Raw genomic sequence first — 57,671 nt, 5'->3', positions numbered from 1 at the left:
CCTATGATTCTGTACCCATTAGTACCTCGTTTTTCCAACTAAAAACCGCTCGCTTCAACGTTGTGACCGCTCAAATATTGAGCTTTTTCCGTTCATCTCTTGTAAACGTCGAAATCTTCGCGTAGATTTAACTGACCAACCAATCGGTCAGCTTTCGAATTTAGGAGATACTATGAGCCATAATCTAGACTTTGAACCAAACCCGTCGAGCATTAACGACATGGATCAGATCTTCAACCGACAAAAAGATCACTACCGCAATAATGTTAATCCTACGCTTGAGCAGAGAAGAAAAAATCTCTCCACCTTAAAAGCATTACTAATACGCAACCAAGAGCAATTGATTAACGCAGTGTCTGAAGATTATGGTCATCGCGCAAAACACGATAGCTTGATCGCTGATATTACCCCTTCTCTTCACCAAATTAATTACAGTGATAAGAATCTTAAGAAATGGTTAAAGCCATCGCGCCGTAAAGCAGGTTTGATGCTAACACCGGCTAAGATAACTGTGCATTATCAACCTGTTGGCGTTATCGGCATCATTGTGCCTTGGAACTTTCCTGTCATGCTCTCTTTAGGGCCTCTGATCACGGCGTTAGCGGCGGGTAACACTGCGATGCTCAAGATGTCTGAGTTTACTCCTGCGACCAACCGTGTTTTAAAAGCCATGCTGGCTGAAGGCTTTAATGAAGATCAGGTCGCAATTATCGAAGGCGAAGCTGACGTTTCTGCTAAATTTAGCCAACTGCCGTTTGACCATATCCTATTTACCGGCTCGACCTCTGTGGGTAAGCACGTAATGAGAGCGGCAGCCGACAACTTAACGCCTGTCACTTTGGAATTAGGCGGCAAGTCTCCAACGATTATCGCCCCTGACTTTGATGTGGCTGACGCTGTTGAACGCATCCTGTTTGCAAAAAGCTTAAACGCAGGTCAGATTTGTGTAGCTCCCGATTACATCCTATTACCACGAGAAAAAGTCGATGCATTCATTACGGCTTATAAGCGTTACTTCCACAAGCTATATAAAGACGGTATCGAGAGCAAAGATTTAACCTCAGTGATCGATATGCGCCAATACAATCGTTTGAAGGGTGTAATTGCAGATGCTCAATCTAAAGGCGCGGTTATTCACACGGTAACCGAGCAAGCACAGGACGATGTGAACCACAGAATGACGCCACACCTTCTAACAGAAGTGAACGAAGATATGATCGCAATGCAAGAAGAGTTGTTTGGCCCTGTTCTGCCTATCGTGCCTTATGATTCTATTGAAGAAGCGATTAACTACATCACAACCAGAGAACGTCCACTTGCTCTGTACCTGATGAGTCATGATAAACAGATCCAAGATCAGTTCTTATCGAACACGCATTCTGGCGGTGTTTGTATTAACGACTCTCTAGTACACGTGGCTGCAGAAGATGCGCCGTTCGGTGGCATTGGCCCTTCAGGCATGGGACACTACCACGGCATTGAAGGCTTCAAGACCTTTAGCCATGCCAAAACCGTTCTAAGTAGAGGAAAAATTAACTTCACCAAGTTAATGCACCCTCCTTACAACAACCCAATTAAAAAGCTTCTGTTCAAAGTACTTAATAGATGATTACGAAAAGACAAAAAATCTTAGATGCAGCGCTCCTTCTCTTCTCTCAACAAGGGTTAGAGGGCACATCTACCGGACAAATAGCGAAAACAGCCGGTGTAGCGAAAGCAACGCTGTTTCACCACTTCGAAAACAAATCTCTATTGATAGACGAATTGTTTCGCGATTTGAAGCTAGAACTGTTCTCGACCCTTCAACCACACACAGGTATAGCAGAACAAGATCGCTACCAAGCCTTTAAGTTCATGTGGATAACAGGGATTGAATGGGCACTAGAGAATCCAGTTGCGATGAAGTTCTTCACCAATGTTCATTTCGACCCAACGACTCAAACTCGAGAAGTCATTGTTTCACAGATGTTCGCATCGTTAGACGAGATCATTTTGAAAGGACAAGAAGACGGTGAATTGATGTCATTAAACATTGATCTTGTTAGGCACTTCATCCATAGCCACTTTTTGATTTGTGCAAACTGGCTCATTGAGCAGAGCGAATCTCCGCCAGAGAAAACATCGAAGTACATCAACGATAGCTTTGATATGTGTTGGCGAGCCATTGGTGGGCAAATACAATAGACCTTCTGCTCTCTAGATTCTCCGCTATCAAGTAATTAAAGCGCCTCACTGGCGCTTTAATTATTTGGATACATTTTAGTCACTTCATCATATTGACTTTCAACACCTTCTTTCAGTAACATCCCACCATCATTTCAAAAGAGAATAACGCCATAATGAAGTACTAACATCCTGACATCCGATTTATTTTTATAAAAATCATTTGGACACTAGGGGTTAGTGGGCGTTACTTCGTCATCTATTTCTTGAAAAATCAAGCTATTGAAGAGCAGTCGATTTAAGACCAACCTCTTTAAGATCATCAACTTGAATAAAGAAAGCATTTCAGCAAGATAATCTCTATCTTTTGCTGTCATCCTACTTAAGTAATGTCTTTGGCGATCTAGACATAGAATCCCACGTAGGAGTCTATCCAGAAAAGCGCCTCACCCCTTTTACTCGTTTACACGTAAAGGGAGGTATTTACATGCCTATTATATTAGCCAACAATCTCTCATTCCAGCTTGATACTGGTGAATGGTTATTCAAAGACATCACCTTTAATTTGAGCACTCGCCTCACCGGCCTAGTCGGCAGAAATGGAGCTGGGAAGTCACTACTGCTTTCGTTACTGCTCGGGCAAATACAGCCAACATCAGGCAATGTTTCGCGCCAAGGTTCGATTGGTTTTTACTCTCAGTTGCCATCAGCGCTACTGGATACAAACATCACCATCGCTGACTTCTTGGGGATCACCAAAAAGTTAGGCGCATTACACGCCATAGAACAAGGTAGCTGCGAAATTCAGCACTTCAATATCATTGGCGATGATTGGGATTTAGTCGCCCGTACTAAGCAGCTTCTCGCTACATTGAAAATAATTAGTGATTTGAACACGCTTTGTTGCTCTCTGAGTGGCGGGCAACTCGCCCTGTTACAGCTTCATCAATTATTCACATCAAACAACGAGATACTAATTCTCGATGAGCCTTCAAACCACTTGGACAGTGACGGTCGCAACTGGGTACTCGAACAATGCCAGTTGTTTGCAGGCAAAGTACTTATTGTTAGCCATGATCGAAGCTTATTAAAACATATGGAGGGGATCTTCCACTTAAGCAGCTTGGGCCTACGTTTCTATAAAGGAAATTACGACGATTACTACAAACAAATTTCTAGCCAAAGCGAAGCGCTAGACAAGCAGATCGCGCATCATCAATCGGAGAAAAAGCGACTCGAGCGCCAAGCTCAGACTAACAAGGAAAAAGCACAACAACGTGAGTCTCAGGGTAACCGACTAAGAAAGTCAGGTAGTCAATCCAAGATATTATTGGATGCAATGAAAGATAAAGCAGGTCAAAGCCAAGCCGCACTGGCGACAAACCAAAGGAACCTCATTGACCAAAACCAACATAAACTTCAGTCGCTTAAAGGGCAGAAGGAGCGGTTAAAACCGCAAACTTTGTATCTGCAGCAGAGCAATATCAGTAAAAAGAGTTCTTTGTTAACCGTTGAAAACTGCCGCCTTGTTTACGGCTCTGGTGCACCAATCAGTTTCTCTCTATCGCAAGGGGAACGGTCTTCTTTAACCGGTGCTAATGGGTGTGGAAAGTCGACGCTGTTAAAGGCCATTCATGGGCAACACTCGAACTATACAGGCTACATTAAACGCTTAGGAACCACAGTATACTTGGATCAACACTTTGGACTGCTGGACACCAACGATACCATGTTCGATTGCCTGGTGACACATAGCTGCGGCATGACAGAAAGTGACGCACGCACCTTGTTAGCTGGCATCGGGTTTAGGCGAGACTCCGTATACCGAAAAGTGGCACATTTAAGTGGTGGTGAAAAAATGAAGCTGGCGATGTTGATCGTTAGCCACAAGCAAGACTCCCCGCTTCTATTACTCGATGAACCGGACAACCACCTAGACATCGACTCAAAGCAAATATTGGCGTCCGCTTTACGTGAATACCAAGGCGCATTTATCTTGGTGAGTCATGACAGCGACTTTGTTGAGGAGGTCGGTGTCAGCCAAAACCATATACGACTTTAACCTTCGTAAATTCGTTCACTTAGTTTAGTTAAGCGAGCATCGTTCCGGTGCTCGCCTTTCTTGATTGAGACAAGTAAACTACGCGCCTCGAACATCTATTCATAAGGCTAAGGTTTGCATACTCTAGAACAATTAAAATCAGGGCAACTAAACGGTATTAAGCGCTTACAACTGTCAGAAGGCCTCACCGAGTTTCCTTTAGAAATCATTGAGCTTGCAGATTCTCTTGAGATCCTAGACCTTTCAGGCAATCAGCTGTCAGATCTACCAGAAGAGTTATCACAGCTGACTAACCTGCGTATTATCTTCGCGTCGAATAACCTGTTCACGCACCTGCCTGATGTTCTGGGGTCACTTCCTAAGCTCGAAATGGTTGGCTTCAAAACCAACCAAATCAAAATCGTTAGCGAGCAGTCTCTGCCGATTCAACTACGTTGGTTAATCCTGACCGACAATGAGATCGAGGTTCTGCCTAGCTCGCTAGGTGAAAGACCGCGACTACAGAAACTGGCATTGGCAGGCAACAAGATTCGCGTTTTACCAGAAAGCATGGAAAACCTATCAAACCTTGAACTGGTTCGTCTGTCTGCAAACCAACTGACTGAATTCCCAGAGTTCCTTATCAAGCTACCAAAACTGGCTTGGTTAGCGTTTTCGGGTAACCCGTTTTGCAAACATCCGAGCAGCTTAGATAGCGTGCCTGCCGTAAGCTCGCAATGCTACTCACTCAATCAAGTGCTGGGCCAAGGTGCGTCTGGTGTGATTTCTCATGCTAACTGGTTAAATGGTGACTTTAATTTCCCACAAGAAGTGGCGGTTAAAGTATTCAAAGGCGAAGTAACAAGCGACGGTTACCCACACGATGAACTCGAAGCGTGCCTTCAAGCTGGTTATCATAGCAATCTAGTGAAGTCTATCGCTCAAGTTGATGAAGAGAACTACCTAGCATTGGTGATGGAGCTTATCCCGAGCAACTACTACAACCTAGGTTTGCCGCCTACTCTTGAAAGCTGCACTCGCGATACGTTCAACGAAGGCTTCGAGCTTTCAATTGCTCAGATCAATAGTATTACAGAACAGATGATTGATGTGTTTGAACACCTTCATACCAATAAAGTTTGTCATGGTGATCTATACGCACACAACACTTTAGTTAACGAGCAAGGTCAGATGATCTTTGGTGACTTCGGAGCGGCAACTATCTACGGTTATCTGACTGAAGAGCAGCAACAAGGCATTCGTCGAATTGAAGCGCGTGCACTGAAGTACTTTATTGAAGACCTATTGACGGTATGTGCAAAACAAGATCAAGGCAACGAGCTTTATACTCGATTGGCGAACTTCGAAGCTTAATAACTTAATAACTTAATAACTTAATAACTTAATAACTTAAACTACTCAGTCGAATTGAAAACAACAAAGCCAACATCACTGTTGGCTTTTTCATATGTTCATAAAACGAATCATCGCTAAACGTTTAGCGTTCAACTTGAACCAGCTTCAAGTAAGAATGCAACTCACCGTTCTTATACTCAACCGCAGAGTGGATATTAAGGTCAGCGCGAGCCACAACAGCAAACTGGTAGTGGTTCTCACCCTTCAGAATCTCGACGTGTAACAAACCGTCTCTTAACTGCCAATGACCTTGGGTTTCAAATCGGTCAAACAAACGATATTCCGTTAAACTACCATCAAAATGAAAGTGCACCTCAGTAATGTACCCTGCTGGACAACTTTTTACCCAAGTCTGCCCTAAGACATCTTCTTCAACAAAGTTTCTTTTGCTCTCGCACCACTTTAAATAATCGGCACTCTCGCTCAAATCACTATCTAAGTCATGCTTAGCCAGTAACGTCTGGTCTTGTTGTTCGCGACAGTAAAGCTGAAGCAGTGTCTGCTGGTTATTACTCATCAATCGCCATCCCTAGCTAGTCAATCCAATCCAACAAGGCTTAAGCTACCAACTCGTAAGAGACTACGTACAGCTGAGAAATGCCTGGGTAGATATCTTGAATCACATCTTTCAGTACTTGCAGCGTCATATTCTCTTGCTGAGCATGGAACTCACCTAAGTCATCAAACAGAATTGGTTCAACGCTAACAATCTTAAGATTACAGAATACACGTCCCTGCTCTAGCGTTGATACTTCCACAACGCTACCTGGTTGGTAGTCGCGCTCAGATTCATCGCGAATAGTAATTGTCTTCTTGCCAGAAAGGATATCGGCTTCAAAACGTTCGAAGAACGTCATAGTGGTAGGTGCACTCATTTATTCGGTCGCTTAACATTAAAGAATAGGTAGATGTTTATATACCAGAATGCCTGTTCAAGCGAATAAAAATTAGATGCGGAAGTTCATCTCGTCATTCCCAAGACTGACGAAGGAAGGAGTTGGGAGTCTTTAAAAGTCAAATTAGAAGCAATAAAAAAGGAGAACCGAAGTTCTCCTTTTCTTAAACCTTTAAGCTAACTCTAAATTATAGAGATGCTTTCGCTTTTTCAACTAGAACAGCAAATGCTGCTTTGTCGAATACTGCGATGTCAGCAAGAATCTTACGGTCGATCTCGATAGATGCTTTCTTAAGGCCATTGATGAAACGGCTGTAAGATAAACCATTTTGACGAGATGCCGCGTTGATACGTGCAATCCAAAGTTGACGGAATTGACGTTTCTTGTTGCGACGGTCACGGTAAGCGTATTGACCAGCTTTGGTAACTGCTTGGAAAGCTACGCGGTAAACACGTGAACGTGCTCCGTAGTAACCTTTAGCTTGTTTTAGAACTTTCTTATGACGTGCACGAGCTTGTACACCACGTTTTACGCGAGGCATTATGCTTCTCCTAAACTAAACGAATTTATAAACTAAAAAGAATTAAGCGTATGGCATCATACGTAGAACTTGAGCAACTTCACATTTAGGAAGGATCGAGTTCGGACGAAGCTGACGCTTGTTCTTAGTAGTACGCTTAGTCAGGATGTGACGTTTACCAGCGTGCTTAAACTTAATACCACCAGCAGTTTTCTGGAAACGCTTAGCAGCACCTTTGTTGGTTTTCATCTTAGGCATGATGAATAACTCCGCATTGTTGAGTTGTTAATAACATAGTAATTAGGGCGAATAAAACCCCGCAACCTGAGGCTGCAGGGTTTTATTACTTGCAAAGCCGTTAATTACTTCTTTTTAGGGGCCAACACCATGATCATCTGGCGACCTTCAATTCTCGTTGGGAAAGATTCGACAACTGCAAATTCTTCAGTATCTACTTTCAAACGATTAAGAACGTCAACACCGATTTCTTGGTGAGCCATTTCGCGGCCACGGAAGCGAATTGTTACCTTCACTTTGTTGCCGTCTTCAAGGAAACCAGTCAGGTTGCGTAGTTTTACCTGATAGTCTCCAATATCAGTTCCAGGTCGGAATTTAATTTCCTTGATCTGAACCTGCTTTTGCTTTTTCTTCTGCTCTTTCGCAGCTTTGCTCTTCTCGAAGAGGAACTTACCGTAGTCCATCACACGACAAACTGGCGGCTCGGCGTTAGGGCTGATCTCTACAAGATCCATACCAGCTTCATTTGCAGCTTCCATCGCTTCAGCGATTGAAACTACACCAACAGCTTCGCCGTCTGCGCCAGTTAGACGCACTTCACGAACGCCACGAATGTCACCGTTCAAACGGTGCTGGTTTTGTTTGGCCGGTTGTTGGCCACGTCTTCCGCCTTTAATAGCTATTCCTCCAGATTGAGCTTACGGCTTGAAACCTCGGCTTGGATGTATGAAATAAAGTCATCCACTTTAAATTTACCAAGGTCCTTACCTTTACGTGTACGTACTGCAATTTCGCCGGCTTCCATTTCTTGGTCACCACACACAAGCATGAACGGTACACGTTTCAAAGTATGTTCGCGGATTTTAAAGCCAATCTTCTCATTTCTCAAGTCTGCTTTGACTCTAAATCCACTTTTTTGCAGTTTTTTCGTAATTTCTTGTACATATTCAGACTGTTTGTCTGTAATGCCCATTACAACTGCTTGTTCTGGCGCCAACCACGTTGGGAAGAAGCCAGCGTATTCTTCAATAAGAATACCGATGAAGCGTTCTAGTGAACCTAAAATCGCGCGGTGGATCATAACTGGCGTGTGACGCTCGTTATCTTCACCTACGTAAGTAGCACCTAAACGTTCTGGTAATGCAAAATCGAGCTGCACTGTACCACATTGCCAAGCGCGGTCCAAACAATCATGCAAAGTAAATTCAATCTTAGGTCCGTAGAACGCACCCTCGCCTTCTTGAATCTCGTATGCAATGTCCATTGCCTCTAGCGCTTGCTTAAGGTCAGCCTCTGCACGGTCCCACATTTCGTCTGAACCTACACGCTGCTCTGGACGAGTAGATAGCTTAACAACAATGCTTTCGAAGCCGAAAGTTATGTAAGTATCGTAAACCATTTCAATACAAGCTTTCACTTCTTGTTGAACTTGGTCTTCAGTACAGAATACGTGAGCATCATCTTGAGTGAAGCCACGAACACGCATAATGCCATGAAGTGCGCCAGACGGCTCGTTACGGTGACATGAGCCGAACTCAGCCATACGTAGCGGTAGATCACGGTAAGATTTCAAACCTTGGTTGAAGATTTGAACGTGACCAGGACAGTTCATTGGCTTAATAGCGTATTCACGGTTCTCTGAAGAAGTAGTGAACATCGCTTCAGCGTACTTATCCCAGTGGCCAGAGCGTTCCCAAAGAACACGGTCCATCATTAATGGGCCTTTAACTTCTTGGTAATCGTACTCAGTCAGTTTCTGACGAATAAATACTTCTAGCTCACGGAAGATAGTCCAACCGTTGTGGTGCCAGAACACCATGCCTGGTGCTTCTTGCTGCATGTGGAATAGGTCAAGCGCTTTACCGATTTTACGGTGGTCACGTTTAGCCGCTTCTTCTAGGCGTACAAGGTGAGCTTTAAGCGCCTTCTTGTCGTGGAATGCAGTACCGTAGATACGTTGAAGCATCTTGTTGTCACTGTTACCACGCCAATATGCACCCGCTACGTTAAGTAGAGTGAAGTGCTGACAGAAGCTCATGTTAGGCACGTGTGGGCCACGACACATATCGATGTATTCTTCGTGATGGTACAGACCTGGACGATCGTCTTTAGAAACATTCTCGTCCAAGATTTCAATCTTGTAAGTCTCGCCGCGAGCTTCGAATGCGTCGCGCGCTTCCTGCCAGCTAACTTTCTTCTTAACAACCTGATACTTGGTCTTCGCTAGCTCTTTCATACGCTTTTCAATCTTTTCTAGATCTTCTTGCGTTAGAGAGTGCTCAAGGTCGATATCGTAGTAGAAACCGTTATCGATGGTAGGACCGATCGCCATTTTCGCTTCTGGAAAAAGCTGCTTAACCGCGTGGCCTAAAAGGTGAGCACAAGAGTGACGAACGATCTCAAGGCCATCAACTTCATCTTTAGCAGTGATGATTTCTAGGCTTGCATCGTTTTCGATAAGATCACAAGCATCAACTCGCTCGCCGTCTACACGACCAGCAATGGTTGCTTTCGCAAGACCAGGACCGATTGATAGGGCAACATCTAGAGTTGATACAGGGTTGTCAAATTGACGCTGACTACCGTCAGGAAGAGTAATAATTGGCATTATTTGTCCTTTACAGTGGTGTTGCACACCAAGCAACACATGAAAATGTTTAATATATGTTTTTCAACCAACAAGTATGTTGATCGGAGATATATGCATAATAAAGATACCCACATAGAAGCAAATACAGATGCCCCATTTGTGAGTAGCCGAACATTGTAACGAAATTATATGAAATGACAATGTTAGTCCCACAGCGCCACAAAAACTACATAACTTAAATGTATCTTCTATATAGGGCCTTCTAACACCCTAAGCTAACGTTCAATGATTGATTCTTTGTCTTTATTTACAAACAAAAAAGCCGAACGGTTAAGTTCGGCTATAGAAATCGTATTGTCTCCATTAATAGACAGAGTGACGACTAAAAGAAAGGGAACTACGCACTCATGATTCTTGATACAGCGTTGCGGATATCTGAGTCAGCCGCGTTTGCTGGTAAGCTGAATGAAATGTATTGGTCGCCACGGAAGCTCATTGAGCGGTCGATTTCTGCTAGGCAGTGAACCATTGAACCTTCAACGATGAATGACAGCTCGATCTCTTTTTTGTTCATGAAACCGCCACTGCGAAATTCAATCTCTTGGTAACAGCCCGAACGAGAAGCAAAGCTGTTGCCTTTTAAGAAACCCTTCTCTACGTCTGCTTTCACCATGGCCATGCCCGATGCCTCAACACCTTGGATGATTTTAGCAACTGTTGGCAGTGGGTGTACGGAGATAAAGTCACGGTCTTTAGGATCGATCGCGAAGCCGATATCTAGGTTGGTTTCAACCCACACATGACATTGGTTCATTTGTGCGTTCAACGCGGTGACTGGCGTTTCATCATTTAACTTGAGACGGAATGGCACCAGTTTGGTTTCGCCCGGTTGGATAACGAAAGGTTCTACGGCTTGAATGCAACCCAGTGAAAAGGTTTCGTAACTGGTGCTATCTTCTGTTTCTACTTTAACTTCTGTGTTGAGAACCAAGTTGATCAGGTCGATTTGTTGCTCAACGTCACCACCAAAAATGTGAACATTGCCAGACAACTCTCCACCTTGGAAAACTTCAATATTATCTAAGACAGTATCAACCTTTGCTGCACCGATGCCCAACGAAGCCTTTAATTTCTTAAACATATTACTTCCCTTTCTAATTATCTGATTTACTAATAGTTATTGCGTCACAATTTGCGACACTTGCCTCACAGAATCAAGCAATTTGCCCCATCTATGTTGAATAAAGTCATATTGCCCGAGGAAATGTTGAAATCGTGAATAAATCCGTTACTCTATTTGTATAGTCAAATAAGGTTTCATTATGTCGAAAGCACCGCTCTACCTTCAGATAAAACAGTTCATAGACGACAATATCACTAGTGGTCACTGGCCAGTGGGTTACCAGATAACCACAGAGCTCGAACTCACCGAGCAGTTCAAAGTGAGCAGAATGACGGTCAATAAAGCCATTCGAGATCTGGTGTCTGAAGGCAAACTCATCAGGAAGCCAAGGCTTGGTACTTTTGTTTGTGAGCCTGACGAAAAAGCGCAATCTCCCCTACTTGATATCAACAACATCGCGCAAGAGATCAAAGACCGTGGCCAAACGTATACTAGCCAAGTTATCAAACACGATAGCATCAAAGCTGATGAAAGCACGGCTACGCGGTTAGGTGTGATGATTAATTCCGAAGTGTTTTATAGTGAAATAATACACTTTGCCGACAATACACCGATACAATTGGAAGCGCGTTGGGTGAACTCTCAAGCCGCTCCAAAATATCTAGAGCAAGACTTTTCAACCTCTACGCCCAACGAATACCTTTCAAAAAACTGCCCGTTGAGTGCTATCGAGCATACGGTTGAAGCCATTATTCCTGACTCTCAAATCAGAACGTCACTAAAACTTTTTGAATCAGAGCCTTGCCTACTTTTGAATAGAAGAACGTGGAGTAAAGAGCGTCTCATCAGCTTTGCATTACTCTACCATCCTGGCTCTAAGTACAAATTAAGCTCCAAGATACTTCTAGATTAAAGAACATCATCCTGATCGCCGATCACATTTTTGCAACATCAACTTGATTCGGGTCAGCGTTTAGCCTATTTATTTGTATATACATTTAATGTTTAGCAAAGATCTAGGTGATTATGAATTTGATCCTCAAAAACGCACGAGTGGTCTCCATGAGTTCGGGAACCGATGGTTATCAGCCGTCTTTCCCTCAAGATATCGTTATCGAAAACGGTAAGATCGTGTCCATCTCTTGTTCAAACCACGAAGCACTTGCTTCTGAATTAGAACAAGTAAGTGTTGATGGTTCTTTGGATTACATCACCTATGATTGCAAGAACAAGTTAGTCACCCCAGGGCTGATTGATTGCCACACCCACCTTGTATTTGCAGGTAATCGTGCCAACGAGTTTGAGCAGCGTTTGAATGGTGTATCTTACACCGACATCGCCAAGCAAGGCGGCGGCATTCTGGCGACAGTCACTGCAACACGCGCAGCACAAGAATCCGAACTGGTTGAAATGGCTTTGCCGAGACTTGACGGCTTGCTAAGAAGTGGCGTAACCAGCATCGAAGTAAAATCGGGCTATGGTTTAACGCTTGATGATGAACTCAAAATGTTACGCGCAGCTAAAGCGTTAGAAAATCATCGCCGTATTAAGATCACCACCACCCTCCTTGCAGCACATGCTGTGCCGCCCGAATACAAAGAGCAACCGGACAGCTATATCGATTTGGTTTGCCAAGAGATCATTCCTAAAGCTGCGGAACAAGGGTTAGCCGATGCGGTTGACGTGTTTTGCGAATCTATCGGCTTCAATCTAGAACAAACCGAACGTGTATTTGCAGCAGCCCAAGAACACGGGCTCGCGATTAAAGGCCATACTGAGCAACTTTCTAATATGGGTGGCAGTACGCTTGCAGCTAAATACGGCGCACTCTCTGTTGACCATGTTGAATACCTTGATGAAACCGGAGTCAAAGCACTAGCTAAATCAGGCACAGTTGCCACTTTACTTCCCGGTGCTTTCTATTTCCTTAAAGAGACTCAACAGCCGCCAGTCGCCCTGCTTCGCGAACACAACATTCCAATGGCGATCGCGACCGACTTAAACCCCGGCACGTCTCCCTTTGCTGATTTAACACTGATGATGAACATGAGCTGCACCCTATTTGGCACAACGCCTGAAGAAGCGCTACGCGGTGTGACTTGTCATGCTGCGGCTGCTATTGGCGACTCACAAACTAGAGGCAAAATTGAAGTTGGTTATGCCGCTGATTTAGCTATCTGGAATATCGAGCACCCTGCCGATTTAAGCTATCAAGTCGGTGTTCCTCATCTTCATAAACGCATTGTTAATGGCGAGGTGTGTCATGACTCAATCTAAGTCCAACAGCATTCAAAAGAACGCAGAAACCGTACATAACTTTGTGTGGACGGGACGCAATGACCTTGAAGATGGCGCACTAGGCACACGCGTACATCACGTTACTAAACAAGTGCAAAGTAGTGATTTAAGTAACGAGCTTACTGATGGCGCTATCGCTTTGGTCGGCTTTGCCAGCGATGCAGGCGTTGCAAGAAACAAAGGACGCGTAGGCGCGAAACAAGCCCCCAACCTGATTCGCCAAGCGTTGGCTAATATGGCTTGGCACAGTGACGCTCACATCGCAGACCTTGGTGATATCGAGTGCAATGATGGCCAACTTGAAGTCAGTCAAAAACAGTGTGCTTCTGTGATTGCCAATGCTTTAGCAACCAACAAAGTGATTACCCTTGGCGGTGGTCACGAAGTTGCTTGGGCATCGTTTCAAGGTCTCGCTGAGCATTTACATAAAGCGGAACGCCTTCATAAAGTTAAGCCAGTGCACAAACCTAAAATAGGCATCGTTAACTTTGATGCTCACTTTGATCTTCGAGAGTTCGAAAGCGACATTGCTGATGTTAAACCCAGTTCAGGTACGCCTTTTAACCAGATCAGCGATTATTGCCACAAACATCAGTGGCCGTTTCATTACGCTTGTCTTGGTGTGAGTGCAGCCAGCAATACCAAAGCGCTGTTTAACAAAGCTGACCAACTGGGTGTTTGGTATGAACACGACCGCAACATGACCCAAATAAACCAAGTCGCTCAACTGGTTAAGTTACAAAAATTCATCGCTGAGTGTGATTACCTCTATCTCACTATCGACCTAGACGTATTCCCAGCAGCGACAGCGCCGGGTGTAAGTGCACCAGCGGCAAAAGGTGTGAGTTATGAAGCACTCGCTCCTTTTCTAGAACAGATTTTCAAACACAGTGAAAAACTCATTATCGCGGACATTGCGGAATACAACCCAGACTACGACATCGATGGCCAAACGGCTCGATTGGCGGCACGTTTGTGTTGGGATATAGCCAGTGCAATGGCCAGTGACTAATCCAGCTATACCGATAGCTACAACTACAACTACAACGATATAACGTGAAACAGAAGGAATTCCAAAATGACGGAACACCACAACAGTGACCCTCGTCTCGACACGACTCGCGAAATTCGCGCACCTCATGGCACCACTTTGCGCGCTAAATCTTGGTTAACAGAAGCACCACTGCGTATGCTGATGAACAACCTAGACCCTGATGTGGCAGAACACCCACATGCACTGGTTGTGTATGGTGGTATTGGTCGCGCTGCGCGTGATTGGAAATGTTATGACAAGATTGTTGAAGTATTAGAGCGTTTAGAAGACGACCAAACGTTACTTGTTCAATCAGGTAAACCTGTGGGCGTGTTCCCGACTCATAAAAACGCACCTCGCGTATTGATCGCTAACTCTAACCTTGTTCCACACTGGGCGAACTGGGAACACTTCAATGAGCTCGATAAAGAAGGCTTGATGATGTATGGCCAAATGACAGCCGGTAGCTGGATTTACATTGGCTCTCAAGGCATCGTTCAAGGTACTTATGAAACGTTTGTTGCTATCGCGAAGAAGCATTTCCAAGGCGAAGCAAACGGCAAGTGGGTTCTAACGGGTGGTCTTGGCGGTATGGGTGGTGCTCAACCTCTTGCTGCAACAATGGCAGGCTTCTCGATGATTGCGGTTGAATGTGATGAATCACGAATCGATTACCGCTTGCGTACTGGCTATGTAGACAAAAAAGCCACCAGCATCGATGAAGCGATGGCAATGATTAAAGAGTCAGACACACCAATCTCTGTCGGCTTGCTTGGTAACGCAGCAGACGTATTCCCAGAGCTTGTTGAACGCAATATCACGCCTGACGTAGTCACCGACCAAACCTCTGCTCACGATCCACTGAACGGCTACTTGCCTCAAGGTTGGACAATGGAGAAAGCAGCGCAAGAACGAACCATTGATGAAGCTAAAGTAGTGAAAGCCGCTAAGCAGTCCATGGCCATTCAAGTACAAGCTATGCTAGACCTGCAATACCGTGGTGCTGCGACCGTCGATTACGGCAACAACATTCGCCAAATGGCACTTGAAGAAGGCGTGGAAAACGCGTTTGATTTCCCAGGCTTCGTTCCAGCCTATATACGGCCTTTATTTTGTGAAGGTGTCGGTCCATTCCGTTGGGCTGCTCTATCTGGCGACCCTGAAGACATCTACAAAACAGACCAAAAAGTAAAAGAACTGATTCCAGACAACCCACATCTACACAACTGGCTAGATATGGCACGTGAACGCATTCAGTTCCAAGGTCTACCCGCTCGTATTTGTTGGGTCGGTTTGAAAGATCGTGAACGTTTAGGCCAAGCATTCAATGAAATGGTTAAAAATGGTGAACTGAAAGCACCGGTTGTTATCGGTCGTGACCACCTAGATTCAGGTTCAGTGGCAAGCCCGAACCGTGAAACAGAAGGCATGATGGATGGCTCAGATGCCGTTTCAGATTGGCCTCTATTGAACGCTCTGCTGAATACTGCAGGCGGCGCAACATGGGTCTCTCTCCACCATGGTGGCGGCGTTGGCATGGGCTTCTCACAACACTCAGGTATGGTGATTTGTTGTGACGGCAGTGAAGATGCATCACAGCGTATTGCTCGTGTACTTCACAATGACCCGGCAACTGGCGTTATGCGTCATGCTGATGCGGGTTACGATATTGCCAAGCAGTGTGCTAAAGAGCAGAAGCTTGATTTACCTATGCTAAACGAAGAACTTCGTCGCCTTTAATGTCTGGAGAAAACATGTTGAATTTATTACTTAAGCCAGGACTTCTTGGCCTACCTGAACTGCGTAAGATTAGCCGCAGCCCTGTAAATTTATCACTCGATCCAGCAGCAATCCCTGATATTGAAGCGAGCATGCACGTTGTCGAACAAGTGATTGCTGAAGATCGCACAGTGTATGGCATCAACACGGGTTTTGGCTTATTAGCGAATACCAAAATTGCCCCTGAAGATTTAGAAGTACTACAGAAAAGTATCGTACTTTCTCACGCTGCCGGCATCGGTAAATTCATGTCTGATGAAACTGTGCGCTTGATGATGGTACTTAAGATTAACAGCTTGTCTCGTGGTTACTCGGGTATCCGACTCAAGGTTATCAATGCTCTTATCGATCTAGTGAACGCGCAGGTTTACCCATGTGTTCCACAGAAAGGTTCAGTAGGAGCTTCTGGAGATCTCGCTCCCCTTGCACACATGAGTACAGTTCTACTAGGTGAAGGCCAAGCACGTCACAACGGAAAAATCATCACAGGCTTAGAAGCAATGCAAATCGCTGGCTTGGAACCTATCACACTAGCGCCTAAAGAAGGTTTAGCGCTGTTAAACGGCACACAAGCATCAACCGCCTTTGCATTAGAAGGTCTGTTCGCAGCTGAAGACTTGTTTGCGTCTGCAACCGTGTGTGGTGCGATGTCTGTAGAAGCAGCGCTAGGTAGTCGTCGTCCGTTTGACCCTCGTATACACCGCGTTCGTGGTCATCGTGGCCAAATGGATGCAGCACTTGCTTACCGTCACATGCTTGATCAAAAGAGTGAGATTGGTGAATCACATACTTGCTGCGAAAAGGTTCAAGACCCTTACTCGCTGCGTTGTCAGCCTCAAGTGATGGGTGCCTGCTTACAGCAGATTCGCAATTCAGCTGAAATTTTAAATGTTGAAGCGAACTCAGTATCCGACAACCCGCTGGTTTTCGCTGACGATGGTGACATCATTTCAGGTGGTAATTTCCACGCCGAACCCGTCGCAATGGCAGCCGATAACCTGGCACTAGCAATCGCTGAGATAGGCAGCTTGTCAGAACGAAGAATGGCACTGCTAATCGATAGCGCGCTAAGCAAACTTCCACCTTTCTTGGTCGATAACGGCGGCGTGAACTCTGGCTTTATGATTGCTCAGGTTACCTCTGCAGCATTGGCAAGTGAGAACAAAACCTTGGCTCATCCGGCGTCAATAGACAGCCTACCTACTTCTGCCAACCAAGAAGACCACGTATCAATGGCCACCTTTGCCGCGCGTAGGCTTAGATACATGGCTGAAAACACCCGTGGAATATTGGCAGTAGAATATTTAGCAGCAGCACAAGGGCTAGACTTCCGAGCGCCTAATCTATCTTCTCCTCGTGTGGAAGAGGCGAAGCAGATTCTGCGTGAGAAAGTGAGTTTCTACGACAAAGACCGATATTTTGCTCCAGATATTGAGCAAGCTAACCTGTTACTCAAATTATCCGTTCATAACCACTTAATGCCAGAAGGTACTTTGTGCAGTTTCTAGTACTTAAAATACTTTAGTCGACACTAATTAAAGTATCATATAAACAAGGGCTATTAATTGGCCCTTGTTGCATTGAGCCAAAGGCCATATCTCCCTTAAAATCGTCACATACCATCCAACGTATTTATCTAATTGACTGATATATAAGCAAAGTTAACTGGATAGACCATTAGAACGAAGTTAGTTAGCTATAATCCCCCCCAGATTTGATGACTAATAGCGATACTATGTTTCTGACACCTTACTTTTCAACTGAAGACAATCAATTTCAATTCACTCGTGAACAAGCTAGCCACTTTGCTAAAAAAGTAGCCGCTGACTTCAACCCAATTCACGATGAAGACAACAAGCGCTTCTGCGTGCCTGGCGATCTTTTGTTTGCAGTGCTTCTACAAAAAGAAGGCATCAGCCAAAAAATGCGTTTTGATTTTTCTGGTATGGTGGGGAACGGTATTGCGCTTAGCGTTGACAACAAGTGTGAGAAAGAAAGCTCACTGGTTGACGAGAAAGGCAAAGAGTACCTACACATGTCTTGTGAAGGTGAAAAGAGCCACGATCAAGCATTCATCGAACACGTAGTAACAAACTACGTTAAGTTCTCTGGTATGAACTTCCCACACATCATGGTTCCTCTTATGGAAGAGCAACAGATGATGATCAACTGCCAACGCCCTCTTGTGATTTACGAGAGCATGGAAGTTGAATTTACTCGCCTAGACCTATCTCACCCAGAAGTTGAATTCTCAGGTGCGACTTTTGATGTTGAAGGCAAGCGTGGCATCGTGACACTGAACTTTGATTTCAAAGAAGACGGCGAAGTTGTCGGTAAAGGCGTGAAACGCATGGTAGCAAGTGGCCTTAAGCCATACGACCAAGCTTCTGTAGACGACCTAGTAAACCGCTTCAACGAGCGTAAAGAGATGTTTCTAGCTCAGTTCGCAGCTGCCGCTTAATCAGCATCCTTATTTACACATCTCGATGTAAATAAGCTCTAGAACAAGATCAATAAAGCCCAGCTTGATATCCTCAAGCTGGGCTTTTTTATGTAGTGCGTAACTTTCGAGTTAGGACATAGTTATCAAGTTATATTTTCACTGGTTATCTTTTAAACCTTAGTTGTGAAAACGATTTACGTGCAATCAAACCACCAAAAAGAACTAATAACCAATGCCACCCCAGTGAACCACCATTGCCACCACCTGAGCTTTTTGCGTTCTGTGTCCCTTCAGACTTAGATATTTTTATCTCATCGGTATAGGCAAAGTTAGTAATCGTAACTCTGTCGTCCCCACCAGAAACGGAGCCATCTTTCACATATTCAATCATAAAACTATTGTTAGTATCTCTAACCAGCGGTAGGTTCAACGAGCCAGAAAACTCACCAGAGGCACTATCACGTTGTTGGCCATTAATATAAACCGCAACAAAGTCATAATCTGCTTCAGACGATGCATTTAGGTCAAACGAAACCGTACCAGAAGGGATACCTTCAACAATAAGCGCTGTAGATGTACCGTGGCTAATCGACGGTGAGGCCAAAAAATCACCTTCGGTAATCCAAGCTTGCGTGTTGTAGACACCACTGTTAGGTACGTTGACATAAGAGTTCACACTATTATTTACAGATCTTACCCCGATAACAGAAGCCGTTGAAGTAACCGTGCCTACCAATAAGTCAGTATCTACATTAATACCAAATTCATGTTCACCAATTGAATTTAGATTGTAGCTAACCATAACTTCACAGCTTTGCCCTGCAGTTAAGGTGCTACATCCATTGTCTGTTATATCAGTATCATTACCAGAAATTGGATAGACACTGTTTACTTGCATGTTTTGATCAGATTTATTTGTGAATTTAAAGGTATGTGAAATAGGAGCCAATAATTTTGCACCTAGCATTTCAATTTGACGGTAACTAAACCCTGTTTTCTGCTCATCAATCCAATCATCAAAGTGGCTAATATTAGTATAGACACCGTAAGCGTTAGCCTCTGCACATCCTTTACCCCAGCTCACAATACCCAGTTGTTCATACGTTCCATTAGTCGAGACAACAATTGGACCACCACTGTCACCTTGGCAAGAGTCATAACCGCCATCACTGTATCCCGCACAGAATGCATCACTACCAATAAAGGCATACCCACTGTGAGGGACACTAGTACATTGGTACTGGTTAACTAAGGGAACATTGACTTGATACAGTTCACTCTTCGACGAATATCTATCAGATGCGTCCTGATCACCCCAGCCCATGACCGTTAGCATTTGACCATCATTCAGGTTACCGCGAACATAACCATCAACGAGATTAACCACAGACTCAACTGGCTTTTCTACGAGCTCAATAATGGCGATATCATTGCTTGTCGCTGCAGAGTTGTAATATTCATGTACATAAATATTATCAACAGCGTATCTATGTTGTGCAGCTTGAGAGGCAGAAAGATTTGATACACCAATCACCACATCTAGATCTTCACGACCATTACCTTCCACACAGTGAGCGGCAGTTAATACATATCGCTCACCAATGAAACTCGCACCACAAAACTGACCGTCATAAGCGCTCACGTTCCTTGAGACTAACGCAGCCATAAATGGCCAATTTCCCTCTGTCGCTTCTTTACCGTTTATAATTCGAGCTGAAACATCTGCCAACACCGACGTTGAAGACAGACTCACTGCATAGATACCTAACGACAACCATTTAGCCTGAACCATTTTTATTACCTAGCCTTTTATATACTTTAATAATGACGCGCAGGCTATTTTATAAAAAAGCAATATGAAACATTAGTTATATTATTTTGTGATGAAGCTCAACTAAATGATAACAGTTCCTATTTATTTACTTAATTGTATTAAAATTTACATCAGATCCAGCGTCTAACCTTTTGTTTATAATCAACATATTCAGCTCCGAATAATTGCTCTAGAGCGCGCTCTTCTGGCTTAATCTGGAACTGATTCATATAAACTACGAATACAAAACTGAATAAAACACTGAACAGGTTTTGGAAGAAATAGCCAAAGCAAAACAGTAGTATGAATAACCCTAGATACATAGGGTTGCGTGTGTAGCCAAAAATGCCACTGTCCACAACTGAAGAAGCGGTTTCAATTTTAATCGGGTTAACGGTGGTTTTCTGTTTTCGAAACTCCCATATACCAGCCAACCCAACTACGCCACTCAAAGCAATTCCGAGCCCTAAAACGATGAACTTGTAAGGTAATAACACCATTCCTGCACTCAGCTGATGAGCACTAAAATAAGATGCGATGAATACCAATATAAACAGAGCAACGGGTGGGAGTTTTAACTCTAGAAATCTCATAGCTTTCCTTATTAACAATTCCATTGTTAGTTTAGAAAAAAGCCCAGCAATTGCTGGGCTAAATAGTTTAAAGAATTTTGGCAAGCGCCTGTAATGGGTGGGCAAGCTTCTCACCCTCAAAACGCTTCACTTGGCTGCGGCAGGAATAACCTGTCACCAAGCAACGATCTTTTGGTAAGTCCTGCATTTGAGGCTTCCAGCTTAAACCGTATATGTCTTTCGACATTTGTAGCTTATCCACTTCGTGGCCAAAAGTACCCGCCATACCACAACAGCCGACAGGAACACTGGTTAACGCAGCACCAAAGTGCTTGAAAATAGTGCCCCACTCTTTTTCTGCGTTCGGCATTTTGGTTTTCTCAGTACAGTGAGCAAACAAGTACCAAACTTCTTCACTTGCAGAGCGCGCTTCAAAATCACCTAACGATGGCAGTAACCATTCATGGACTGTCAGTACATCAAAATCACCACGTTTATCAGCTAAGATCTCGACATATTCATCACGGTAGCAAAGCACTAGTGCAGGGTCGACACCCACTAAAGGAATGCCGATATCAGCCACCATCGACAAGAAATCAGAGGTCGATTTAGCTTCACGAGCAAAACGGCTTAAGAAGCCTTTGATATGCAGTGCTTTACCATTCGGCTTGAATGGCAGTAACACAGGGGTTTTACCAAGCTTTTGAGCCAGAGTAACGAAGTCTTCAACAACTTCTGCATCATAGAAGCTAGTAAACGGGTCTTGAACGATCAACACGTGCTGTTTCTTCTGCTCAGAAGAGAGCCCTTCTAGATATTGAAGATCGAACAGTTGCAGCTCTTTGCTCGCTAGGCGATTTTTAAGTGTAGGCACCGACATCAGTGGTGCATCAACATAACCAACCGTTTTCGCTGTTGCGGTTTGTATCCACTTTTGACCCAAGGCAGCATTAACAACCTTTGGCGCTTTCGCCATTAGCGGCAGCATGGTTTCAATGTTAGCGACTAAGTAGTCTTTTGCAGGGCGTTGGTAGCGTGAGTAATAAATGTTTAAGAATCGAGAACGGAAGCTCGGAACATCAACTTTAATCGGACACTGGCTCGCACACGCTTTACATGCGAGACAACCATTCATCGCTTCGTGAACTTCATGAGAAAAATCATATTCATGGCGTTTGTTCATTGTATTGCGAACACGTTCCACCATGGTTTTGACCGGAGTATTGTCCTTCAGCGCTTCTTGCTCTAAATCGAGAATATCGACGCCTTGTTCCGTTAGCTGACGCAACCACTCTCTTACTAAACCTGCACGGCCTTTTGGTGAATGACGACGGTCAGCCGTGACTTTCATCGAAGGGCACATTGGCGAGCTAGTATCGTAGTTGAAGCACAAGCCGTTACCATTACATTCCATGGCTTGTTTGAAGCTGTCACGAACTTGTACGTCGATCTGGCGGTCGTAGAAGCCACGCTTGGTATCGGTGACTTTCACCAATTCAGCGTCGCTTTCTAATGGCGTACAGATCTTGCCTGGGTTCATCTTGTTGTGCGGGTCAAACGCTGCTTTAACACGTCTTAACTCAGTAAACAGCTCTTCACCAAAAAAGTCTGGCCCATATTCAGAACGGAAACCTTTACCGTGTTCACCCCACATCAAGCCGCCGTATTTCGCCACCAGCTTAACCACTTCATCAGAGACTTCGTGCATCAGTGCTTCTTGCATCGGGTCACACAGATCAAGTGCCGGACGAACGTGTAATACGCCCGCATCAACGTGACCAAACATGCCGTAGTTCAGCTCTTTTGAATCGAGCAGCACTCTAAATTCAGAGATGAAGTCCGCCAAGTTTTCCGGTGGAACACAGGTATCTTCAGCAAAAGCGACCGGTTTAGCTCGGCCTTTCGCCGCACCTAATAGACCCACCGCTTTTTTACGCATGTTGTAGATTCGACCTATGCTCGCTAAGTCGCTGCACACTTGGAAGCCAATCACACCCGCTTCTTCGGTTTCTACCATACTTTCAAGCTGTGCAGTTAGCGCTTGAACTTGTTGTTCAACTTCCGCTTCATCTTGACCTGCAAACTCAACCATGTTGATGCCAAGCATCTCTTTATCTGGAACATCCATCAGCAGGTCGCTCACGGTGTGCCAAACGATATCTTGCTTCGCTAGGTTCAATACTCTTGAATCTACCGTTTCTACAGACAACGCTTTCGCTTCTACCATGAACGGAGCATTACGCAGCGCTGAATCAAACGTATTGTATTTCACGTTAACCAATGTCCGCGCTTTTGGAATCTTCGTTAGGTTTAATTTTGCTTCCGTAATGAATGCTAATGAGCCCTCTGCGCCACACAGTACACGTGTAAGATCAAAGCTATCATCTTGTTCGCTAATCGCGTTCTTCAGGTCGTAACCTGTAAGGAAGCGGTTTAACGGAGGGAATTTATTGAGGATCTGAGCACGCTTATCTCGACACACGGCTTCAGTAACGGCAAGTGCATTATGGGCAAACTCACCTTCAGTAGGTAAGCCATGTGATAAATCAGATTCAAGACATGAGCCATCCGCAAACACCGCTTGCAATGACAATACATGATCTGACGTTTTTCCGTACTTCAACGACCCTTGGCCAGACGCATCGGTGTTGATCATACCACCTAAAGTTGCTCGATTACTGGTAGAAAGGTCTGGCGAGAAAAAGTAACCATAGGGGCGTACAGCATCATTTAATTGATCTTTAACGATACCAGACTGAACTCTGACCCAGCCTTCTTTTTCGTTTATCTCAAGAACTTGATTCATGTAACGCGATAGGTCAACCACGACACCTTTTGTTAAAGATTGTCCGTTGGTTCCGGTACCACCGCCACGAGGGGAAAAGGTCACACGCTCGTAAGTGGATTTAGCACCCACTTTACCGATCAACACAACATCGTTTGTTGTCTTGGGAAGGATGACCGCTTGCGGCAACTGTTGATAAACACTGTTATCAGTCGCCACAGCCAAACGGCTAGAATATTGAGATTCAATGTCGCCAGTAAAGCCCGCTGTTTTTAGTTCATCTAAAAAGCGTACGACAACTGGATCGACATCAGCATTGAGTTGAAGTCTTGGTAACATTTGCTTCCTGCCCCTACTTCGCTGATCCTATCAGCATTGGGTTATCTGAGATTTTTAATAATTTTCTTTGAATTTCGTCACTTTACTACTATTAAGATCATATAAAAAGGTGATCAAATCAGAATCTCAGTGCAAGAATGGAGAAATAGTCACTTTCGTCTTAATTCAGTCACAATATACTGAATAACATTTTGTTTAAGACATCTCCATGAGCACATCACAATGAAAAAAAACAAAACAGTCACAACTGAAGATATTCTTCTTAAGCTATGCCAATCAGTCTCAAGCGTACTCACTTCAGCGACGGCTTCTCAGGTGTCCTATTCAGCTATGGTTCAAAAGATCAACAAGACAAGTCTGAAGCCAGACTTTGGTTGTTTCGTCTTATTTGACGGTGGCTTTTCTGGTCTTGTTGTAATCAATTTTACGTCGAAAGCCGCGTTAGAGATCTATACCAACTACATGCGTAATATGGGCATGCCTGAAGACGAACTGGCGGTACTGCATACTTCAGACGAAGTGGGTGATGTATTGGGCGAGCTGATGAACCAACTTGTCGGTGATTTCACCAACAAAATCCGTAAGGAACTGCAAACTAACATCACGCAGAACCAACCGAAAATGCTTGCACTGAATAAACAAGTAAACCTTTCTGTTGATACCAACCTCGATCGTCCACAAGCCCGTCGTGTGACCTTCTCGACTGCAAACAACAACATCTTCTATCTTGAGCTTGCAATGGATAAGACGGAATTCATCCAATTAGAAGAATTTGAAATCACTGAAGACGAGTGCCCAGATAGCATTCTTGAGGCGACTCAGAAGAAAATGCAAGAAACCAACAAGCCAGCACAAAACTCAGGCAACGATTCTGCAGCGGATCTACTCGATGAACTTGGTATCTAGTTTGCGAAAGTACTAGTTAATCCAGAAAATCGGGTCACTATCGCCATCAATACACTTGATGGCGTTTTTGTATTCTTCAAAAGCCGCCTTTACCCTCCTTAATAGCGGATGGCCACACACCGACAAATGACTTTTGACTTTGCTGTTAACCGCCAAAACATGTAAAATGTCGGACTTTTAAAAATTTGCGGTAATGATTAAGTAGTCGATGGATAAGAAAAAAGCCCTAAAGAAAATTGCCAAGTGTCTTGAGCTTGGAAATTCTGCGAACGTCAATGAAGCTGCCAATGCGATAAAAATGGCGCATAACTTGATGCTGAAATATGGTCTCGAAAAAGACGATATTGAATTTATCAAGATGGGAAAGACTCAATCCTCTCACCTGCTACCTGCAAATATCAGTTCTACACTGCTGCGTGTTATTCGCGGTATTAACACCAAGTTTGGCGTAGAGGCGGTGTTATTGAATCACAAAGGCCTTAAACGAGTGGAGTTTATAGGTGAAGCGGATCGCGCTATCTTTGCTGCATTCGCATTCGATATTATTTATCGCGAGCTAAATGAACATACAGGCCAATTCAGAAATAGCTTTGCTGGTTCTGGAACAGGGTCGCTTGAAGTGACACGTCGTGTGAATTCATTTGTCTCTGGTTGGGTTGAAGGCGCACTGGAAAAGCTACCAACCATTACTCCAGACGATGAATCAAACAACAAGATCAATAACTACATCGATAAAGAATTCAAAAATATCGACCGTGAGACCTTCAAGCAACAATTAAGAGAAGCGATGAAAAACCTCACCGCTGATTATGAAGTTGGCTTGAAGAAAGGTCGTAAATTGTCTGTTAATAGACCAGTTGCCGGGGCCCAGGCTGCTAAAAAGATAACAAAATCATAGAGCCGCTTTACATTGCTTCAACGTATTGATAAAACCATTATTAATATTTACAGGACTATGCTTGTCATTCGTTACCCATAGGTTTGACAGAAGTACATGATGGAGAAATACGTTGAAAAAAATCACTTTAGCCCTAGCGCTCACTGTCGCTTTAACGGGGTGTCAGGCAACTCAACGCCAAAATGCGACAACGGGTGAATCTGAGACGAACTCTGCAACTCAAGGTGCTCTAATTGGTGCTATCGCTGGTGCAGTAGCTGGTGTTGCAACAGGTGACGACTCTAAAGATCGCCGCAAGCGTGCATTGATCGGCGCTGCAGGTGGCGCGGCTGTCGGTGGTGGTATTGGTTACTACTTCGACCAACAAGAAGCTGCACTTCGTGAAGAGCTCATGAACTCTGGCGTTCAAGTGGAACGTGTTGGTGAGAACCAACTCCTGCTTCGCCTAGAAAATGGGATCGGTTTTGATTCGGGCTCTTACGCTTTAGAATCAAGCATTCACAACACACTACGCGGTGTTGCTCGTATCTTAGTTGAATACCCTGACACAAGCCTCGTGATCGACGGCCATACAGACAGCACTGGCAGTGAATCAACTAACCAAATTCTTTCTGAGCGTCGTGCTGAATCGGTTCGCGCATTCTTGATTTCTCAAGATGTCGCTGCAGGCCGTGCCATCGCTCGTGGTAACGGCGAACGTTACCCTCTATGTGACAACAACACGTCTCAAGGTCGCGCTTGTAACCGTCGCGTAGAAATTCAAATCTTGCCGCTTAAGTAGCACGATTAAAGCCCAGTAACCTTTATCTATTGAATTAACCACTATATAGTTGCTTGTCAGTCGTATGGTTTATTTTAAGCGTTGCGACTTAACACTCAGCCACATAGCGTATTCATACTGATACATCAGCACTGGGCTTTTTTACGAGACTTATCTTTTGCTTATCTTATCCAACTTCTGGTCATCGTCACTTCTTAGAACTTTATTTCTAGCCCTAACGCTGATCGCCCCAAATTTAGCTCATGCTCAACTCTCATTGAACTCACAACCTCAAGACCCAGCTTCTCAGTATCAATTAGCTCAAGCGTATGAGCTGGGAATTAATGTGCCTCAAAATATCGACGACGCATTCTATTGGTACTCGCAATCAGCGGACAATGGCAATCCAGATGCACAATTTAGACTTGGCGAATGGTACTTGGCAGGAACAAGAATAGAGCAAGATAGCAAGCTCGCTTTAGAATGGTTCATCAAAGCGGCACTGCAAGGCAACAAGCGCGCCCCCTTTGAGGCGGCTAAGATCTATGAGTCCTCACTTGATGAAGATCTCCTTCAGCCATTAGATGCCGCACAGCTATGGTATGAAGCTGCTTTGAAAGACAATTCTGACGCAGAAGAGGGCTACAATCGCATTCTAGAAGAACAATTTAATCAACAACGTGCAAAGCAGATCTCTTCAATTGAGCAGCTTAATGACAACGTCAATGCTGAAGCTAGCACAGTTCAGTCCTCTAAAAAGGCGGCTATCCGTTCTAACCTAACGCATTCGGACTATCTGATTGGTGTAGCCTTGGCCCTGTTGATTTCAATTGCCAGTATCATCATGACGCTGGTCATATCTAAAAAAAGACTGACTTTGAAATCGGGTGAATTGGGTCAGCAAAAACAGACACTTGAAGCACAGATTAGCTCGAAAGATTTGACCATTAAGCAACAAAAGCGTCAGCTTCAAACCATTTACAACGAATTAAAAAAACAAAAAAACAGCAAAGGTCTGAATAACTTGCAGGTAGCCTGCGCGTTATTCGGGTACACGCCAAGCTCGATTCCTGATCAAAAAAATATCAAAACCCGATACAAGCAGCTCTCTAAGATCTATCATCCGGATGGTCATGGATGTGACGAAGAAATGAAACGTTTGAACAATGCGCTAAAAACCATCTTACAAAATGTTACAAAACCGTAAACAACCACACACCTTTGGCTTTCCAATTCGCAAATATATCGATTTTATTAGTGTTGCAATCGATCCCCTTCTCAAAAGCAGGTAACAAACTATTAACTAATGGGGCTTACTTATGTCATAATTTGCGCCGAAAATACACCTGACGTATACAGGTGAGGAGAAAATATGTTCACAGTAGAAGGCGTTTGTGATTGGTGCAAAAAGCCAAGCCTAGTTAAAAAGCACGATTACCTAGATGGTAAGTGTCATCATGCATGTAAAGAGTGCAATGACATTGCAACCATTGATGTTCGCCAGTTCAATATTGGTGAAATGGAGATGAGAACAAAACTCTCCCAAGCCACATTAAGATAAGCAACAACATTGAAATATAAGAAAGCGCCTGAGGCGCTTTTTTTGTATCTGGGATTTGTCTTCTTATCTTCTACACAGGTATATACAGTACTTTTCTGTAAAAACCACTGTATACATCTGTATAGAAATCACATTTTTTCAATTTCTGAGACAAAATAGAAAATTCATTCAAATTTAATTTACCTATTATTTTCAATAACTTAAATTAAACCCACCTATATTACCAATAGGAATCGTCCAATAATCCCTCAAAAAATGCTTGATCTTATAAGCAACTAAAACTACTGTATACACATACAGCATGTATATAAGGACAGCAAAATGATTCAAGCACACGTTAAAGCCCAACACTCTAGCCCGCTAGTTCACTGCGTATTTACATCAGTTTCTCGTAAAAGCAAAAATTCAAACGAGGAAGCGTTGTTCGCTAGAATGGCGTTGCTGTCCAATCAACATCAGTGGTTACTGTTTACGGCTCAAACACCGAGACCATCCGCTAAGCAGCTGAAGCAACATAATGTTTGCTGTGACCGCGTTATTCATATGAAAGCCTCTCACCAAATGACTGAAGTAGAAACAGTCGAGAAAGCTATTCGCTCTAAGAATGCGAGCGCAATCGTTGCAAGTGCTTCTATCGACTCATTCAGCCAACAGTATCTAAGAATGTTAGGACAACGCTTTCAATGCGAAGTGTTCTTCATCGATGACAATTCAGAACGCATTCACTAAGCCACCTCGCTTAACAATTTAGCTAACAAACATAGCTCGATAACATAGCTCCAAAACACAGCCAATAGACTGCCTTCCCCTGCCCTACAATTCGCCAATTTTTAAGCGGGTCGTTAGGCGGGGGGTTTTTATTTGATTAATAGATTTAGCAATCGATTGCTTTTTCTCTGGAAGCAAAGACTAGATTGGGTATAATGCCCGTCTAATCATGTGCACACCGCACTTCTCTGTATGACGTTTGATAAAAGATAGGAATGTCTAAATGAGCCTTGCTGATCAAGTTCTTGCCGTAAATGATGACCTACCAATCCGTACTGACAAACCTGTCCACAGCGGCAAAGTTCGCTCAGTCTACTGGTTAACTGAAGAAGATAGCCAACGACTAATTAAAGACAAAGGCTACGACGTAGCACCGGATGCGCCTTTAGCCATCATGGTGATCAGTGACCGTATCTCTGCGTTTGATTGTATCTGGCGCGGTGAAGGGAATCTTAAAGGTGTTCCGGGGAAAGGAGCAGCTCTGAATGCTATCTCTAATCACTGGTTCAAATTGTTTAAAGACAACGGGCTTGCTGACAGTCATATTCTTGATATCCCTCACCCATTCGTATGGATTGTTCAAAAAGCTCGTCCGTTAATGATTGAAGCGATTTGTCGTCAATACATCACAGGTTCAATGTGGCGTGCATACGCAAACGGCGAACGTGAATTCTGCGGCATCGAGATGCCTGAAGGCCTAGAGAAAGACAAGAAGCTACCTGAACTGCTGATCACACCTTCAACAAAAGGGATTTTGAAAGGCATCCCTGGCGTACCAGAAGCTGACGATGTGAACATCACACGTAACAACATCGAAGACAACTTCGCTGCGTTCAACTTTACTCAAGCCAGTGACATTACGCATTACGAAAAACTTCTAAAAGAAGGCTTCAACGTAATTAGCCAAGCACTCGCAAACGTCGATCAAACCTTTGTTGATACTAAATTTGAGTTCGGTTATGTAAACGATGCTCAAGGTAAAGAAAAGCTTATCTATATGGATGAGGTCGGTACACCTGATTCATCTCGTATTTGGGATACTCAAGAATACAACAAAGGCAACATCGTCGAGAACTCAAAAGAAGGTTTCCGTCAGTTCTTACTTAACTACTTCCCTGATGCAGACATTCTGTTGAACAAAGAGCGTATGCCAGAACGTGAAGCTCTAGCTCGTGACAATGAACTTCCTTTGGATGCATTGATGTCTCTTTCTCGTACTTACCTTGATATCGCAGCGAAAATCACCGGTGCAGAGATAGTACTGAGTGAAAACCCTAAGCAAGAGATCATCGATGTATTACGTGCCGACTACGGACTGATCGATTAATTACGCTAGATGACTAATACAGCTTGGATACAAAAAGGGCCTCAACATTGAGGCCCTTTTTATGTCTGTTGATAAGTTACCGAACACTTTTAGTGTAGGTTAAAACTGATGGCTGAAACTGGTCGCTAAAGCTTAATGGTAAGCTCTTCTCCAGTATTTCCCGCAATCATTAAGTGACTACGTGATTCGATATATTCGATCTGCTCTTCTTCAAGAGAATAAGGCATCACAACTTTGAGTTCGTTGATCCCTTCTAGTTTGGCAAGTTTAAGCAAGGTAACAATATTTGATTCATCGCTTTTACGTGTAGACATTGATTTCAATGCCATCTGCCATAAACGATCTTCTGGGGTGCCCAACTCTTTGATGCTATCTCGCCAGACGGTACTGAACACTGGCGCAATTGTGGTAAGAGCTTCCAGAAAAGTCCACTTTTTACTGCATGAGGCGCCAAGAAATGTTGTGTAATCGAACTCTACACGCGTCTCTTCCTGTTTATCCATGATGTCCCCCGACACTTTGGCAACACAATATACTCAATATCTATCAACTTTTTCTTTATAGCAATAGGATATAGAAGAATAGTCTTTTATGACCTTTTGATTGGTTAAAAAGGCATATAAAAATCAAAACCGTAACATAATAAGCACTGAAAAATAATATATGCGCCTATTTGATTAATATTTTAGAGATAAAACTTATCCATCTATTTTATATCAATTATTCGGCTCGCTTTTTTGTACTGAATACGCCATCCAGACCATGTAGGCAACTCCCAGCGTTTTGGTGATAACTTCCGACTACCCGATTGATAATGCACGTAAATCAGCTTCCTTCCAGTCAAGTATTCCACCTCAAGCTGCAAGTCGGCAAGGCACAATGAAAACGGATATTTTTCTGAGAACTCGTTATACAGCCAAGCAGGTATACCATCAAAGGGAATGTCGTTATGTTCAAACATTTCCAGCTCGCTGACATCCGTCACGCCTAACACTTCCAGTTGTTCTATAAGCCATAGTTCAAAGCTCAATTGCTCGATCTCTGGTGTAAATTGAGTCTGCTCATCTAGCCCGAGTTTGACGTAAAGCTGCCAATGCTTAATCTCTTGAGTACGGGCCTCTGCAAAACCAGGAAGCTGAGCACCGCTTACCACGAGATCAACGATAGGCTTTAAAGACAACGGTCCTTCTGCCTCTACCAGCTTAGTCGTAATCGTGCGGCCAGCGTACACCAATGCCATTTCAGTAAACACGCCCTCGTCATTGACCACGGTTTCACTTTGCTGCCATTCACCCAAATCTGCTTCAACAACGAGTTCTAAAGGAATAGGCGCAGTGGTCGTAGCTAAGATCAGTGTTTGCTTCACACCACGACCCGGTAAGCTGTGAGTGTCCAACACCAACATAGCTTGCGCATTGTCAGGGAAACGATTCTGGCGACCGAGTACTACTTCTAACATCCCGTTGGCAAAGGCTTCTTTCCTCTTCAGTCGGCGCACAAACACGAGCTCAGGATGTAAATTAACAATAGTCTTAAGCAGTTCAATGCGTTGGAAACGTGACGCGACTTCTAACTGAGGAAGCTCAAACACCTCACGCATTTGCGTCGCCAACCCTTGAGCTTCATTCAATGCCTGCTGATCTATTTCTAAATGTGGATAATCACGACCGCGTACAATCTGAATTAACAGGGATAAATCACATCCTTCTTTCTCTTGTTGAGCGAGTGCTTCCAAATGGTCTGCATTATTAGGTAATTGGTATAGACGAGCCGGAACTGAAAGCGCTGCCGTGAGATCCACCATCGCCTCTTTTAATGCTTTGTTTTTAATTCGAGTAACAATATCAGCATACAAGGCATCAATTGGCAGCGGGTAAAGTTTCTTTCCATGCTCGGTAATTTGATGGTCGGTATTAATCGCCTCCATCGTAAGCAAGGTTTGAGTCGCGCTATTTAATGACTTCTCTGGAATAGGGTCAAGGAAGGACAAGCTCTCAAGCGGAGCACCACAACATGCCGCGGCCAACATAGGTTCTGTTAATTCTTCACGTTGCAGTTCAGGTGGTGTGACTAATTCTAACGCCGCATGCTCGCCATATAGACGAACACAGACACCATCCATCACCCTACCCGCGCGGCCAGCTCGTTGCTTGGCACTCGCTCGTGATATCGATTTAAGCATCAGTGTCATTCTTCCGTTTCGTTGAACGGTGCGTCTTTCTAACCCTGAATCTATCACCACACCTATGTCGGGTATAGTTAGTGAGGTTTCAGCAACGTTGGTCGCCAAAATGACTTTTCGTAAACTGTCGCCGTCATTTTTAGTATCGATATTACGACCAGAGAGCGCTAAACCTCGTTCTTTATCACTCACTGATGCATGCAATTTAACAACTTGGATATCTGGATTCTTTGCCAAGGTTTGCTCACAATGCACGATCTCTTTTTTACCCGGCAGGAAAACCAAAATATCGCCACGAGAAGCGATCAGTTGGTGATTCACTTCTTCAGCAATACGTTGCTCTAGATGTCGAATATCGGGTAATACTCTTGATTCATTCGCCCTATTTTCAATAGCAACTTGATAAGTTCGGCCTTCACAGCTTATTCGATTCGCATTCAGATAGTGAGCAAGGCGCTCACCTTCAATGGTGGCAGAAGTGATCACCAAACGATGACTCGCTTTTTGTTTCAGAATCGCCACCAGCAGATCAATATCCCAGCGCCTCTCGTGAAATTCATCCACCACAATGACATCGAAACTAGCAAGTCCATCTTCAGATAACCAACGCAATGCGATTCCGGGAGTCACAAAAACCACATCGGTTTGCTCGCTATATTCAGATTCAAGCTTAATGGCGTAGCCGACCTTGCTACCCAACTTCTCACCCGATTGCTGTGCGAGGTATTTAGCTAATGACGTACAGGCGATTCGTCTTGGCTCTACCACAAGTACTCGCCCATGCTGAGACGCCCACACCGGTAAACGTGTTGATTTGCCCGATCCGGTTTCTGCTTCGACTACGAGGTGAGAACTGCCGATTTGATCGTGGAATGCATTTTGATAAGAATCGATGGGAAGTAGAGACATAAAAAGGAAGCGTCGCGAAAAAATGTGAGCAAAGTATAACGAATTATGGCATTCAAATTCGATAAGTGTGGGACTTAGGTAAGAATATCATTTTGTTTGCTCAGATCGGAGGGAAACTATTTACAATTGAATAACTAAACCGTTATCATTTTTCAGTTACCCTTTCTCCCATATTAGGCATCCAATGAACAACGATAAACGCCCTCTGTATATCCCTTATGCTGGTCCTGCTTTACTAAGTACCCCTCTTCTTAACAAAGGCAGCGCATTCTCTGCTGAAGAGCGCAGTTCTTTCAACCTTGAAGGCTTGTTACCGGAAACAACCGAAACAATCCAAGAGCAAGTTGGACGTGCATACAAACAATATTGTAACTTCGAAAGTGATATGGATAAGCATATTTACCTACGTAACATCCAAGACACTAATGAAACGCTTTTTTATCGTTTAGTTCAAAACCACATCTCTGAAATGATGCCTATCATTTACACGCCAACAGTTGGCGCAGCATGTGAGAACTTCTCAAATATTTATCGTCGTGGCCGTGGTCTGTTTATCTCATACCCGAATCGCGATCGTATCGATGATCTACTGAATAATGCGACAAACCACAACGTTAAAGTTATCGTGGTTACGGACGGTGAACGCATTCTTGGTTTGGGAGACCAAGGCATCGGTGGCATGGGTATTCCAATTGGTAAGCTAGCGCTTTACACAGCTTGTGGCGGTATCAGCCCAGCTTACATGCTACCAATCGTGCTCGATGTGGGTACTAACAACCCTCAACGTCTTGCAGATCCAATGTACATGGGTTGGCGTCATCCTCGTATTACAGGTGCCGACTACGACGCATTCGTTGAAGAGTTCATCCAAGCGGTTCAACGTCGCTGGCCAGATGCATTAGTTCAGTTCGAAGATTTCGCACAAAAGAACGCAATGCCTCTACTTGAGCGTTATAAAGATCGCATCTGTTGTTTCAACGATGATATCCAAGGTACAGCAGCGGTAACGGTTGGTTCTCTACTTGCAGCATGTAAAGCAGCAAACAGCAAACTGTCAGATCAACGAATAACCTTCTTAGGTGCGGGTTCTGCAGGTTGTGGTATTGCAGAAGCGATCATCGCACAAATGGTATCTGAAGGTATCAGCGATGCACAAGCTCGCTCTCAAGTATACATGGTTGACCGTTGGGGTCTGCTACAGGAAGGCATGCAAAACTTGCTTGATTTCCAACAGCGTTTGGTTCAAACCAACGCTAACACTAAAGATTGGGAAAGTGACGGTACTGGTTTCTCTCTACTAGACGTTGTTCGCCACGCTAAACCAACCGTATTAGTTGGTGTATCTGGTGCTCCGGGTCTATTCAGCAAAGAAGTCATCAAAGAGATGAACCTTCACTGTGAGCGCCCTATTATATTCCCACTGTCGAACCCAACAAGCCGTGTTGAAGCGACACCAAACGACATTATTCGTTGGACTGATGGCCAAGCTCTTGTTGCAACAGGTAGCCCATTTGAACCAGTGGTTCACAACGGAACTACTTACCCAATTGCTCAATGTAACAACAGCTACATCTTCCCTGGTATTGGCCTTGGTGTATTGGCTGTGAACGCTTCACGTATCACCGATGAGATGCTGATGGAATCAAGCCGTGCTCTTGCTACGTGTTCTCCACTTGCCATCAATGGTTCAGGTGCGTTACTTCCACCATTGGAAGAGATTCACACCGTATCTAAGAAGATTGCTCTTGCCGTTGGTAAGAAAGCCATTGAACAAGGTGTTGCGTTAGAGATCACAGATGAAGCTCTTCAACAAGCAATTGACCAACATTTCTGGCAACCGGTTTACCGTCGCTACAAGCGTACTGCGTTCTAATAAATTGAACTGTATTCTAAATAAAGAGCGTTAACGACTCTTACTAGAGCCTCTGCCAATGCAGAGGCTTTTTTCTTTTCACTGTCTTGTCTTTTTAGCTGATTTTTCTCATTTTTATTTGGTATTATCGAGCACTCAAAAATTAATGCTCAGCCAAAGGACCATAGCGAGAGTGAAATTTGATTCTCACATTTTCCGTAGCTACTTAAAAAAAGCTTACAAAAAACTACAAGGTTTTCTGTTTGGCGCTTTCCTCGTGTTCTTAGTAGGTAGTGCTGCGGTTATTGCGATTGATTATTGGGTTTCATGGCAAGCAAAAGATCGCATCATCTACCATATCGATGATGTGCCAGAGCGCGAAGTTGCCGTTGTACTTGGTACCAGTAAATACCTAGGTAGAACACTCAACGAATACTACAAACATCGAATTGACGCTGCTATTGAGTTATTCGATCGTGAAAAAGTAGAGCAATTTCTACTGAGTGGCGATAACGCTCATCGTTCTTATAACGAACCGTGGACAATGAAACGTGACTTATTAAAAGCCGGTGTGCCCGATGAACGCATCAATCTCGATTACGCTGGTTTCAGAACTTTAGATTCAATTGTTCGCGCCAAAAAGATCTTCGATACCGATAACTTTTTAATTATCACACAGGAATTCCACTGTGAAAGAGCACTATTGATCGCAAGCTCTTACGATATTCACGCCCAATGTTTGGCAGTTTCAGGTCCGACTCACCACTCTGGAACAACCATACGTTTACGTGAAGTGTTCGCGCGAACTAAAGCGTTCCTTGATTTGTATATTATTGGTACTGCACCCAAATTCCTTGGACCTAAAGAACCAATTCAACCCAGCCCTAAGCAAGAAACACTGCCTATTCCTAGCCCTATCACAGACCCTTCAGATCCCGATGTGTAGAAACCTACACATTTTGAATTTGTTGCCTCACATTTCCCTACTGTTACACAAAAACACACCAACGCTCCTTTCTTAACTTAAGTAACATTCCCCCAACAAAGTCCGACCCTACATCAAGCTATATACCTCGTACAGAATAAGCACTACTCAATGAAGTCAGTACACCAATAAAACGAGGATAAACAAAAGGAGCGTCTTATGACGGCACTTGTTACTACACTGAAACACTGGTTGTTTACCCGCAACAGCATGATATTAATTGGTAATTTCACACTATTTGCACTCTTGCTCAACACCTTACCATTCGAAGCACAAGTGAATACGGGTTTAAGTATTCTCGTGTTCGTTGCTATTTTATGGTTAACCGAAGCGATTCACGTCAGCATCACCGCTTTGCTTGTTCCTCTATTGGCTGTCTTGTTTGGTGTGTTCAATACGCCCGCAGCACTGGCTAATTTTTCGAACCCAATCATCTTTTTATTCATGGGTGGCTTCGCACTGGCAGCCGCACTGAACAAACAGGAGTTGGATAAAGCGATTGCCGACAAAGTATTACTGATAGCAAAAGGCAGAATGTCGGTCGCCGTATTCATGTTGTTTGGTGTGAGTGCTGGTCTATCAATGTGGATCTCCAACACAGCCACCACAGCGATGATGCTTCCTCTTGTTCTTGGTATCATGAACAAAGTCGACCAAAGTGAAGACCGCAACACCTACGTGTTCGTGCTACTTGGTATTGCTTACTGTGCTTCAATCGGTGGTATTGCAACCTTGGTTGGTAGCCCACCAAACGCTATTGCGGCGGCAGAAGTTGGCCTAAGCTTCACTGAGTGGATGGCGCTTGGCCTACCAATCTCAATGATCTTGTTACCAATCGCGATGATTATTTTGTACGTCATGACTAAGCCGAAACTTGACCACAAATTCGAATTAGACCATGCCCCTGTTGAGTGGACAAACAGTAAGAAAATCACACTGTCTATCTTCCTTCTAACGGTAACGCTTTGGATATTCGGTAAACCAATCAATGCTATGATCGGCGGCTTCTCTAAGTTCGATAGCTTGGTAGCGATTGGCGCAATTGTACTACTTGGCGCTTCTAGAGCGGTTGAATGGAAAGATGTTGAGAAGACAACGGACTGGGGTGTACTTATCCTGTTCGGTGGTGGTATCTGTTTAAGTAACATTCTTAAAGCGACAGGAACGAGTGTATTCCTAGCGCACTCTCTAAGCGGATTTTTAGAAACAGCTGGTGTTCTTCTTACGATTCTAGCGGTGGTAGCGTTCGTGGTATTCCTAACGGAATTTGCGAGTAACACTGCAAGCGCAGCACTGCTTGTCCCTGTATTTGCGACTATTGCTGAAGCGCTAGGTATGTCTCCAGTTATCTTATCGGCGCTAATTGCCGTTGCCGCTTCTTGTGCTTTCATGTTGCCAGTCGCGACACCACCTAACGCAATAGTGTTTGGCTCGGGTCACATCAAGCAGAAAGAGATGATGCGAATCGGTATGGTATTAAACCTAGTTTGTATCCTAGTTCTGACATTGTTCGCTTGGATTTTCTGGTAAGCATAAACGCCTAGTTGGTGATACTCCAACTCAGATGATTACTGTTTCCCTGATACAGCCTTTCTAAAACAGCCCGCTCAACAAAATTCGCTACGAACGAGGGCGTTGAGCGGGCATCGTAAGAAAAATAAACGTTTTTACCTTTTGGTGGCTCTTCGTCACCTTTTTTGCTTTTAGAATGGTAGCCATAGCGATGCCACATACTCACTTATGGTTTTTTCACAATCGGAACAACCTCAGATTAGTGACTCAAGAACACCTGATTTCGACCCGAATGTTTCGCTTGATATAAAGCTTCATCAGCACGAGCAATAGTCTCTGTCACCCGCTCTTGCTTCATCTCGGCAAGACCAACACTGCAAGTAAGAGGGTCGCCATGAACCCATAGGTGTTGACTAACCAAAAGCCTTATTTTCTCTGCCTTTCTTTGCGCTTCTCCAGCGTCTGTCTCAGGACAAAAAACAATAAACTCTTCCCCGCCCCACCTCACCAACTTGTCGGTAGCGCTGATCGAGCTACCCACTACCATGCTAAACTCACGTAAAATATGGTCGCCCATCTGATGTCCGTACTTATCGTTCACACTTTTGAAGTAGTCAATATCGAGGTACAACATACTTAGCTTCCCATGCCCTTGCTTCACCTGTTGAGACTGCATCTTCAACCAATCACGGATCGCGTGTCGGTTAAGTATGCCTGTTAACTCATCTCGGTGAGCCATCTCTGAAAACTCAAAGTTTTGCTCTCGTAATGCACGGTTAACACTCTTAAGGTGGTGGTGCCTTTTTTCTGCAATCACCATACGCTTGCGTGAGTGATGCAATTCAGAAAGTAAAAATACAGTACCTGTGCCTACCCAAATGAACAGCAAGATTAAGAACAAACTTTCTGCTGATATATAGGATCCTTCAAATTCAATACTGCGAATAACAATTCGATGATGACCTAATTTTGCTCCAGAGGCGGTCGCAAATTCAACCATATTGACATTTGAATATTCTGGAGCCGAATGTTCTAGCGCAATATCGTTATCGGCAAGCCACCATGTCATCACCTGCAGGTTAGCAATAGGAATCTCAATCACACCGCCATCTACACCAGGTGAAAACTCCATACCATTATACTTATGCGTGTATTCGTCATCAGATACAGAGTAAGCAGGATTATAATTGCGTAGATAGGTTCTCAAACGACCGCTAGAATCCGCTTCCGCATGATAATCAATATTGACTCTGAAGGTATGGTATTGGGAAAGATCAAGGCCAGCGGTAATGTCTGGGTTGATACGAATTGACAGGCCACAATAAGGCCACGGATACTCAGACTCTTTCAATTCACAGTCGAGAATATACTGGCCATTTTTAAAAGATATTTGAGAGGTACTGATACCCCTGTCAACTTTATCGCTAGTTGCGACAAATTCATATTTATCAGGAGTAATAGCAGTTATCACACGACTCCCGCTCACACGGTAATACTGCACAATGGCAAGCGTTGTGATAACGAGAAAGATAACAATCTTATGAATCCACTTCACGTCTAAACTTCCGGCTAAGGTCCCTATAGTTGGGATTTCACGATATAAAATAAGTTAAGTAAATCAGTGATCTTCATTCCAACAACTCACTGAAAAACGTTATATCACGCCAGAACAAAATGTCATACTATATTTTTATGTGCATGTTGACTGGTAATTATTCACGCCGAGAATCAAGTAATATTGCGTATAAAAACAAACTCTATTTGTTATACTCATCGCATAATCATCGTTAACCGTAGCGCCTGCTTAAAGAGCATCCGAGTCGACGAAATAATAATCAAAATACAACGAGTAATGTCATGTCTTTATTAGCAAAAGGAACACTCAAGAAAATGAGTGCTTCGCTTGATGGTGCGGTTACCTACCGTTTACCTGTCGGTGAAGAATTTGTAGAGCTAAACCCTCTGATTGGTAAAACCATTAACCTCTCTCACACCGGTAATATTTTTTGCTGCTCGTGTGGCAAAAAAACCAAGAAAAGCTACTCGCAAGGACACTGTTTTGTGTGTATGAGAAAGCTGGCAAGTTGCGATATGTGCATCATGAAGCCAGAGACTTGCCATTACGATGAAGGCACTTGTCGTGAGCCTGAGTGGGGTGAAGCGAACTGCATGGTTGATCACTTCGTTTACCTGTCGAACACATCAAGCCTTAAAGTGGGTATCACTCGTCATACTCAAATACCTACTCGCTGGATTGACCAAGGCGCAACTCAAGGCCTGCCTATCTTGAAGGTGAAAACACGTCAGATTTCTGGCCTGATCGAAGTTGAGTTAGCAAAGCACATTGCTGACAAAACTAACTGGCGCACGCTACTCAAAGGCGACGGTGACGATATGGAATTGATAGAAAAAGCCAAAGAACTATTGCCATTGGTTGAGGATAAAATCCAAGAGATCAGAGCGAAGTTTGGTGACGATGCTATCGAGATTCTGAGCGAAAACATCACTTCATTGAGCTACCCAGTTGAACAGCACCCAGTGAAAATTGTATCGCACAACTTTGATAAGAACCCAGAGGTAACTGGTGTACTTCAAGGTATTAAAGGCCAGTACCTAATCCTAGATACTGGTGTGATTAACATTCGTAAATTTGGCTCTTACGAAGTAGAAGTTTCTGCTTAGTAAGCCAACGGTTTTATAAGCAACTGCTTTTATTAGACACTACTTTGATAAGCCAAAGCTGAGTTCATTTAAGCGGTGAAATCTAAACAACTTTGACCAGATTACACTGAACTTATCATGACGATAGAAACTAAAATGCCCTCAGCGATTGCTTAAGGGCATTTTATTATCAATACGATTCTATGCTAGCCGCCTAACTAAACCATGTTTAGTCAACATTAAGATGTGCTCACTTCTCCGCATACACAATTTTTTCCACTCGCTTTAGCTTGGTACAGAGATTGATCCGTTAAGTTCACGAGCGCATCAATGGACACTTTCCCTTCGCACGATCGGCTGTCACTGACTCCAATACTGACGCTCACATTAAATCGAACATGTTTGCTGATGTTAAACTGAGTTTGATTAAATTGCTGGCGAATTTGGTCAGATACTGCGCGTGAAATTTGAGGAGAAGCATTTGGGAGAAACACGATAAACTCTTCGCCACCCCAACGCCCTGCAACACCACCAGCTTGCTCTACATTACGCTTGGTAATACTAGCCAAAGCACAAATAACTTCATCACCTACCATATGACCGTAAGTATCATTGATCGATTTAAAGTCATCGATATCAAGTAGCATACATACAACATGATTATCGGAAGCAAGATACGCTTTCAGCCAATCGTAAATCGCTCTTCGATTGAGCAAATTGGTCATTTCATCGTAATTCGCTTGATGAAGTAACTGTTTCTCCAACATTACTTTTTGAGTCACATCTTCGAGCACCACCTGAACCGCTGGCTGACCTTTCCAAGTAATCGCATTGTCGTAAATATTGAAGAACCGGTGAACCTCGTCGAACCCTATATTTTCAACCACAGTACTAGTTCCTGACAACTCACCAGACACAATCGCTTGATAATGCTTACTGATACCATCCGTATTCTGTTTTGGTACCAATTCAAGAATCGACTCTAGCTCTAATACTTGCTCGATGGACGTGCCGCCTTGCATGTTGACCCAAGATTGATTGACCATCAACGGTTTGAAATCTCGATGAACCAAGATGCCCTGTCCTGATTGCATGATCATATCGTGATACATCTTATCTTGCTCACGCACCGCATTTTGCAACTGAATAGCAGGAGATAGATCGATAACCGTGACTTGCAGTGCAGGTCTTCCCTGCCACTCCGTAACATGGTCGATAGAAAACACTGTGAACTCTCTACCGTTACGATCAACATTGGTATAAGTATGAACCTGAGGATCTCGTTGACCACTGACCGTTTCAAGGTAGTTTTGATAGGCTAAAACATGAAATTCTTCTGATATAAGATCTAAAAAGCTATCTATATTAAGCAGTAGTTCTTCGGGTGATTGGTATCCATAAATACGCGCATAATTAGCATCAACGCTAACTACATTCATATCTTGAATAGTTATTACACCGTATGTGGATTCGAAATTTATTGACGACATTGCCCACTCCGCACTAGAGCTATACTTCGTAAATTGGAGTATAACGACATATCCTACTAGCGACTTAACACAATCTATCGCACGCCAGACACATTAATATATCAACTAGTATATCGTACTGCTTCACGCTTCTCTACAATTCAATTGCTTACACGAGACATCAAAAGCTAGCAAGAACATCAATCTTGTTACGCGTGTCAAAAAACAAAAAAAGATAACACCTATCAATGTAAACGTTTCCTTAGCCTTGCTCTCGTTTACTAAACCTGGGCCGCTGAAAGCATCAAACTCTTTTCCTTAATCGCTTTCTAACTATTCTTGCCAGTCAGAAAAGTAAGAGACGAGAAAATCGATCGCAAGCCGTGCTCTCTGTGGTAGAAAGCGACGGTTTTGGTAAACAACCCAACTGCTGGTTCCTGCTCCCCAATACTCTTCTAGTACTGGAACCAGTTTTCCATAAGCAAGAGCGCCATTGAAACTGCTTTTTGGTAGGTAGACAATGCCAAGCCCCTGTTCACATGCTTTAATCACTGCGCTTGAGTTATTGCTTCTCCAGCGACCATGCACTCGTACTGCATTAAGCGGTTTTCCATCTTTTTCAAATAGCCACTGATCACTGTTGGCAATGATGCAACTGTGTAATTTCAACTGTTCTGGGTGAACTGGTGTACCAAATTGATCAAGATAAGCTTTGCTGGCTGCTGCCGCCATTGGGCGATCAACGAGCTTTCTTGCCACCAACCCCGAATCATCCAACCGACCATATCGAATCGCGAAATCGATGCCATCTTCGATGAAGTTAACCATCTTGGTATTAAAGTTCATCTCTATAGTTAGATCTGGGTGGTCTTTGGCAAATTCCATCAACGCAGCAGCCACATGATTTTCTGCAAACGCGCCTGCGGCACTCACTCGTAATGTGCCACTTAACTGAGCTTGTTGAGAGGTCACTTGTTCATTTGCCTGTTGCAGCCCAATAACTAGATCTTTGCACTGCTGATAATAGGTGTGACCCGATTCGGTTAAGCTTACCATGCGTGTAGAACGAGCAAGCAAGGCAACACCTACCCTTTCTTCTAACCTTGAAACTTGGCGACTGACATGACTGGTACTGCAACCTAACTGCTTTGCGGCCGCAGAAAAGCCGTGACACTCTGCTACCGCAACAAACTCATTAATACCTTCAAAGCTATCCATACTTCACCTGCTTACATCTAACGAATTCACATCGACTAATTCATATCTAACTATTGCTATATAGCAATAATGTTTTGCCTATTCGGTATATTATCACTCAAATGGTTTGCTACTAGTATTACAGATAACGAAACAGCGGTATCTAAATTGAAAACTTTGGTTTTCTAAATAAAAACCACGATACCTAAAGCAAAAAAACGACGCTGAAACCAAACAAACGTGCTCAAAGGGACGAATCATGAAAAAAATACTAATACCTGTGACTAACCACGCAACACTTGGCAATACAGATCAAGCGAACGGTACTTACGCTCCTGAACTAACTCATGCTCTCAAAGAGATCATTGCTGCAGGTTTTGAATACGACATCGCTTCTATCAAGGGTGGTAAAGGTCCACTGTATGGAACCGATATTGAAGGGGATTCAGTAAACGCCGAGATCTTGGCTGATGATGACTTCCAGAACCGCATCAACAATACGATTCCTGTAAGCCAAATTAATGCAGAAAGCTACGATGCTATCTTCTACCCCGGTGGATTCGGTTTGCTTTCAGATCTAGCAACCGACGAGCAATTCGCAACCATCGCCGCTAAGCACTATGAAGATGGTGGCGTTATCTCATCAGTATGTCACGGCCCTGCAGCACTGCTTCCGATTGTCCTAAGCAACGGCGAGAAGCTATTAAGCTCTAAATCGGTGACAGGCTTTACACGTGAAGAAGAAATCGACTTTGGGACCATCAATGACATTCCATTCCTATTGGAAGAATCGCTTACTCGTAGCGCAGCGCGTTTCAACAAAGTTCAACCTTGGCATGAGCTTGTGATTGTTGATGAGCGAGTGATTACCGGTCAGAACCCAACCAGTGCGCACGCAGTAGGTGCAGCTCTGGTTAAGCTGTTGTCTTAGTTCAATCACGGGCTTAATCGAATAGCGGTTTTAGTCGTAGTAGACTTTGCTAAACAGATATAAGTTCATGAAACAAAAAGAGCAGACTTCCTACTCAATATTATTGAGAGAAGCATGCTCTTTTCTAATTTCTATAACAGCCAAAATTGTTAGCTATTGCTACGTAAAATCCCTTCAAGCACATTGAACAGTAAGTCAATCTCATCAATCGAGTTATAATGCATACATCCAATACGCACCACGCCCTGCTCTTCAATACCCAACTGCTTCACTAGCCCTAATGCATAGAAGTGTCCATTCCACACACAGATATTATGCTCGCCTAACTTCTTAGCGATGAACTCTGGAGAGTGATCTTCAAAGGTAATCGCAAATGTAGGGGTTCTCAGATTCGAATCAAACTCAGTTTTACCATAAAGTTTTGCACCTTCAAGATCGGACAAGCGTTTAAGGAAGTATTCACTGAGTTGGCTCTCATGCTTATTATACAGCGCGTAACTTTGCTCTAAACGAGAACGCAATGAATCGGCTGGATCGCCTAACTGCGCCAAGTAATCCACCGCCGCAATCACACCGGCAAGGCCTTCAAAACTTTGTGTTCCTGTTTCAAATCGACCTGGGCCGATATTGGTTGCAGGTTCAACCTTGTAAGGCTTTAAAGTATGCAGCCATTGAGGCGCAACATAAGCAATACCGACATGCGGGCCGAAGAACTTATAAGCAGAACACGCTAAGAAATCACAATTCAGTTGCTGAACATCGATCAAATGATGAGGTGCGTAATGAACGGCATCGACATATACCTGAGCGCCATGCTGATGTGCAAGCTCAATAACTTTAGCCATATCGACAATAGAACCTGTCGTGTTCGAAGCAAACGTCACCGCGACAAGCTTGGTTTTCTTATTCAGCAGCGATTCAAAATGCGCCATATCCAAACTGCAATCGGATTCGTCGACACTAACTTGGCGAACAATCGCGCCTTTGTCGTCTGCCGCTTGCTGCCAGCTCGATACATTTGAGTAATGGTCTAACGCAGTGACGATAACCTCATCGCCCTCTTTCCAATCGCGGCTGATCGCTCGGCTAAGTTGGAAGGTCAACGATGTCATGTTCGCACCGAACACCACATTGCCAGAAGACTCCGCATTGAGTAGTGCTTGGGCCGCTTCTCGCGCTTGCTGCATTAAGCTTGTGGTCTTTTGGCTAGAAAAGTAGTGCCCGCCTAGGTTTGAATTGAAATGCCCTAGGTATTCCGTCATTGAAGCTAAAACATTCTCAGGTACCTGAGACCCACCGGGACCATCGAAAAAGGTCACAGGCCTGCCGTTATGATATTGGCCTAAAGCACTAAACTGTTGGCGTACATCATTAAGAGTGAAGGACATTACGCGCATCCTTAGCCGTTAGTACAAACACATCCATATAGCCCATCTTACCGTGGTCTATGGTACGAATCGGTTGTGCGTTGTGCCAAAGCTTACTATCAGCAAGCATTGCCACCTCGCCATCGCCTAACACCTTTCTAAAGAATGGTGCTTCGTGGCTATCTTGATAAAGCATCACTTCACCACCCACGATGTTATGGCGAGTAACACCAATAATCGCGATGTGGTCAAAGCCATCTTGATGAACACCTTCTGGTGCTACTTGAGTCTCTTCAAAAATAGCGGCAATGCGAATCTGATGGATTTCGATTTCTTGCCCGTCTTCAAGTCCATTGGTCTCAATAAACAGTTCACACATTTCTTGCATGCCTTCACTGCTTAGAATCTTCGCTTCAATCGGCTCGAACTGGCGAACGACGTCACCTTGAAAGTGATTAATGTCTTCAGACTGAACAAAGTTATGTTTGTCTTGCTCAACGACTTGTCCATTACTGAATTGAACCACCGAGTATCTTCTCAATCGAAACTGGCCATCCGCATGCTCTGTGCTTGGTAGCTGAGAGAATGACGGAGACAACTCCTTAACAGCATGGTTACTGAGATGGGTAATATGTAGGGTATTTTCGTGAGCATGTAACATCATCGACTCCTTAATGATTGTTAATTTACTTTCAATATTTAACGTTTTATTTACATAAAGGATACTTGAAGATCTTGTCAAATCAACATTAAACAATCATTTATCCCGTCATATTTAATAATTCAGACATTAAATCCAATCTTAAATTAAAAAGCAGTGTATAACACCAGAATAAAAGATGACCAACTCTTAAAACTAGCACACTCCACTAGCTAGTTATAAATCCCTATAAATTTAAATTTAACGACATTATTAACTAGGAAGTGGTGTTTCATATTGTGTCAGCCCTTGCGCTCCAACAAACCAGCCTCCTGCATAAGTTCAGGTATCACGCTCGCCACCATCCATTTCTATGCTTTTGCACAGCGAAATACGACTTACCTATCAGTCACCAAGCTATTGATTATTTACACAACAAACTGAAATTGGTTAATTTATGAGTACGCCAGAAACCAAACGCCTTTGCTTGCGCGTCTGGAACAGGTCGAGTTCGGGGGGAACTCGGCCGCCCTCAAATAGAGTGCTTTCTAATAAAACCTACAATTATAAATGATGCGTTTATTTGGAATATGATGGTCTGCCTTTATGTCCTAACTTAGAATTCGTTAAAAATAGGCGACTATAAAGATTGGGAATGTTCTACACAAAACAGATGAGAGGGTAAGCAAGCTTGAAAGGTTGGTTGCTAAAAGAGCCACCTTTGGTGACATTTACACCAAAAATCAAAACGAAAATAAGTTAACTAGACTTAAAACGATTCACTTAGAAAATAGGGAATTTAGCTAACACTCAATTTCACTGGACTGATTTTTAAAACCGTTCTTCGAGCGCTTCTGCTGGTACATTCGCTGGTCAGCTAAGCTCAAACACTCAGAAAAATTGACACATTCAAAACTAGATGCGCTTCCAAAACTGAGGCCAGACTGAGGCCAATCAGCACTGCGAATTTGCTCTTCCACCTGAGTCACTCTAAGCTCAATCTGAGAATAGAGAGCCTCAACTTGTTTCTCTTTATCCACTTTCAACAACCAGATAAATTCGTCGCCACCAGCTCGATAAACCATTCCAAGGTCTGTAAATTTTTCTCGCATCATGCGGCTGGTGTATTCTAAAAAGCGATCCCCTTCATCATGACCATAAGTATCATTAATCGATTTAAGGCCATCACAATCGATGAAAACGATACAATAGGAATGATGTACTAATTGTTTACTGGCATCATTAAAATCCAGCCGGTTTCCAAGCCCCGTTAAACTATCCACCCTCGACTGGATATAGGTTTTCTGATGTTGATGTTGTTGAATCCGCAACCATTCAGTCAGTGACAATAAAATGCAGGCACAATCTATTGCTAATGCAACAACAACGATAACTTCTGTCGATCTCTGAGTCGGCAATGGTGCAAAATGCGCAAAAATGTAATACACCAAAGCCGTGCCATAACAAAGACCACCGATCAAATAATATTTAGCGACAAAGTTTCGTTGATAAACCATCAATACGCCAGTCACTATCATTGTCGGCACCCAGATTGCCGCAATCAAATGGGACATAACAAAAGTCAACGAAAACGGGGCAAAGACATTAATAAACCCGATAATGACACACAGCCAACTAAAGGCCTGAAAGGTAAGATTAATACGAATAAAATGCTGCGGAAATCCAAACAATAATCTTGTGTAATAGCAAGAAAAAGCAACCGCAAACGGAAACAATACCATTCCAAAATAAACTGGGTTCCAGCTTTGGCTTGGTAATAAGTACCCCCAAGCGCCTGAAGCGGCGAACCATCCCAGGCCATGTAGCCCAACATAACCAGCACAAGCCAGTGTGACTGGATGTTTAGTTTGAAAGTAACAAAAAAGAGCGAAAACTCCCAACGTTAGCATGACAGTAATAGAAGCTAATGTGAGCGTATTGTTGCGGAAAACGTGAATATAAAATAGATATTCAGGTTGAAGAGTGAAGTTAACTGCCTTTGGAAATTTCTTTGCTTCCAAGTAGAGCCAAAGTGTTCCAGATTCCTCCGCATTCAATATTAACGGGAAGCTTTGCCTATGCAGATGCAAGATACTCTTGTTACTTAATTGGCCAAAATCAAGTATTCGCCTTACTTGACCATTTGTTGATTGCCAGTAACCCCAACCTTGATCCAAATAGTTTGCACGGAGTGTAACTATTTGTTGTGACGACTTGATATCGGAGTTGGCCAAATCAACTCTCAACCCAAACGCCCCTTCACCACCAAATATCGTTTCAATCCTTGGAGAGGATTCAATGTGTTTTTTTAATATGGGAAAATCGACTGGATCAGATAACAAAGGCATTTCATACCATCTTACAGCTTCATTAGCTAACACAGATTGTTCCCCGCTGACCTGCAGCGGAGAAGCAAAAACCGAATTCAGGCACACAATAAACACATTGATAAAAAGGATTAGAATCTGCATAGAGTTCAAATAATTCCGCGCAATATATAAATATCAATAATAACACATACAAAAAAATAACAACTGAGAAACACTCAACAGTTCAAGTATTAACCAACATTACACCTGTTTGTAATCATGCCGTTCATACTAAAAGTGCGTCTTGTGGTCGCTTATCTGCACGCTAATTTTGATGAGTTCTTACAGCGTCTTTTAACGCAAACTTTTTAAAATAAAACATAGGATTCAGGTTCTCTTGTTTTTCTACTCATCAATGTATACGCAAAAAAGTAAATACTGCTATAGAAACACCATGATCAAGAAGACCCTAAAAGTGAGCAATATGCATAGCTGTTTGCAAGAGCACTTTCCTTGACTTATCGCTATTGATCTAAGACACAGGATTACAAGACCATCATTTAGTTCGGTTATGTTCTAACGTATAACGATTAATTACACTTCTACCCTTGTTTAACCTTTTATTGCCTCCATATTTTCCATACAATCCTAATCGATTATAAATAAAAACAAATTCAATTTCGGAGTCCTCATGAGCGACGTAAAGCACTGTAATTTATTGATTCTTGGTTCTGGCCCTGCTGGCTATACAGCTGCAGTTTACGCTGCTCGTGCAAACCTAAACCCAGTACTTGTTACCGGTATGCAGCAAGGTGGTCAGCTTACAACCACAACAGAAGTGGAAAACTGGCCGGGTGATGCTGAAGGTTTAACGGGTCCAGCACTGATGGATCGCATGAAAGAGCACGCAGAGCGCTTTGAAACAGAGATCCTGTTTGACCACATTAACGAAGTAGACCTATCTAACCGCCCTTTCCGTCTTAAAGGCGATTCAGGCGAGTACACGTGTGATGCGTTGATCATCTCAACGGGTGCATCAGCTAAGTACCTAGGTTTAGATTCTGAAGAAGCATTCAAAGGCCGTGGCGTTTCTGCTTGTGCTACGTGTGATGGTTTCTTCTACCGCAACCAGAAAGTAGCGGTTGTTGGTGGTGGTAACACCGCTGTTGAAGAAGCACTTTACCTATCTAACATCGCGTCTGAAGTTCACTTAGTTCACCGTCGTGACACGTTCCGCGCTGAAAAGATCCTAGTGAAACGTTTAATGGACAAAGTAGAGAACGGCAACATTGTTCTTCACACTGATCGCACGCTAGACGAAGTTCTAGGCGACGACATGGGCGTAACGGGCGTTCGTATTAAAGATACTCAGTCTGATAAAACAGAAGAGATCGAAGTAATGGGCGCATTCATTGCTATCGGTCACCAACCAAACACTGAAATCTTCAAAGGCCAAGTCGACATGAAAGATGATTACATCATCGTACAGTCTGGTCTTGAAGGTAACGCAACACAAACCAGCATCCCAGGCGTGTTCGCTGCAGGTGATGTAATGGACCACAACTACCGCCAAGCAATCACTTCTGCTGGTACAGGTTGTATGGCTGCACTGGATGCTGAACGCTTCCTAGATGGCCTTAACGATAAGTAAATCTGAGATTGCAGATTTAAATATCGAAGCCCTCACCTCAATAGATGCAGGGCGTCATCACATTTTGTTGTAAATCCCTAGAGCCCAGCGGTATATCCACTGGGCTTTCTTTTGTATACTAGCCGCCCTCAACAAATAATAATTATCATTAAGCCTTCATAATGGATAAGAAAAAACAACGCAGCTTGAACAAGTGGCTTAAGCAACAGAGTAAGTTAGCGAAACGCTGGCTTATGATTGCGATTGGCCTTGGCGTACTTTCAAGCGTGTTTTTAATTGCTCAAGCAGCTCTTCTCGCCTCTATTCTTCATCAGCTGATCATCGAGAATGTCGATAAATCTGAACTGGTTGGTCATTTCGCAGGCTTGGCACTATCGGTCGTTGGCCGTGCAGGCTGTACATGGGGTCGTGAAATCGCCGGCTATCGCTGTGGTGAGCAGATCCGTATCTACATTAGGCAGCTCATTCTCGATAAGTTACGCGAACTTGGTCCTGCCTACATCAAAGGCAAACCTGCGGGTACGTGGGCAACCCTGTTGCTAGAACAAGTAGAAGACATGCAAGACTTCTTCTCTCGTTATCTACCTCAGATGTCTCTGTCGGTAATGATTCCATTCATTATTTTGGTTGTGGTGTTTCCAGTAAACTGGGCAGCTGGATTGATCTTTTTGCTTACGGCTCCACTGGTGCCGATGTTCATGGCACTTGTTGGTATGAAAGCAGCCGATGCCAACCGTAAAAACTTCAAAGCGCTTCAGCGTCTTTCTGGTCACTTTTACGACCGTTTGCAGTCAATGACAACCATCCGTCTATTTGATCGCACCAACGCTGAAACAGAAGTACTCAAAGGTGCATCTGAAGTGTTTAGAACGCGTACCATGGATGTGTTGAAAATCGCTTTCTTGTCTTCTGCTGTACTTGAGTTCTTCACGTCGATCTCTATCGCGATGACGGCGGTTTACTTTGGTTTCACCTACATCGGTGAGCTGAACTTTGGCCACTACGGCGTCGGCATTACGCTATTCGCTGGTTTGTTTATCCTTATCTTGGCGCCAGAGTTTTACCAACCTCTGCGTGACTTAGGTACTTTCTACCATGCGAAGCAACAAGCGGTTGGCGCTGCGGAAAGTATTGTCGAGTTCTTAGAAACAGACATCACTAAGGTTAAATCAGGCGACACTCAACTCGATCAGGCTCAAGGCATCAATATTGAAGCTCAAGCTCTAAAAGTGTTAAGCCCTGAAGGTGTTCAATTGGTTGGCCCTATCTCGTTTGCACTTAACACTCGACAGTCGACTGCGTTAGTTGGCCCAAGTGGGGCGGGTAAAACAAGTTTGATCAACGCTATTCTTGGTTTCATGCCTTATGAAGGAAGCTTGAAAATCAATGGCATTGAATTGCGTGACCTAGACTTAGCCTCTTGGCGTAAGACGATTAGCTGGGTTGGTCAAAACCCGTTGCTACTGCACGGTACAATTCGTGACAACGTCACTCTAGGTAAGCTCGATATCACTGACCAAGTTGTCGAGAATGCGCTTGAGCAGTCTTTTGCTAACGAGTTCGTTAGCGAGCATGGCTTAGATTATATGATCTCTGATCGCTCTGGCGGCCTGTCTGTTGGTCAATCTCAACGTTTGGCTCTGGCTCGCGCCATGATTCAAGACGGTCAGTTCTGGTTGTTAGATGAACCAACAGCTAGCCTAGATACTCGTAGCGAACAGTTAGTAATGAAAGGCATCAATAGCAATATTGAAAGCCGCACAGCCCTGCTTGTAACGCACCAACTTGCCCCTCTTAAATCAGTCGATAATATTCTGGTTATGCGCGATGGTGGTCTGGTTGAACAAGGTCATTACTCTCAGCTATCGACTGCGGGTGGTTTGTTCGAAAAGATGCTTAACGCGAACTTAGCTCAACAAGATAATAAGGGTAATTTAGATGCGTGATTTACTGCCTTACCTGAAACTCTATAAAAAGCATTGGTTTGGCCTATCGCTAGGCATGCTATTAGCTTTTGCTACTCTTTCGGCTTCTATCGGCTTGTTAACGCTATCAGGCTGGTTCATTTCAGCTTCTGCGGTTGCAGGCCTTACGATTGCACGTGAGACCTTCAACTACATGCTACCGGGCGGCGGCGTACGTGGTTTGGCAATGAGCCGTACTGCGGGTCGTTGGGGTGAACGTGTTGTCAGCCACAATGCCACATTCAAATTGTTAACTGATTTACGTATCTTCTTCTTCAAGAAGCTAGCTCCGCTGATCCCAGGCCGTATTTCGAACCTTCGTGATGCTGACCTTCTCAACCGTTTGGTTGCTGATGTCGATGCAATGGACCACGTTTACTTGCGCTTAGTAAGCCCAGTGACGGTTGGTGTGTTCGGGATCTTCTTCCTTACTATTTTCTTGATGTGGTTCGATAGCTCACTAGGTTTGATCTTGGGTTCTATCCTTCTGATCATGCTGTTAGTTTGGCCAATCTTGTTTTACAAGCTAGGTAAACGTAACGGCGGTGAACTGACACAAAACAAAGCAGATCTTCGTGTTACCACTCTGGATTGGATTGAAGGCTACAGCGAACTAACTCTGTTTGGTGCTGAAGAGCGTTACCGCAATGCGATTCTAGAAACGCAGCAGAAGCTGATGGCGAATCAGTTTGTGAATGCTAACCTAACTGGTATGGCGTCAGCAGCACTGATGCTGTTCAACGGTTTGACGTTGGTTCTTATGCTTTGGCTTGCGGCTGATGGCGTGGGTGGTAATGCACCAGACCCGTTCATCGCGCTAATGGCATTCGCAACCATGGCAAGTTTTGAGCTATTAATGCCAATTGCAGGCGCGTTCCAGCATTTAGGTCAAACTCTTTCTTCTGCTCGTCGTTTGAACGAAGTGATTCTGTCTGAGCCTGAAGTTCAGTTTGCTGAAGAGAAGCTCGACATCAACAAGCCACTTGATATTACGTTCTCAAACGTGACGTTCAACTACCCTGATTCTGAGCGCAGTGTTCTGAACGCTGTCGACCTAACAATTCCTGCAACGCACAAGGTTGCGATTGTGGGCCAAACAGGTTCTGGTAAGTCGACTTTGATTCAGCTGCTGACTCGCTACTGGGATCCTAAAAAAGGCGACATCTCAATCGCGGGAGTTGAACTGACGCAGTGGAATGAATCACAGCTTCGTGAATCAATCAGTGTAGTAAGCCAACGTGTCGACATTCTCAATGGTACTTTGCGTGACAACTTGTTGATTGCAAGACCAGAAGCAACCGATGATCACTTAGCGAACATCCTTAAAGACGTTGGTCTAGAAAAGCTGCTTGAGAACAACGCGCATGATAGCTGGTTAGGTGATGGTGGTCGTCAACTGTCTGGCGGTGAGAAGCGCCGCATTGGCATCGCACGTGCCATTCTTCATGATGCTCCTATCCTGCTTTTAGATGAGCCGACAGAAGGCTTAGATAAGCAAACCGAGCAAAGCATCATGACTCTTTTCGAGAAGCACTTCGAAGGCAAGACGGTTATCTTCATCACGCACCGTTTGATTGGTCTGGAATCGATGGATTCTATCGTTCTGATTGAACAAGGCGAGATTGTTGAAAACGGCTCTCATGAGAAACTGTTAAACGAAGCAGGACGTTATTTCCAACTGCGTCAGGCAATCTAGCGCCTTCATCAGTTATAAAGATAACCGTTCAAAGCCCGAGTTTATGCTCGGGCTTTTTTGTGTCTTTAATTATTCTGAGCTACACCCTTCTTCAATCAAGTTTAACCCGTCACTTCCACTTCCAATAGGTGGCTGACCTTGATGTAAAAAAGAAAATAGCTTAACAACGACAAGCTAGAGCCCCTGCGATGGTGAAATTTATGGAGCACTGCTTTCCTACTAGCGCGGCCCTCAAAACTAAGTTCCCAGGTTATCCAAACAACTAATTAGGGTTCATAACTCTAACTAGAACGCACAAAAAAGCCGAATGTGATAATCACATTCGGCTTTTTGATAACGTTATCGCGAATTATTCGCTAGTCGTTTTAGCTATCAAGTTATCGCTATTCGCTCAGAACTTAGTGCTTAAAGCTTGAAGCGGCTAATTTCGCTTTCTAGCTCGTGAGACAGTTCAGATAACTGAGCAGCTTGTTCCGCAGCTTGGTGCGCTTCGTCTGCTAGCTCATTAGATACGTCACGGATTCCTTCAGTGTTACGAGTGATCTCAGACGTTACTGATGCTTGCTCTTCTGCAGCGGAAGCAATTTGTGTCGCCATGTCGCTAATGCGTTCAACAGCTGCATGGATTTGCGTTAGGCTCGCTGCGGCTGAGTTTGCGTCATCAACACTGGTTTCAGCAAGTGTACGGCTATCGTTCATGATATTAACCGCTTTGCCTGTTGTACCTTGTAGCAACTCAATCGTTTGTTGAATTTCTTGCGTTGAGCCGTGTGTACGTTGGCTCAGAACTCGAACTTCATCCGCTACTACTGCGAAACCACGACCTTGCTCACCAGCACGTGCAGCTTCAATCGCAGCGTTAAGTGCAAGTAGGTTCGTTTGTTCTGCAATACCTTGAATGTTAGACAAGATAGCGTTGATGCTGTTGCCGTGTTCTTCAAGTTCTAGAATCACGTTGGTTGCGATTTGAACTTCTTGAGCAAGGTTTTGGATAGAGCTTTGCGTCTGTGTCACTTGACCAGTACCGTGCTCACACGCGCCAACTGCTTCTGATGAGTTCTGTGCAGTGTGGTCAGCGTTACCCGCGATCTCTTGTGTTGCTGCAGCCATTTCGTTGACGGCTGTTGCTACCATGTTGATCTCGTCTTGTTGCATTTGGATACGAGCACTACGTTCTTCAGCTTGAGAAGCCGTTTGACGTGCTTGGTTGCCTAGCGCAGCAGATACTTCGCTTAGCTTGATCACCATGGTGTGCATATTGCCTACAAAACGGTTGAAGTTTTCAGCAAGCTTACCAATTTCGTCATCGCTCTTAGGCTCAAGGCGTTGAGTAAGGTCACCCTCACCTGAAGCAATTTCTTCCAGCGCCGCTGAAACACGGTTCAAATCACGGAATAGGAAGCTCACTAACCAAGACACTAATACGATTACGATTAACGTAATAATAACAGCCGTTGTGATCAATTGAGTAAGCAGTGTTGAGTGGTTCGCCTCTTCTGTTGCTTTGTCCATCTGAACCGCGAAGATCCAGTTAGTGTTAGGCACCTTCGTGAAGTAAAGCAGCTTCTCAGCGCCACGTTCTTTGATGATCTCGATGCTACCCGTACGCACTGCGTTTTCGATGATAGACATAGATATATCGTTTGAAAGCTGGCTTACCGGCTTCAAGCTTAGCGCTGAATCTGGGTGTGCTAGGAATGTACCGTCAGAGGCATCAATTAGCATGGCGTAAGCGTTGTCACCAACATCAAGGCTGATTACATCGTTAACCAATTGGTCGATAAGTACGTCAGCACCCACGACACCAACAAGTTGGCCGTTGTGGCGAACCGGTTCAGCAATCGTTACAAGAAGAGCTTTGGTGATCGCATCTTGGTAAGCGGTTGTGATGATTTGCTTACCTGCAGCGTTTGCTTCTTGGTACCAAGGGCGTTGACGAGGGTCGTAATCTGCACGATTACGTTCAGGGTGTGAACGGTACATTCCACCTTCTGGCGTACCTAAAAAGATATCGTCAAAGCCACCCGCAACACGAGCTTGCTTAAGGAAAGGAACAACATCATCCTCTCGTGAAAAGTCATTAAATGCTGATGCGATATCTGTACGGATATCAATCCAGTTTTTAATACCTTCAGATGCTGCTTCAGATACGCTTTCAGCTCGTAGGTATACGCCATTGCGAGTCTGTTCGAATAGTTGGTTTGCTGATAGCCAGGTCAACGCTGTTGCCATAACCACAACAGCAGATAGGCTAGCACCTATCAACTTCTGCTTTAGTGTTAGTTTCATGTCAAAGTTTCACGAGTGGTGGGAAATCTCGCGCATACTACCCAAAATCAGTATTAAATTCGAGCGATTTCACAATTTAATATCGGAATATAATTTTAGGTAAACCATAAGCTTAGCTAATGCCAATTCCTTGGCATTTCGCCAAATTTAAGGCGGTATTTTATATATGGTTATTAGAATTTATATCATATCTCATATGTTAAAGAGAGGCGGACACATGATAAAGAAGAAACAAAAAAGGCAGAAGAGTTTCCTCTTCTGCCTTCATACTATTTACCGCTCTACCGCATATAAGCTTCGATAGATTTCGGCTTTAGAGCCTAGCGTTTTTCTGTACGCATACCCATTAGCAAGCTAACACACATCAGCAATAGAATGATGGTGAATGGTAATGCCGTCGAGATTGCACCCGCTTGCAGAGCTTGCACTGCTTCAGTACCACCAACCCACAATAGCGCTACAGCAATCGCACCTTCAAGGAATGCCCAGAACACACGTTGAGGAACTGGTGTATCAACTTTACCACCTGCGGTGATACTGTCGATAACTAGAGAGCCTGAGTCAGACGATGTAATGAAGAATACTAGAACCAATACAACCGCAATAATTGATAGCAGAGTACCGAACGGCAGAGCATCAAACATTTGGAACATTGCTAGTGATACATCTGTTAGGCCGTCTTGACCAAGAATACCAACGTTATTCACGATTTGGTCAATCGCCATGCCACCGAATACTGACATCCAGATAATAGTCACTGTAGTCGGTACAATCAGTACTGCTGTGATGAACTCACGAACGGTACGACCTTTAGAAACACGTGCGATAAACATACCTACGAATGGAGACCATGAGATCCACCAAGCCCAGTAGAATACAGTCCAACCGTGCATCCATGTTTCATCTTCACGACCGTGAGGGTTACTTAGCGGAATGATGTTTTCAATGTATGCCATCAATGTTGTTGGGATAGAGCCTAAAGTCACCGCGTAGCCGATTAGAGCCACTAAGATAAGCAGAAGGAAAGCAACCAACATGTTGATGTTACTGATAACTTTAACGCCACCATCAATACCACGAAGTACTGATACTACCGCCAATAAAGTTACCGCCGTAATCACAATAACTTGCAGCCCTAAGCCCGCTTCAATGCCGAATACATGCTGAATACCACTTGCCGCTTGTTGTGCACCAAGACCTAACGATGTCGCCAGACCAAATAGCGTTGCAAGTACAGCAAGAATATCAACAATGTGACCTGCCCAGCCCCAAGCTCTATCACCTAAAATTGGGTAAAAGATAGAACGGATAGAAAGAGGCAATCCCTTGTTGTAAGAGAAAAACGCAAGTGACAGTGCTACTACGCCATAAATCGCCCAAGGGTGTAGACCCCAGTGATACATGGTTGCACCCAATGCCAGTTTTGCAGCTTCTGGTGTATTTGGTTCAACACCTAACGGAGTTTCAAACCAACCCGTGAAGTAAGCCGCTGGCTCAGCCACACTCCAGAACATCAAGCCAATACCCATACCTGCGGCAAACAGCATCGATAGCCAAGAGAAGAATGAGTAATCTGCCGTCGCATCAACACCACCAAGGCGGATTTTGCCGTACGGAGAAACAATCAAACCTAAGCAGAAAATTACGAAGACATTACCCGACCAGATGAAGAGCCAATCAAACGAATTGATAATCTGGCCTTTAACGCCATCTAATGCAGCCTTTGCGGAAGCGGTATCTGTAATCAGAACACCGATGAGGAACAAAGCAATAAGTCCCGCACTGATAC

The 57,671-nt window shown here is 43.9% G+C and carries 45 protein-coding genes (1 of these 45 cut by a window edge); 25 read left to right on the top strand and 20 right to left on the bottom strand.

The features are described from left to right. The first annotated feature begins 172 nt into the window (after positions 1-172). The 4 genes from L8S15_RS13020 to L8S15_RS13005 all read left to right on the top strand — a co-directional run bounded on the left by L8S15_RS13020 (position 173) and on the right by L8S15_RS13005 (position 5,578). Positions 173-1,609 carry a coniferyl aldehyde dehydrogenase gene (locus L8S15_RS13020; RefSeq protein ID WP_010438305.1) on the top strand — a complete coding sequence of 479 codons (1,437 nt, stop codon included), beginning with the start codon at positions 173-175 and terminating at the stop codon, positions 1,607-1,609. Next, a complete protein-coding gene (locus L8S15_RS13015; RefSeq protein ID WP_016783912.1) occupies positions 1,606-2,184 on the top strand; it encodes a TetR/AcrR family transcriptional regulator in 579 nt (192 codons plus the stop codon). The genes L8S15_RS13020 and L8S15_RS13015 overlap by 4 nt, the downstream gene beginning before the upstream one ends. A gap of 466 nt (positions 2,185-2,650) precedes the next feature. Continuing rightward, positions 2,651-4,225, top strand: coding sequence for an ATP-binding cassette domain-containing protein (locus L8S15_RS13010; RefSeq protein ID WP_280573438.1), 1,575 nt, complete (start codon positions 2,651-2,653; stop codon positions 4,223-4,225). A 114-nt stretch (positions 4,226-4,339) separates the two neighbouring features. Then, positions 4,340-5,578, top strand: coding sequence for a leucine-rich repeat-containing protein kinase family protein (locus tag L8S15_RS13005; protein WP_016792113.1), 1,239 nt, complete (start codon positions 4,340-4,342; stop codon positions 5,576-5,578). 124 nt (positions 5,579-5,702) lie between these two features. Here L8S15_RS13005 and L8S15_RS13000 read toward each other — a convergent pair whose 3' ends face one another. The 7 genes from L8S15_RS13000 to L8S15_RS12970 form a co-directional block, all read right to left on the bottom strand. After that, the gene (locus tag L8S15_RS13000) at positions 5,703-6,137 is read right to left on the bottom strand and encodes a hypothetical protein (RefSeq protein WP_010438294.1); all 435 of its coding nucleotides are present in this window, start codon (positions 6,135-6,137) and stop codon (positions 5,703-5,705) included. 40 nt (positions 6,138-6,177) lie between these two features. Next, positions 6,178-6,495 (bottom strand): N(4)-acetylcytidine aminohydrolase, encoded by a 318-nt coding sequence (gene yqfB / locus L8S15_RS12995; RefSeq protein WP_016787141.1) that lies wholly within the window; start codon positions 6,493-6,495, stop codon positions 6,178-6,180. A gap of 208 nt (positions 6,496-6,703) precedes the next feature. Next, positions 6,704-7,057: a 50S ribosomal protein L20 gene (rplT, locus tag L8S15_RS12990; protein WP_004733517.1), complete on the bottom strand. Its 354-nt coding sequence runs from the start codon at positions 7,055-7,057 to the stop codon at positions 6,704-6,706. 42 nt (positions 7,058-7,099) lie between these two features. Continuing rightward, entirely contained in the window at positions 7,100-7,294 is a 195-nt protein-coding gene (gene rpmI, locus L8S15_RS12985; protein WP_004738430.1) for a 50S ribosomal protein L35, read from the bottom strand. Positions 7,295-7,398: 104 nt separating this feature from the next. Then, positions 7,399-7,950 (bottom strand): translation initiation factor IF-3, encoded by a 552-nt coding sequence (gene infC / locus L8S15_RS12980; protein ID WP_080572739.1) that lies wholly within the window; start codon positions 7,948-7,950, stop codon positions 7,399-7,401. A gap of 2 nt (positions 7,951-7,952) precedes the next feature. Beyond that, positions 7,953-9,881 (bottom strand): threonine--tRNA ligase, encoded by a 1,929-nt coding sequence (gene thrS / locus L8S15_RS12975; protein WP_280573434.1) that lies wholly within the window; start codon positions 9,879-9,881, stop codon positions 7,953-7,955. Positions 9,882-10,260: 379 nt separating this feature from the next. Further along, positions 10,261-11,004 (bottom strand): sporulation protein, encoded by a 744-nt coding sequence (locus L8S15_RS12970; protein ID WP_016796339.1) that lies wholly within the window; start codon positions 11,002-11,004, stop codon positions 10,261-10,263. 181 nt (positions 11,005-11,185) lie between these two features. Between L8S15_RS12970 and hutC the strand changes: the two genes are divergently transcribed. From hutC to L8S15_RS12940, 6 genes are all read left to right on the top strand, one after another. Further along, positions 11,186-11,899 carry a histidine utilization repressor gene (gene hutC, locus L8S15_RS12965; protein WP_016768279.1) on the top strand — a complete coding sequence of 238 codons (714 nt, stop codon included), beginning with the start codon at positions 11,186-11,188 and terminating at the stop codon, positions 11,897-11,899. A 113-nt stretch (positions 11,900-12,012) separates the two neighbouring features. Then, positions 12,013-13,263 (top strand): imidazolonepropionase, encoded by a 1,251-nt coding sequence (gene hutI, locus L8S15_RS12960; protein ID WP_280573430.1) that lies wholly within the window; start codon positions 12,013-12,015, stop codon positions 13,261-13,263. Next, positions 13,250-14,296, top strand: a complete 1,047-nt coding sequence (gene hutG / locus L8S15_RS12955) for a formimidoylglutamase (RefSeq protein WP_280573428.1) — start codon at positions 13,250-13,252, stop codon at positions 14,294-14,296. The genes hutI and hutG overlap by 14 nt, the downstream gene beginning before the upstream one ends. Before the next feature lie 66 nt (positions 14,297-14,362). Continuing rightward, positions 14,363-16,057: a urocanate hydratase gene (gene hutU / locus L8S15_RS12950; protein WP_017078666.1), complete on the top strand. Its 1,695-nt coding sequence runs from the start codon at positions 14,363-14,365 to the stop codon at positions 16,055-16,057. Between the two features lie 14 nt (positions 16,058-16,071). After that, on the top strand, positions 16,072-17,604 hold the full coding sequence (gene hutH / locus L8S15_RS12945; protein WP_010438256.1) for a histidine ammonia-lyase: 1,533 nt from the start codon (positions 16,072-16,074) through the stop codon (positions 17,602-17,604). 227 nt (positions 17,605-17,831) lie between these two features. Continuing rightward, entirely contained in the window at positions 17,832-18,557 is a 726-nt protein-coding gene (locus L8S15_RS12940; RefSeq protein WP_010438254.1) for a DUF3581 domain-containing protein, read from the top strand. A 145-nt stretch (positions 18,558-18,702) separates the two neighbouring features. Here the strand turns inward: L8S15_RS12940 and L8S15_RS12935 are convergent, their stop codons facing one another. The 3 genes from L8S15_RS12935 to L8S15_RS12925 all read right to left on the bottom strand — a co-directional run bounded on the left by L8S15_RS12935 (position 18,703) and on the right by L8S15_RS12925 (position 24,048). After that, positions 18,703-20,331: a trypsin-like serine protease gene (locus tag L8S15_RS12935; protein WP_102282749.1), complete on the bottom strand. Its 1,629-nt coding sequence runs from the start codon at positions 20,329-20,331 to the stop codon at positions 18,703-18,705. 152 nt (positions 20,332-20,483) lie between these two features. Continuing rightward, positions 20,484-20,945, bottom strand: coding sequence for an isoprenylcysteine carboxylmethyltransferase family protein (locus L8S15_RS12930; RefSeq protein ID WP_016768273.1), 462 nt, complete (start codon positions 20,943-20,945; stop codon positions 20,484-20,486). Between the two features lie 67 nt (positions 20,946-21,012). Next, positions 21,013-24,048 (bottom strand): FAD-binding and (Fe-S)-binding domain-containing protein, encoded by a 3,036-nt coding sequence (locus L8S15_RS12925; RefSeq protein WP_016768272.1) that lies wholly within the window; start codon positions 24,046-24,048, stop codon positions 21,013-21,015. Between the two features lie 222 nt (positions 24,049-24,270). Here L8S15_RS12925 and L8S15_RS12920 point away from each other — a divergent pair, with 222 nt between their 5' ends. From L8S15_RS12920 to L8S15_RS12890, 7 genes are all read left to right on the top strand, one after another. After that, a complete protein-coding gene (locus tag L8S15_RS12920; protein WP_010438244.1) occupies positions 24,271-24,954 on the top strand; it encodes a DUF3334 family protein in 684 nt (227 codons plus the stop codon). A 208-nt stretch (positions 24,955-25,162) separates the two neighbouring features. Continuing rightward, a complete protein-coding gene (locus L8S15_RS12915; protein WP_010438241.1) occupies positions 25,163-25,852 on the top strand; it encodes a DUF2786 domain-containing protein in 690 nt (229 codons plus the stop codon). A 112-nt stretch (positions 25,853-25,964) separates the two neighbouring features. Continuing rightward, positions 25,965-26,633, top strand: coding sequence for an OmpA family protein (locus tag L8S15_RS12910; RefSeq protein WP_010438238.1), 669 nt, complete (start codon positions 25,965-25,967; stop codon positions 26,631-26,633). Between the two features lie 157 nt (positions 26,634-26,790). Continuing rightward, the gene (locus tag L8S15_RS12905) at positions 26,791-27,819 is read left to right on the top strand and encodes a J domain-containing protein (RefSeq protein ID WP_010438235.1); all 1,029 of its coding nucleotides are present in this window, start codon (positions 26,791-26,793) and stop codon (positions 27,817-27,819) included. Positions 27,820-27,984: 165 nt separating this feature from the next. Next, on the top strand, positions 27,985-28,173 hold the full coding sequence (locus L8S15_RS12900; protein WP_010438232.1) for a hypothetical protein: 189 nt from the start codon (positions 27,985-27,987) through the stop codon (positions 28,171-28,173). A gap of 321 nt (positions 28,174-28,494) precedes the next feature. Next, on the top strand, positions 28,495-28,902 hold the full coding sequence (locus L8S15_RS12895) for a SulA-like leucine-rich domain-containing protein (RefSeq protein WP_010438229.1): 408 nt from the start codon (positions 28,495-28,497) through the stop codon (positions 28,900-28,902). 262 nt (positions 28,903-29,164) lie between these two features. Then, positions 29,165-30,268, top strand: a complete 1,104-nt coding sequence (locus L8S15_RS12890; protein WP_280573420.1) for a phosphoribosylaminoimidazolesuccinocarboxamide synthase — start codon at positions 29,165-29,167, stop codon at positions 30,266-30,268. A gap of 125 nt (positions 30,269-30,393) precedes the next feature. Here the strand turns inward: L8S15_RS12890 and L8S15_RS12885 are convergent, their stop codons facing one another. Both L8S15_RS12885 and L8S15_RS12880 read right to left on the bottom strand, forming a co-directional pair. Further along, complete coding sequence (locus tag L8S15_RS12885) at positions 30,394-30,771, bottom strand: hypothetical protein (RefSeq protein ID WP_010438222.1); 378 nt, start codon at positions 30,769-30,771, stop codon at positions 30,394-30,396. A gap of 203 nt (positions 30,772-30,974) precedes the next feature. Then, the gene (locus L8S15_RS12880) at positions 30,975-33,359 is read right to left on the bottom strand and encodes a helicase-related protein (RefSeq protein ID WP_102286185.1); all 2,385 of its coding nucleotides are present in this window, start codon (positions 33,357-33,359) and stop codon (positions 30,975-30,977) included. A gap of 184 nt (positions 33,360-33,543) precedes the next feature. Between L8S15_RS12880 and L8S15_RS12875 the strand changes: the two genes are divergently transcribed. The 3 genes from L8S15_RS12875 to L8S15_RS12865 all read left to right on the top strand — a co-directional run bounded on the left by L8S15_RS12875 (position 33,544) and on the right by L8S15_RS12865 (position 37,726). Continuing rightward, positions 33,544-35,232: an NAD-dependent malic enzyme gene (locus L8S15_RS12875; protein ID WP_010438217.1), complete on the top strand. Its 1,689-nt coding sequence runs from the start codon at positions 33,544-33,546 to the stop codon at positions 35,230-35,232. A 172-nt stretch (positions 35,233-35,404) separates the two neighbouring features. Further along, positions 35,405-36,157, top strand: coding sequence for an ElyC/SanA/YdcF family protein (locus tag L8S15_RS12870; protein ID WP_010438215.1), 753 nt, complete (start codon positions 35,405-35,407; stop codon positions 36,155-36,157). A 198-nt stretch (positions 36,158-36,355) separates the two neighbouring features. Then, positions 36,356-37,726, top strand: a complete 1,371-nt coding sequence (locus L8S15_RS12865; RefSeq protein WP_010438212.1) for a DASS family sodium-coupled anion symporter — start codon at positions 36,356-36,358, stop codon at positions 37,724-37,726. 241 nt (positions 37,727-37,967) lie between these two features. On the opposite strand, the gene L8S15_RS12860 is transcribed toward L8S15_RS12865, so the two are convergent. Beyond that, positions 37,968-39,263: a GGDEF domain-containing protein gene (locus L8S15_RS12860; protein ID WP_010438209.1), complete on the bottom strand. Its 1,296-nt coding sequence runs from the start codon at positions 39,261-39,263 to the stop codon at positions 37,968-37,970. A 302-nt stretch (positions 39,264-39,565) separates the two neighbouring features. On the opposite strand from L8S15_RS12860, the gene L8S15_RS12855 reads away from it, so the two are divergent. Further along, positions 39,566-40,390, top strand: coding sequence for a DUF2797 domain-containing protein (locus tag L8S15_RS12855; RefSeq protein ID WP_010438207.1), 825 nt, complete (start codon positions 39,566-39,568; stop codon positions 40,388-40,390). A 218-nt stretch (positions 40,391-40,608) separates the two neighbouring features. On the opposite strand, the gene L8S15_RS12850 is transcribed toward L8S15_RS12855, so the two are convergent. Further along, entirely contained in the window at positions 40,609-41,808 is a 1,200-nt protein-coding gene (locus L8S15_RS12850) for a GGDEF domain-containing protein (protein WP_016783896.1), read from the bottom strand. Positions 41,809-42,171: 363 nt separating this feature from the next. After that, positions 42,172-43,056 carry a LysR family transcriptional regulator gene (locus L8S15_RS12845; protein WP_280573413.1) on the bottom strand — a complete coding sequence of 295 codons (885 nt, stop codon included), beginning with the start codon at positions 43,054-43,056 and terminating at the stop codon, positions 42,172-42,174. Positions 43,057-43,294: 238 nt separating this feature from the next. On the opposite strand from L8S15_RS12845, the gene L8S15_RS12840 reads away from it, so the two are divergent. Then, positions 43,295-43,966 carry a type 1 glutamine amidotransferase domain-containing protein gene (locus L8S15_RS12840; protein WP_010438200.1) on the top strand — a complete coding sequence of 224 codons (672 nt, stop codon included), beginning with the start codon at positions 43,295-43,297 and terminating at the stop codon, positions 43,964-43,966. 149 nt (positions 43,967-44,115) lie between these two features. Here the strand turns inward: L8S15_RS12840 and L8S15_RS12835 are convergent, their stop codons facing one another. The 3 genes from L8S15_RS12835 to L8S15_RS12825 form a co-directional block, all read right to left on the bottom strand. Then, positions 44,116-45,354 carry a cysteine desulfurase-like protein gene (locus tag L8S15_RS12835; RefSeq protein ID WP_016783894.1) on the bottom strand — a complete coding sequence of 413 codons (1,239 nt, stop codon included), beginning with the start codon at positions 45,352-45,354 and terminating at the stop codon, positions 44,116-44,118. Beyond that, the gene (locus L8S15_RS12830; RefSeq protein ID WP_016768359.1) at positions 45,338-45,994 is read right to left on the bottom strand and encodes a 2OG-Fe dioxygenase family protein; all 657 of its coding nucleotides are present in this window, start codon (positions 45,992-45,994) and stop codon (positions 45,338-45,340) included. Before L8S15_RS12830 ends, L8S15_RS12835 begins: the two co-directional genes overlap by 17 nt. Positions 45,995-46,776: 782 nt before the next feature. Next, entirely contained in the window at positions 46,777-48,444 is a 1,668-nt protein-coding gene (locus L8S15_RS12825; RefSeq protein ID WP_016797515.1) for a diguanylate cyclase, read from the bottom strand. A gap of 529 nt (positions 48,445-48,973) precedes the next feature. On the opposite strand from L8S15_RS12825, the gene trxB reads away from it, so the two are divergent. The 3 genes from trxB (at position 48,974) to cydC (ending at position 53,593) form a co-directional block, all read left to right on the top strand. Beyond that, the gene (gene trxB, locus L8S15_RS12820) at positions 48,974-49,933 is read left to right on the top strand and encodes a thioredoxin-disulfide reductase (protein WP_010438193.1); all 960 of its coding nucleotides are present in this window, start codon (positions 48,974-48,976) and stop codon (positions 49,931-49,933) included. A 161-nt stretch (positions 49,934-50,094) separates the two neighbouring features. Next, positions 50,095-51,879, top strand: coding sequence for a cysteine/glutathione ABC transporter permease/ATP-binding protein CydD (cydD, locus tag L8S15_RS12815; protein ID WP_016768362.1), 1,785 nt, complete (start codon positions 50,095-50,097; stop codon positions 51,877-51,879). After that, positions 51,872-53,593 carry a cysteine/glutathione ABC transporter ATP-binding protein/permease CydC gene (gene cydC / locus L8S15_RS12810; protein WP_280573407.1) on the top strand — a complete coding sequence of 574 codons (1,722 nt, stop codon included), beginning with the start codon at positions 51,872-51,874 and terminating at the stop codon, positions 53,591-53,593. The genes cydD and cydC overlap by 8 nt, the downstream gene beginning before the upstream one ends. 405 nt (positions 53,594-53,998) lie before the next feature. Here cydC and L8S15_RS12805 read toward each other — a convergent pair whose 3' ends face one another. Together L8S15_RS12805 and L8S15_RS12800 are read right to left on the bottom strand one after the other, a co-directional pair. After that, positions 53,999-55,882, bottom strand: a complete 1,884-nt coding sequence (locus L8S15_RS12805; protein ID WP_280573405.1) for a methyl-accepting chemotaxis protein — start codon at positions 55,880-55,882, stop codon at positions 53,999-54,001. 320 nt (positions 55,883-56,202) lie between these two features. Next, positions 56,203-57,671: the 3' portion of a BCCT family transporter gene (locus tag L8S15_RS12800; RefSeq protein ID WP_280573403.1), read on the bottom strand. Its footprint extends 103 nt past the window's final position; 1,469 of the gene's 1,572 nt are visible here — the last part of the coding sequence; the start codon falls outside the window, past its right edge — the gene reads right to left on this strand; its stop codon occupies positions 56,203-56,205.

The sequence above is a fragment of the Vibrio sp. S/42/10 genome (assembly GCF_029890535.1).
Lineage (GTDB): Bacteria > Pseudomonadota > Gammaproteobacteria > Enterobacterales > Vibrionaceae > Vibrio > Vibrio cyclitrophicus.
This window is presented reverse-complemented; position numbering and strand designations above follow the sequence as displayed.

Bases quoted from the DNA above. Each gene is read 5' to 3' on its own strand.
- thrS (WP_280573434.1), bottom strand. From the start codon at position 9,881: ATGCCAATTATTACTCTTCCTGACGGTAGTCAGCGTCAATTTGACAAC.
- L8S15_RS12830 (WP_016768359.1), bottom strand. From the start codon at position 45,994: ATGTTACATGCTCACGAAAATACCCTACATATTACCCATCTCAGTAAC.
- L8S15_RS12855 (WP_010438207.1), top strand. From the start codon at position 39,566: ATGTCTTTATTAGCAAAAGGAACACTCAAGAAAATGAGTGCTTCGCTT.
- L8S15_RS12835 (WP_016783894.1), bottom strand. From the start codon at position 45,354: ATGTCCTTCACTCTTAATGATGTACGCCAACAGTTTAGTGCTTTAGGC.
- L8S15_RS12925 (WP_016768272.1), bottom strand. From the start codon at position 24,048: ATGTTACCAAGACTTCAACTCAATGCTGATGTCGATCCAGTTGTCGTA.
- L8S15_RS13020 (WP_010438305.1), top strand. From the start codon at position 173: ATGAGCCATAATCTAGACTTTGAACCAAACCCGTCGAGCATTAACGAC.
- L8S15_RS12840 (WP_010438200.1), top strand. From the start codon at position 43,295: ATGAAAAAAATACTAATACCTGTGACTAACCACGCAACACTTGGCAAT.
- L8S15_RS12935 (WP_102282749.1), bottom strand. From the start codon at position 20,331: ATGGTTCAGGCTAAATGGTTGTCGTTAGGTATCTATGCAGTGAGTCTG.
- rplT (WP_004733517.1), bottom strand. From the start codon at position 7,057: ATGCCTCGCGTAAAACGTGGTGTACAAGCTCGTGCACGTCATAAGAAA.
- L8S15_RS12930 (WP_016768273.1), bottom strand. From the start codon at position 20,945: ATGAGATTTCTAGAGTTAAAACTCCCACCCGTTGCTCTGTTTATATTG.
- hutH (WP_010438256.1), top strand. From the start codon at position 16,072: ATGTTGAATTTATTACTTAAGCCAGGACTTCTTGGCCTACCTGAACTG.
- hutG (WP_280573428.1), top strand. From the start codon at position 13,250: ATGACTCAATCTAAGTCCAACAGCATTCAAAAGAACGCAGAAACCGTA.
- hutI (WP_280573430.1), top strand. From the start codon at position 12,013: ATGAATTTGATCCTCAAAAACGCACGAGTGGTCTCCATGAGTTCGGGA.
- L8S15_RS12850 (WP_016783896.1), bottom strand. From the start codon at position 41,808: ATGAATGTAGTTAGCGTTGATGCTAATTATGCGCGTATTTATGGATAC.
- L8S15_RS12890 (WP_280573420.1), top strand. From the start codon at position 29,165: ATGAGCCTTGCTGATCAAGTTCTTGCCGTAAATGATGACCTACCAATC.
- L8S15_RS12900 (WP_010438232.1), top strand. From the start codon at position 27,985: ATGTTCACAGTAGAAGGCGTTTGTGATTGGTGCAAAAAGCCAAGCCTA.
- L8S15_RS12805 (WP_280573405.1), bottom strand. From the start codon at position 55,882: ATGAAACTAACACTAAAGCAGAAGTTGATAGGTGCTAGCCTATCTGCT.
- cydD (WP_016768362.1), top strand. From the start codon at position 50,095: ATGGATAAGAAAAAACAACGCAGCTTGAACAAGTGGCTTAAGCAACAG.
- L8S15_RS12825 (WP_016797515.1), bottom strand. From the start codon at position 48,444: ATGCAGATTCTAATCCTTTTTATCAATGTGTTTATTGTGTGCCTGAAT.
- L8S15_RS12920 (WP_010438244.1), top strand. From the start codon at position 24,271: ATGAAAAAAAACAAAACAGTCACAACTGAAGATATTCTTCTTAAGCTA.
- cydC (WP_280573407.1), top strand. From the start codon at position 51,872: ATGCGTGATTTACTGCCTTACCTGAAACTCTATAAAAAGCATTGGTTT.
- L8S15_RS13010 (WP_280573438.1), top strand. From the start codon at position 2,651: ATGCCTATTATATTAGCCAACAATCTCTCATTCCAGCTTGATACTGGT.
- L8S15_RS12895 (WP_010438229.1), top strand. From the start codon at position 28,495: ATGATTCAAGCACACGTTAAAGCCCAACACTCTAGCCCGCTAGTTCAC.
- rpmI (WP_004738430.1), bottom strand. From the start codon at position 7,294: ATGCCTAAGATGAAAACCAACAAAGGTGCTGCTAAGCGTTTCCAGAAA.
- hutC (WP_016768279.1), top strand. From the start codon at position 11,186: ATGTCGAAAGCACCGCTCTACCTTCAGATAAAACAGTTCATAGACGAC.
- L8S15_RS12865 (WP_010438212.1), top strand. From the start codon at position 36,356: ATGACGGCACTTGTTACTACACTGAAACACTGGTTGTTTACCCGCAAC.
- L8S15_RS12875 (WP_010438217.1), top strand. From the start codon at position 33,544: ATGAACAACGATAAACGCCCTCTGTATATCCCTTATGCTGGTCCTGCT.
- L8S15_RS13015 (WP_016783912.1), top strand. From the start codon at position 1,606: ATGATTACGAAAAGACAAAAAATCTTAGATGCAGCGCTCCTTCTCTTC.
- L8S15_RS12880 (WP_102286185.1), bottom strand. From the start codon at position 33,359: ATGTCTCTACTTCCCATCGATTCTTATCAAAATGCATTCCACGATCAA.
- L8S15_RS12885 (WP_010438222.1), bottom strand. From the start codon at position 30,771: ATGGATAAACAGGAAGAGACGCGTGTAGAGTTCGATTACACAACATTT.
- L8S15_RS12845 (WP_280573413.1), bottom strand. From the start codon at position 43,056: ATGGATAGCTTTGAAGGTATTAATGAGTTTGTTGCGGTAGCAGAGTGT.
- L8S15_RS12970 (WP_016796339.1), bottom strand. From the start codon at position 11,004: ATGTTTAAGAAATTAAAGGCTTCGTTGGGCATCGGTGCAGCAAAGGTT.
- hutU (WP_017078666.1), top strand. From the start codon at position 14,363: ATGACGGAACACCACAACAGTGACCCTCGTCTCGACACGACTCGCGAA.
- yqfB (WP_016787141.1), bottom strand. From the start codon at position 6,495: ATGAGTGCACCTACCACTATGACGTTCTTCGAACGTTTTGAAGCCGAT.
- trxB (WP_010438193.1), top strand. From the start codon at position 48,974: ATGAGCGACGTAAAGCACTGTAATTTATTGATTCTTGGTTCTGGCCCT.
- L8S15_RS13000 (WP_010438294.1), bottom strand. From the start codon at position 6,137: ATGAGTAATAACCAGCAGACACTGCTTCAGCTTTACTGTCGCGAACAA.
- L8S15_RS12940 (WP_010438254.1), top strand. From the start codon at position 17,832: ATGTTTCTGACACCTTACTTTTCAACTGAAGACAATCAATTTCAATTC.
- L8S15_RS12915 (WP_010438241.1), top strand. From the start codon at position 25,163: ATGGATAAGAAAAAAGCCCTAAAGAAAATTGCCAAGTGTCTTGAGCTT.